General features: G+C 67.3%; 50 protein-coding genes (1 of these 50 cut by a window edge). 14 read left to right on the forward strand and 36 right to left on the reverse strand.

The window, feature by feature from the left end; genetic code table 11:
• On the forward strand, window positions 1–297 hold a 297-nt coding region (locus AC1DK9_RS13555), incomplete at its 5' end, for an HNH endonuclease signature motif containing protein (RefSeq protein WP_476916243.1).
• 754 nt (window positions 298–1,051) lie between these two features.
• On the opposite strand, the gene AC1DK9_RS13560 is transcribed toward AC1DK9_RS13555, so the two are convergent.
• The 6 genes from AC1DK9_RS13560 to AC1DK9_RS13585 all read right to left on the reverse strand — a co-directional run bounded on the left by AC1DK9_RS13560 (window position 1,052) and on the right by AC1DK9_RS13585 (window position 9,240).
• Window positions 1,052–2,425, reverse strand: coding sequence for a glycosyltransferase family 39 protein (locus tag AC1DK9_RS13560; RefSeq protein WP_476916244.1), 1,374 nt, complete (start codon window positions 2,423–2,425; stop codon window positions 1,052–1,054).
• 186 nt (window positions 2,426–2,611) lie between these two features.
• Window positions 2,612–4,444 carry a gamma-glutamyltransferase family protein gene (locus AC1DK9_RS13565; protein WP_476916245.1) on the reverse strand — a complete coding sequence of 611 codons (1,833 nt, stop codon included), beginning with the start codon at window positions 4,442–4,444 and terminating at the stop codon, window positions 2,612–2,614.
• Window positions 4,445–4,447: 3 nt separating this feature from the next.
• A complete protein-coding gene (locus AC1DK9_RS13570) occupies window positions 4,448–4,591 on the reverse strand; it encodes an MFS transporter small subunit (protein ID WP_476916246.1) in 144 nt (47 codons plus the stop codon).
• Window position 4,592: 1 nt separating this feature from the next.
• Window positions 4,593–5,987 carry an OFA family MFS transporter gene (locus AC1DK9_RS13575; RefSeq protein WP_476916247.1) on the reverse strand — a complete coding sequence of 465 codons (1,395 nt, stop codon included), beginning with the start codon at window positions 5,985–5,987 and terminating at the stop codon, window positions 4,593–4,595.
• A gap of 170 nt (window positions 5,988–6,157) precedes the next feature.
• Complete coding sequence (locus AC1DK9_RS13580) at window positions 6,158–8,581, reverse strand: Tex family protein (RefSeq protein ID WP_476916248.1); 2,424 nt, start codon at window positions 8,579–8,581, stop codon at window positions 6,158–6,160.
• Between the two features lie 23 nt (window positions 8,582–8,604).
• Complete coding sequence (locus tag AC1DK9_RS13585) at window positions 8,605–9,240, reverse strand: SOUL family heme-binding protein (protein WP_476916249.1); 636 nt, start codon at window positions 9,238–9,240, stop codon at window positions 8,605–8,607.
• 152 nt (window positions 9,241–9,392) lie between these two features.
• Between AC1DK9_RS13585 and AC1DK9_RS13590 the strand changes: the two genes are divergently transcribed.
• Window positions 9,393–13,085 carry a TM0106 family RecB-like putative nuclease gene (locus AC1DK9_RS13590; protein WP_476916403.1) on the forward strand — a complete coding sequence of 1,231 codons (3,693 nt, stop codon included), beginning with the start codon at window positions 9,393–9,395 and terminating at the stop codon, window positions 13,083–13,085.
• Window positions 13,086–13,253: 168 nt separating this feature from the next.
• On the opposite strand, the gene AC1DK9_RS13595 is transcribed toward AC1DK9_RS13590, so the two are convergent.
• From AC1DK9_RS13595 to AC1DK9_RS13610, 4 genes are all read right to left on the reverse strand, one after another.
• Entirely contained in the window at window positions 13,254–14,324 is a 1,071-nt protein-coding gene (locus AC1DK9_RS13595; RefSeq protein ID WP_476916250.1) for an alkene reductase, read from the reverse strand.
• 91 nt (window positions 14,325–14,415) lie between these two features.
• Complete coding sequence (locus AC1DK9_RS13600) at window positions 14,416–15,285, reverse strand: PKD domain-containing protein (protein ID WP_476916251.1); 870 nt, start codon at window positions 15,283–15,285, stop codon at window positions 14,416–14,418.
• 72 nt (window positions 15,286–15,357) lie between these two features.
• A complete protein-coding gene (locus AC1DK9_RS13605; protein WP_476916252.1) occupies window positions 15,358–16,020 on the reverse strand; it encodes a DUF6318 family protein in 663 nt (220 codons plus the stop codon).
• 313 nt (window positions 16,021–16,333) lie between these two features.
• Window positions 16,334–16,975: a hypothetical protein gene (locus tag AC1DK9_RS13610; RefSeq protein ID WP_476916253.1), complete on the reverse strand. Its 642-nt coding sequence runs from the start codon at window positions 16,973–16,975 to the stop codon at window positions 16,334–16,336.
• Between the two features lie 255 nt (window positions 16,976–17,230).
• Between AC1DK9_RS13610 and AC1DK9_RS13615 the strand changes: the two genes are divergently transcribed.
• Entirely contained in the window at window positions 17,231–17,665 is a 435-nt protein-coding gene (locus AC1DK9_RS13615) for a pyridoxamine 5'-phosphate oxidase family protein (protein ID WP_476916254.1), read from the forward strand.
• 40 nt (window positions 17,666–17,705) lie between these two features.
• Window positions 17,706–18,128: a very short patch repair endonuclease gene (locus tag AC1DK9_RS13620; protein WP_476916255.1), complete on the forward strand. Its 423-nt coding sequence runs from the start codon at window positions 17,706–17,708 to the stop codon at window positions 18,126–18,128.
• Here the strand turns inward: AC1DK9_RS13620 and AC1DK9_RS13625 are convergent.
• The gene (locus AC1DK9_RS13625) at window positions 18,125–18,784 is read right to left on the reverse strand and encodes a TetR/AcrR family transcriptional regulator (RefSeq protein ID WP_476916256.1); all 660 of its coding nucleotides are present in this window, start codon (window positions 18,782–18,784) and stop codon (window positions 18,125–18,127) included. The two genes, AC1DK9_RS13620 and AC1DK9_RS13625, sit on opposite strands and share 4 nt — an antisense overlap.
• Before the next feature lie 119 nt (window positions 18,785–18,903).
• On the opposite strand from AC1DK9_RS13625, the gene AC1DK9_RS13630 reads away from it, so the two are divergent.
• Entirely contained in the window at window positions 18,904–19,161 is a 258-nt protein-coding gene (locus AC1DK9_RS13630; RefSeq protein WP_476863318.1) for a hypothetical protein, read from the forward strand.
• A gap of 12 nt (window positions 19,162–19,173) precedes the next feature.
• Here AC1DK9_RS13630 and AC1DK9_RS13635 read toward each other — a convergent pair whose 3' ends face one another.
• The 10 genes from AC1DK9_RS13635 to speB form a co-directional block, all read right to left on the reverse strand.
• Complete coding sequence (locus tag AC1DK9_RS13635) at window positions 19,174–20,418, reverse strand: 5-methylcytosine restriction system specificity protein McrC (protein WP_476916257.1); 1,245 nt, start codon at window positions 20,416–20,418, stop codon at window positions 19,174–19,176.
• A complete protein-coding gene (locus AC1DK9_RS13640) occupies window positions 20,405–22,633 on the reverse strand; it encodes an McrB family protein (RefSeq protein ID WP_476916258.1) in 2,229 nt (742 codons plus the stop codon). Before AC1DK9_RS13640 ends, AC1DK9_RS13635 begins: the two co-directional genes overlap by 14 nt.
• A 124-nt stretch (window positions 22,634–22,757) precedes the next feature.
• Window positions 22,758–23,012, reverse strand: coding sequence for a hypothetical protein (locus AC1DK9_RS13645; RefSeq protein WP_476863321.1), 255 nt, complete (start codon window positions 23,010–23,012; stop codon window positions 22,758–22,760).
• A gap of 81 nt (window positions 23,013–23,093) precedes the next feature.
• Window positions 23,094–23,525, reverse strand: coding sequence for an acyl-CoA thioesterase (locus AC1DK9_RS13650; RefSeq protein WP_476916404.1), 432 nt, complete (start codon window positions 23,523–23,525; stop codon window positions 23,094–23,096).
• An 80-nt stretch (window positions 23,526–23,605) separates the two neighbouring features.
• Window positions 23,606–25,669: an ABC transporter ATP-binding protein gene (locus tag AC1DK9_RS13655; protein WP_476916259.1), complete on the reverse strand. Its 2,064-nt coding sequence runs from the start codon at window positions 25,667–25,669 to the stop codon at window positions 23,606–23,608.
• Window positions 25,666–27,399: an ABC transporter ATP-binding protein gene (locus tag AC1DK9_RS13660; protein ID WP_476916260.1), complete on the reverse strand. Its 1,734-nt coding sequence runs from the start codon at window positions 27,397–27,399 to the stop codon at window positions 25,666–25,668. Before AC1DK9_RS13660 ends, AC1DK9_RS13655 begins: the two co-directional genes overlap by 4 nt.
• A gap of 254 nt (window positions 27,400–27,653) precedes the next feature.
• Window positions 27,654–29,702: an MDR family MFS transporter gene (locus AC1DK9_RS13665; RefSeq protein WP_476916405.1), complete on the reverse strand. Its 2,049-nt coding sequence runs from the start codon at window positions 29,700–29,702 to the stop codon at window positions 27,654–27,656.
• A gap of 94 nt (window positions 29,703–29,796) precedes the next feature.
• Window positions 29,797–30,282 carry a MarR family winged helix-turn-helix transcriptional regulator gene (locus tag AC1DK9_RS13670; protein ID WP_476916261.1) on the reverse strand — a complete coding sequence of 162 codons (486 nt, stop codon included), beginning with the start codon at window positions 30,280–30,282 and terminating at the stop codon, window positions 29,797–29,799.
• Between the two features lie 149 nt (window positions 30,283–30,431).
• A complete protein-coding gene (locus tag AC1DK9_RS13675; RefSeq protein ID WP_476916262.1) occupies window positions 30,432–32,099 on the reverse strand; it encodes a thiamine pyrophosphate-binding protein in 1,668 nt (555 codons plus the stop codon).
• Entirely contained in the window at window positions 32,096–33,184 is a 1,089-nt protein-coding gene (gene speB, locus AC1DK9_RS13680) for an agmatinase (protein WP_476863325.1), read from the reverse strand. The genes AC1DK9_RS13675 and speB overlap by 4 nt, the downstream gene beginning before the upstream one ends.
• Before the next feature lie 333 nt (window positions 33,185–33,517).
• On the opposite strand from speB, the gene AC1DK9_RS13685 reads away from it, so the two are divergent.
• Window positions 33,518–34,339: a DUF559 domain-containing protein gene (locus AC1DK9_RS13685; protein ID WP_476916263.1), complete on the forward strand. Its 822-nt coding sequence runs from the start codon at window positions 33,518–33,520 to the stop codon at window positions 34,337–34,339.
• Window positions 34,340–34,510: 171 nt separating this feature from the next.
• On the opposite strand, the gene AC1DK9_RS13690 is transcribed toward AC1DK9_RS13685, so the two are convergent.
• Window positions 34,511–35,086, reverse strand: coding sequence for a helix-turn-helix domain-containing protein (locus AC1DK9_RS13690; RefSeq protein ID WP_476863327.1), 576 nt, complete (start codon window positions 35,084–35,086; stop codon window positions 34,511–34,513).
• A gap of 276 nt (window positions 35,087–35,362) precedes the next feature.
• On the opposite strand from AC1DK9_RS13690, the gene AC1DK9_RS13695 reads away from it, so the two are divergent.
• Window positions 35,363–36,889, forward strand: a complete 1,527-nt coding sequence (locus AC1DK9_RS13695; RefSeq protein ID WP_476863328.1) for a sodium:solute symporter family protein — start codon at window positions 35,363–35,365, stop codon at window positions 36,887–36,889.
• A 131-nt stretch (window positions 36,890–37,020) separates the two neighbouring features.
• Here the strand turns inward: AC1DK9_RS13695 and AC1DK9_RS13700 are convergent, their stop codons facing one another.
• Window positions 37,021–37,254, reverse strand: a complete 234-nt coding sequence (locus AC1DK9_RS13700) for a hypothetical protein (RefSeq protein ID WP_476916264.1) — start codon at window positions 37,252–37,254, stop codon at window positions 37,021–37,023.
• Window positions 37,255–37,556: 302 nt separating this feature from the next.
• Between AC1DK9_RS13700 and AC1DK9_RS13705 the strand changes: the two genes are divergently transcribed.
• Both AC1DK9_RS13705 and AC1DK9_RS13710 read left to right on the forward strand, forming a co-directional pair.
• Window positions 37,557–38,741 (forward strand): VIT1/CCC1 transporter family protein, encoded by a 1,185-nt coding sequence (locus AC1DK9_RS13705; protein WP_476916265.1) that lies wholly within the window; start codon window positions 37,557–37,559, stop codon window positions 38,739–38,741.
• Window positions 38,741–39,676: a matrixin family metalloprotease gene (locus AC1DK9_RS13710; protein ID WP_476916266.1), complete on the forward strand. Its 936-nt coding sequence runs from the start codon at window positions 38,741–38,743 to the stop codon at window positions 39,674–39,676. Before AC1DK9_RS13705 ends, AC1DK9_RS13710 begins: the two co-directional genes overlap by 1 nt.
• A 30-nt stretch (window positions 39,677–39,706) precedes the next feature.
• Here AC1DK9_RS13710 and AC1DK9_RS13715 read toward each other — a convergent pair whose 3' ends face one another.
• Complete coding sequence (locus tag AC1DK9_RS13715; protein WP_476916267.1) at window positions 39,707–40,840, reverse strand: LOG family protein; 1,134 nt, start codon at window positions 40,838–40,840, stop codon at window positions 39,707–39,709.
• Between the two features lie 8 nt (window positions 40,841–40,848).
• On the reverse strand, window positions 40,849–41,343 hold the full coding sequence (locus AC1DK9_RS13720; RefSeq protein ID WP_476916268.1) for an SRPBCC family protein: 495 nt from the start codon (window positions 41,341–41,343) through the stop codon (window positions 40,849–40,851).
• Between the two features lie 53 nt (window positions 41,344–41,396).
• Between AC1DK9_RS13720 and AC1DK9_RS13725 the strand changes: the two genes are divergently transcribed.
• Entirely contained in the window at window positions 41,397–42,179 is a 783-nt protein-coding gene (locus AC1DK9_RS13725) for a gamma-glutamyl-gamma-aminobutyrate hydrolase family protein (RefSeq protein ID WP_476916269.1), read from the forward strand.
• 8 nt (window positions 42,180–42,187) lie between these two features.
• Here the strand turns inward: AC1DK9_RS13725 and AC1DK9_RS13730 are convergent, their stop codons facing one another.
• Window positions 42,188–43,456, reverse strand: coding sequence for an MFS transporter (locus AC1DK9_RS13730; RefSeq protein WP_476916270.1), 1,269 nt, complete (start codon window positions 43,454–43,456; stop codon window positions 42,188–42,190).
• 171 nt (window positions 43,457–43,627) lie between these two features.
• Here AC1DK9_RS13730 and AC1DK9_RS13735 point away from each other — a divergent pair, with 171 nt between their 5' ends.
• The 3 genes from AC1DK9_RS13735 to AC1DK9_RS13745 all read left to right on the forward strand — a co-directional run bounded on the left by AC1DK9_RS13735 (window position 43,628) and on the right by AC1DK9_RS13745 (window position 45,053).
• On the forward strand, window positions 43,628–44,077 hold the full coding sequence (locus AC1DK9_RS13735) for a MarR family winged helix-turn-helix transcriptional regulator (RefSeq protein ID WP_476916271.1): 450 nt from the start codon (window positions 43,628–43,630) through the stop codon (window positions 44,075–44,077).
• Between the two features lie 137 nt (window positions 44,078–44,214).
• The gene (locus AC1DK9_RS13740) at window positions 44,215–44,574 is read left to right on the forward strand and encodes an ArsR/SmtB family transcription factor (protein ID WP_476916272.1); all 360 of its coding nucleotides are present in this window, start codon (window positions 44,215–44,217) and stop codon (window positions 44,572–44,574) included.
• Window positions 44,571–45,053, forward strand: a complete 483-nt coding sequence (locus tag AC1DK9_RS13745; protein WP_476916273.1) for an SRPBCC family protein — start codon at window positions 44,571–44,573, stop codon at window positions 45,051–45,053. The genes AC1DK9_RS13740 and AC1DK9_RS13745 overlap by 4 nt, the downstream gene beginning before the upstream one ends.
• Here AC1DK9_RS13745 and AC1DK9_RS13750 read toward each other — a convergent pair.
• The 8 genes from AC1DK9_RS13750 to AC1DK9_RS13785 form a co-directional block, all read right to left on the reverse strand.
• Window positions 45,011–45,805: a triose-phosphate isomerase family protein gene (locus AC1DK9_RS13750; protein ID WP_476916274.1), complete on the reverse strand. Its 795-nt coding sequence runs from the start codon at window positions 45,803–45,805 to the stop codon at window positions 45,011–45,013. The two genes, AC1DK9_RS13745 and AC1DK9_RS13750, sit on opposite strands and share 43 nt — an antisense overlap.
• Before the next feature lie 40 nt (window positions 45,806–45,845).
• A complete protein-coding gene (locus tag AC1DK9_RS13755; RefSeq protein WP_476863340.1) occupies window positions 45,846–47,192 on the reverse strand; it encodes an MFS transporter in 1,347 nt (448 codons plus the stop codon).
• An 88-nt stretch (window positions 47,193–47,280) separates the two neighbouring features.
• Complete coding sequence (locus AC1DK9_RS13760; RefSeq protein ID WP_476916275.1) at window positions 47,281–48,048, reverse strand: SDR family NAD(P)-dependent oxidoreductase; 768 nt, start codon at window positions 48,046–48,048, stop codon at window positions 47,281–47,283.
• 37 nt (window positions 48,049–48,085) lie between these two features.
• Window positions 48,086–49,039: a 3-hydroxyacyl-CoA dehydrogenase family protein gene (locus tag AC1DK9_RS13765; RefSeq protein ID WP_476916276.1), complete on the reverse strand. Its 954-nt coding sequence runs from the start codon at window positions 49,037–49,039 to the stop codon at window positions 48,086–48,088.
• A complete protein-coding gene (locus AC1DK9_RS13770) occupies window positions 49,036–49,551 on the reverse strand; it encodes a ribose-5-phosphate isomerase (RefSeq protein ID WP_476916277.1) in 516 nt (171 codons plus the stop codon). The genes AC1DK9_RS13765 and AC1DK9_RS13770 overlap by 4 nt, the downstream gene beginning before the upstream one ends.
• Window positions 49,552–49,561: 10 nt before the next feature.
• On the reverse strand, window positions 49,562–51,283 hold the full coding sequence (dhaL, locus tag AC1DK9_RS13775) for a dihydroxyacetone kinase subunit DhaL (protein WP_476863344.1): 1,722 nt from the start codon (window positions 51,281–51,283) through the stop codon (window positions 49,562–49,564).
• Window positions 51,284–51,333: 50 nt separating this feature from the next.
• Window positions 51,334–52,332 carry a sugar phosphate isomerase/epimerase family protein gene (locus AC1DK9_RS13780; RefSeq protein ID WP_476863345.1) on the reverse strand — a complete coding sequence of 333 codons (999 nt, stop codon included), beginning with the start codon at window positions 52,330–52,332 and terminating at the stop codon, window positions 51,334–51,336.
• Between the two features lie 126 nt (window positions 52,333–52,458).
• Window positions 52,459–53,148: a GntR family transcriptional regulator gene (locus AC1DK9_RS13785; protein WP_476863346.1), complete on the reverse strand. Its 690-nt coding sequence runs from the start codon at window positions 53,146–53,148 to the stop codon at window positions 52,459–52,461.
• A 264-nt stretch (window positions 53,149–53,412) separates the two neighbouring features.
• Here AC1DK9_RS13785 and AC1DK9_RS13790 point away from each other — a divergent pair, with 264 nt between their 5' ends.
• A complete protein-coding gene (locus tag AC1DK9_RS13790; protein ID WP_476916278.1) occupies window positions 53,413–54,168 on the forward strand; it encodes a ZIP family metal transporter in 756 nt (251 codons plus the stop codon).
• A gap of 30 nt (window positions 54,169–54,198) precedes the next feature.
• Here AC1DK9_RS13790 and AC1DK9_RS13795 read toward each other — a convergent pair whose 3' ends face one another.
• Window positions 54,199–55,077: an NAD(P)-dependent oxidoreductase gene (locus tag AC1DK9_RS13795; protein ID WP_476916279.1), complete on the reverse strand. Its 879-nt coding sequence runs from the start codon at window positions 55,075–55,077 to the stop codon at window positions 54,199–54,201.
• Window positions 55,074–56,197, reverse strand: partial view of a four-carbon acid sugar kinase family protein gene (locus AC1DK9_RS13800; protein ID WP_476916280.1) — the 3' portion only. Its footprint extends 382 nt past the window's final position; 1,124 of the gene's 1,506 nt are visible here — the last part of the coding sequence; the start codon falls outside the window, past its right edge; its stop codon occupies window positions 55,074–55,076. Before AC1DK9_RS13800 ends, AC1DK9_RS13795 begins: the two co-directional genes overlap by 4 nt.

Below are 56,197 nucleotides of genomic sequence, written 5' to 3' on the forward strand. Positions count from 1 at the left end.
ACCAGCAGGCTCTTCCCACCCCACCTCCGCAAAGCCATCACCGCCCGCGACCAAGGCTGCACCTTCCCCGGCTGCACCATCCCCGCCCCCTGGTGCGAAGCCCACCACATCACCTACTGGTCCAAAGGCGGCACCACATCCGCAGACAAYGGAACCCTCCTCTGCTCCCACCATCACCACCTGACCCACAAAGAACAATGGACCATCCAACCCCGCAACGGCATCCCCTGGTTCATCCCACCACCCCACCTCGACCCCACCCAGATACCCCGAAGAAACCACTACTTCAGATGCTGAACGCGGGCATCAACATACTGGTGGCTTTATCAGCCGAAATCGGCCCGGCTCTGGACTCAGAATGTCACTGAGTTCTCGAAGGAGCATGCTCAGTCGTTCGCGATCAGGCCTTATCAAAGCTGCTGAACCGTGGTGTGATAGCGACCAGATGGCCTTAATTAAAGATTCAGAGGAGACTTCCCATGACGCGGGACAGAAGCTTTACGTCTCTTAGGACCAGCCGCTCCGGCTCGGCGCATGCTCTGGCGATCATTTCTGCGTTCGCCGCGGCTCTCTGCTGGTGGATAGGGCTGAGCGGGTATGTCGTGGTCGGCGGTCCCGCCAGCAGAGGGGTAGGACTGCTTGTCTTTATCGCAGTACCTGCGGTGGCGACACTGGGAACTTACTTCGTGGCACGCCGTACCAGACGCACTGTTGGGGGAGCAGCGTTTGCGGTTCCTCTGCCGACCGGGCCCGGATACTCACACCCCGCCCGCCATCGTGCAGCTGTGGCGTCGGGCGCGGTGACCCGTCCACAAAATCCCTCGAAATCTGGCTCCCGCGTGCCGAATCATTTGGAGGCTCGTGGTGCCCTCGTCGTCGCAGTTTTCGCGGCGGCCCTTTTGTGGTGGATTGGGCTCACGGGCTTCCTCGCGGTCGGCGGCGCGGCCAGTGGCGCAGCTGGGGCAGGAACCTTCCTCGCCCTCCCGGCCGCCGCAACCGTCGGAACATACCTGGCCGCCCGCCGTCGTCGTCGCGGGGTTCCCCGATCGCCCTAGGGTCGCGTGCGCTGGAACTCAGTGACAGACGTCGTCGGACCCATGAACTGCCGCTTCGGTGCGTAGCCAATGGCCTCCATCGCGTTGCGCGCGCTGGTTTTCGTGGTGATTTCCACAACCCAGACGGTGTCGTACTTGAGGATTCGATTCCTCGCCGTCCTAACGTCGTATCGTCGGTCGAAGATGCGGCCCCACTGGGCGGCCGGTCGGGCCATGGTGGGGTCACTCAGGCCTTGAAAGTCGTCGGGGTAGGCCTTGAACGCCATGTCCCGGTCGTTGCTAATCACAAAGGCGTCGCCGGGGTGGGCAGACTTGTGGATGGTCTGGGCGATGAAACGGAAGTCGTCGCCCTCAATGCGTCCGTACTCCGTCCGCTGTCCCACATAGGAAGGCAGCGAGACAGCCAGCACAGCTGCCAATGGGACGGCCAGCCAGCCCTGATGGAGACGACGTCCCAGCGGTTTGGCCAGGAGCGGCGCGGCGGCCAGCATGGGAAGGCTTGCCAGCTCGAACGAAACATACCGCGGCAGGTAATAACCTCGGCCCATGATCGCCGATCCGATAATTACCAATGCCAGCGGCAGCACCAGCCAGGGCAAAGCCAGCTTTATTGCAAAGTGTCTCCGGGCCAGAATTGCGCCGGCAAGGGCAGCGACCCAGACAATCGCCGCCAGGCCGTACATGGAGAAATCCTCGCCCGGTGTCGGTTTGGGGCTGGAGAGCAAGTTCGCCGAGGAGTAATAGGCGTCGCTGAAAAATTGGACGAAGGCGACCTCATATGGGGTGGACTCGCCGATCGGAGGCACCCAGGCTATTTGGAATTGTTGCCTAGAGGCGATGGCGGCGACAATAGCTGCCGGCGCCAGCCAACCGATCGAAGCCAGTGCCATGCCTCGCCATTGCTTGCGGAGACGACCGTCCACGAGCAGGGTGACCCCGTGGGCCGCCACCACCAGCACGGCGTAAAACGACAGGCTGACGGTCAGCAGGCCGGTGAGGCCGTACCAGAGCCAGCGCAATTTGGACGGGGATGCGCGGATCAGCACCAGCAGGTAGCTTGCCAGCACCGCGCCCAGCACGGTCATGGCGTACGAGCGGGCATCCGTGGCCACGTATTGCACCCTGGGCAAGATGACGAAAATGAACGCAGCGCTCACGCCATAGGCGGTCCCTCCCAGCCTGCGGCCGAGAGCCATCAGCAGTCCGGCGGCCACCGCCACCGCGATCAGGCTGGGTGTGCGCAGGGACAATTCGGAAAGCCCAAATATTCTGGTCCAGCCATACATCAGCATGTAGTAGACACCGTGAACCGCATCCACTTTTCCGAGCATGGTCAAAAGCTCGGGAAAGTCCCGGTTGACCGCGCTCACGGTGGCTGCCTCGTCAGTCCAGAAGCTCGGGACGGACACTCCAACCATTGAATAGAGAAAGGCAAGCAATCCCACGATTACTGGGACGCGGCTGGTTCTATTCACCAAATAATCTAAGCATGGATGCGGACGGGCAATTGTTGTCCCGCCAAAGGCCGCCAGCGCCCGCCTCGAGTCGCCCTGGCGTTACCGCCCTGCTGCGTACCCTTGGGCGCCCCGCGGATTGGCGGCAGCCTGCAGCACTCCCGTCGCAGGATCCCGCACGACGGCGGACAGCCGGCCGAGGGTCCAGCCGCCGGCCACGGTCACAACATGGCCTCGGCGCTTGAGCCCCTCGATCACGTCCTCACCCAGCCGCTCTTCGACCACCGCGCCGCCGGGTTCCCAGGTGCGCGGCCAGAACGAACCGGGCATCGACGTCGTATGGAACGTCGGCGCGTCGATGGCCTGCTGCGGGGAGTAGCCGCCCACGATTGTCCGCAGCAGGTAAGGCAGTTGCCACTGGTCCTGCTGGTCTCCGCCGGGCGAGCCCAGCGCGGTCACCGCCCGACCGCCGCGGAGCACCAGCGTCGGCGTCAAGGTGGTGCGGGGCCGCTTGCCCGGTGTGAGGGTGGACGGTGTGCCGGGCTCCAGCCAGGTCATCTGCAGGCGGGTGCCCAGGCAGAAGCCCAGCTCCGGAATCGCGGGCGAGGACTGCAGCCAGCCCCCGGACGGTGTAGCCGAAACCATGTTGCCCCAGCGGTCCACGACGTCGATGTGGCAAGTGTCGCCGCGGGTCTCCCCGCTCGGCGCAACGGTCGGCTCACCCACGCCCAGTGCCGCCGGAGCGGACCCGGCGCCGCTGCGAACCAGGGCCGGCGGCGTGTACTCGGTCCGCAGTTGCGGCACGTAGGGCTCGCGCCCGGGGACCTTCCCCGGCCGGAAGTCGTGTGACGCCTGCTCGGTGATGAGCTCCCGGCGGCTTGCGCAGTAGTCCTCGGACAACAGGTACTCCAGCGGCACGTCCGTGTCTCCGTAGTACGCCTCGCGGTCAGCCAGCGCGAGCTTCTGGGCCTCCAGGATCGTGTGCGCCCCGAGCTCGGTGGATGGATCAAGGTATTGGTCTTCGAACCCGTCGAGGATGGCCAGGGTCTGCAGTAGCGCCGGCCCCTGCCCCCACGGCCCGGTCTTGGCGATTGTGTGCCCGCGGAACTCCACGGTGGCGGCCTCGTCATAGCTGGCCTCGAAACCGGCCAGGTCGGACAACGCCAGGACGCCCCGGTGGTCCGTCCCGGATGAGTGCCGGTGCGGGGTCTGCACGGAGTCGGCCATGGCGCGGGCGACGAATCCTTCGCGCCATTCCCGCCGGGCCGCGTCGATGCGCGCCTCCCGGGAGCCGCCAGGGCCCAGCGCCGTGCCGGCTTCGATGAGCCTTTCCAGCGTCCGGGCGTAAGCCGGATTGCGCACCACTTCGCCTTCGGCCGGGATTCTGCCGCCGGGCATCCAGAGCGCCGCCGAACTGGGCCAGTGCTCCTGGAACAGCTCCGCCACCGTGGCAATCGTGGTGCCGACGCGGCCCAGCATCGGATGACCGTCGCGCGCGTAGCCGATCGCGAAGTCCAGCACCGCTTCCAGCTCCCAGCTGCCGTGGTCGCGCAACAACAGGAACCAGGCGTCGACGGCGGCGGGCACCGCGGCGGCCAGCGCCCCCGAGCCCGGCACGAGGTCCAGTCCTTCGGACCGGTAGTGCTCCACCGTGGCCGCGGCCGGCGCTGGCCCCTGGCCCATCAGCACCACCGGCGTCCCGGGGTCCGACGCCGTCACAAAGACGCCGGTCATGTCCCCGCCGGGGCCGTTGAGGTGGGGCTCCACGACGTGCAGCACGAACGCGCCGGCTGTGGCGGCGTCGAACGCGTTACCACCGCGTTCGAGCACCGCCTGCGCCGCCGCCGTCGCGATCCAATGCGTGGATGCACTCATCCCGAAGGTGCCCTGCAGGGTGGGCCGGGTGGTGAACTGCTCAGGCGCGGTGAAGGTCATGGATCAGCCGAACAGCGCCGCCACGCGGGTCAGGGTCTCGTAGACCCCGTAGGCCAGCGGCACGCCGACGAGGGCCCACGCCACCGCCAGTTTGCCGGTGGACGCTTTGACTGCGGCCTGTGCGCCGGGGTTGTGTGCTGTGCTCATCTCAGGCCTCCATGGCGGGTTCGGCCGACCGCTCGCGGTCCGGTCGTGGTTCGTGGAATCGTGCGTCGACCGGCTTGACCAGGAGGTTGGCCACGAAGCCGACCACGAGGAGCGCGACCATGGTCAGCAATGCCGGCTGGTACGACGCGGCGTTCAGCTGGCCGGGCTTGCCCTGGGCGTCCAGGAACGCGTTGACGATCAGCGGTCCGGCGACGCCGGCAGCGGACCAGGCGGTCAGCAGCCGTCCGTGGATGGCGCCGACCTGGAAGGTACCGAAGAGGTCCCGCAGGTAGGCCGGAGCCGTGGCAAAGCCGCCGCCGTAGAAGGAAATGATGAAGAACGCGAGCGCCACGTAGAGGAAAGTGGTGGAGGAACCGGCCAGCGCCAGCACCGTGTAGAGTACCGCGCCGACGCCGAGGTAGACCATGTAGATGCGCTTGCGGCCGGTCAGGTCGGAGGTGGCGGACCAGGCGAAGCGTCCGGCCATGTTGCCGATGGAGAGCAGCCCCACGAAGCCGGCGGCGACACCGGCGCTGACCAGGGACGCGCCGTCGGACTTCCGGAAGAAGTCCTGGATCATCGGTGCGGCCTGCTCCAGGATGCCGATGCCGGCGGTGACGTTGCAGAACAGGGCAATCCAGACCAGCCAGAACTGTTTGGTCTTGACGGCGTTCTTGGCCGAGACGTTGTCCGTGGTGACCAGCTTGGACGCCTTGACCTTGGCGGGGTCGAAGCCGGCGGGCTTCCAGCCATCGGCGGGGACCTTGATGGTGAAGGCGCCGAAGAGCATGTACGCGAGGTAGACGACGGCGAGGGTCAGGAAGAGCTTGCCGACCGAGTCGCCGCTGGCCACCCAGCCCTGCGCGCTCGAGTTCGGGTCGTATGCCTTGAGCAGGGCGGTGGAGACAGGGCTGGCGATCAGCGCGCCGCCGCCGAAGCCCATGATGGCCATGCCGGTGGCGAGTCCGGGCCGGTCCGGGAACCACTTGATCAGGGTGGACACCGGCGAGATGTAGCCGATGCCCAGGCCGATGCCGCCGACTACGCCGTAGCCAAGGTAGACGAGCCACAGCTGGTGCGTGAAGATGCCGAGGGAGCCGATCAGGAAGCCGCTGGCCCAGAACATGGCCGAGGTGAACATCGCCTTGCGAGGGCCGTTCTTGTCCACCCAGGTGCCCATGATCGCGGCGGACAGGCCGAGCATCACGATTGCGATCGAGAAGATCACGCCGATCTCGGTCAGGCTGGCGCCGAAGTGCTTGACCAGGGCGGTTTTGTAAACACTCGTCGCGTACGCCTGGCCGATGCACAGGTGGACGGCGAGCGCCGCGGGCGGCACGAGCCACCGGTTGAACCCCGGCGGGGCGATGGTTCGTTCACGGTCCAGCCAACCCATTACTGCTCCCCTTGCTTGTCTGACGACGTCGATGTCCCAGTGATCTAGAGGCTAAAGCCCTAAATGATGGGCAGTTGCCTCCGGCAATCATGGTGCAAATCGTCAGCAAACGTACCATTCGAGCGCCAAGCGGTAGGGAATCCGCGCTGAACGGTAATTGGCGAGTCGGTCTAGTTTCCGAGTCCGGCCCTGCGGAGCGCCTCCGCCATCGCCGTGTTGGCCGGCGCAGGCTTGGGCGCGGCCTTGGCTGCTGCCTTGGGCGCTGCTGCTGCGCCCTGACTCGCCCCGGCCTGACCGGCCCCGGGTCGTTTCCCTCCCGGGCGCGGCTGCTGCGTCGCGGGCCGTCCGCCGGGGGCCGGCCTCCCACCGGAACCCGTACGCCCTGCTGCCGCGCCCGGTTCGTCGTCGAGCCTCAGCGTCAGCGAGATGCGCTTCCGTTCCGGGTCCGCCTCCAGCACCTTGACCCGAACCACCTGGCCGGACTTCACCACCTCGCGCGGGTCGGAGACGAAGCGGTTGGCGAGCGCGGAGACATGCACCAGCCCGTCCTGGTGCACGCCGACGTCAACGAACGCACCGAACGCGGCAACGTTCGTGACCGTGCCCTCCAGCACCATGCCCGGTTTAAGGTCGGAGATCTTCTCAATACCTTCCAGGAACGTCGCCGCTGCGAATTCGGGCCGCGGGTCCCGTCCGGGTTTTTCCAGCTCGGCGATGATGTCCCGGACGGTGGGCAGGCCGAACGAGCCGTCCACGAAGCCCTGCGGGTTCAGCGTGGCCAGGGCGCCGCCGGCGTCGGCTGCGGCCTTGATCTTGCGCGCCAGCGGGTAGGCCTCCGGATGCACGCTGGAGGCGTCCAGCGGCTCCGCTCCCCCGCTAATGCGCAGGAAGCCAGCGCACTGTTCAAAAGCCTTAGCGCCCAGCCGGGGCACCTTCTTCAGCTCGCTGCGCTTGGCGAACGGGCCGTGTTCGTTCCGGTACGCCACGATGTTCTCGCTCAGCAGCGGACCGACGCCGGCAACCCGGCTCAGCAGCGCGGGTGAGGCGGTATTGACGTCCACCCCCACGGCGTTGACGCAGTCCTCGACCACGGCGTCGAGGCTGCGGTCCAGCTTCGCTGCGGTCACGTCGTGCTGGTACTGTCCGACGCCGATCGACTTCGGCTCGATCTTCACCAGTTCCGCGAGCGGATCCTGCAGCCGCCGGGCAATCGAGACCGCGCCGCGCAGCGACACATCCATCCCGGGCAGTTCGGCCGCGGCAAGCGCCGACGCCGAGTACACGGACGCTCCGGCTTCGGAGACCACGAGCTTCTGCGGGGCGCGGCCAGCCTCCGCGCCGAGCTGTTTGATCAGCTCCGCCGCGAGCTTGTCCGTCTCCCTAGATGCCGTGCCGTTGCCGATCGCCACCAGTTCAACGCCGTGCTTCCGGGCCAACGCCACGAGCGTGCGCAGAGCCTCGTCCCATTTCCGTACCGGAGCGTGCGGGTAGACCGTGTCCGTCGCGACCACCTTGCCGGTTCCGTCGACCACGGCGACTTTCACGCCTGTGCGCAGCCCGGGGTCCAAGCCCAAGGTGGCACGGTTGCCGGCCGGGGCAGCCAGCAGCACGTCCCGGAGGTTGGCCGCAAACACCCGCACTGCCTCGTCCTCCGCCGCGGCGAACATCCGGCTGCGCAGATCCCCGCTCAGGCGGCTGAGGACCCGGGAGCGCCAGGCCTGCTGCGCGGTCTGAAGCAGCCAGGCGTCGGCGGGCCGGCCTCGGTCGGCGACCCCGAGGAACCTGGCCACGGCGGCTTCATACCGGCCGCGGGCGGCGGCCAGGGCGGCGTCGTCGTTCGGTTCCGCCTCACTGAGATCCAGCTCCAGCACACCGTCCTTTTCGCCGCGCAGCAGCGCGAGGACCCGGTGCGAGGGCATCCCGGAAGGGGCCTGGGAGAACTCGAAGTAGTCCTTGAACTTCTGCCCCTCGGCTTCCTTGCCCTTCTTGACGCGCGAAACCATCCGGCCCTGCGTCCAGAGCCGCTCACGCAGCGTGGCGGCAAGGTCAGCGTCCTGGGCGACGCGCTCGACCAGGATGGACCGGGCTCCGGCCAGCGCCGCGGCGGCGTCCCCGATGGCATGTTCGGCGTTGAGGTAGCGGGCAGCTTCGCGGTCCGGGTCCAGCTCCGGGCGCCGCAGCAGCGTGTCCGCGAGGGGCTCGAGGCCGGCCTCGCGGGCTATCTGGGCCTTGGTGCGCCGTTTCGACTTGAACGGCAGGTAGATGTCTTCCAGCCGCGACTTGGTGTCCGCAGCGACGACGGCGGCCTGCAGTTCCGGGGTCAGCGCCCCCTGCGCGGCGATCGCTTCAAGGACGGTCCGGCGGCGGTCCTCCAGCTCGCGTAGGTAGCGCAGCCGCTCCTCAAGGGTTCGGAGCTGGGTGTCGTCCAGCGTCCCGGTGGCTTCCTTGCGGTAGCGGGCGATGAAGGGGACCGTGGATCCGGCGTCGAGCAACTCCACAGCGGCTTTCACCTGCCAGGGTTTCACGCCGAGCTCGGCGGCGATCTGGGTCTCGACCGGGGAGGATACGGCGGGGTGCTGCGGGAGTTGGCTCACCCCTCCCATTTTGCCTTAACAGCTCAGGCGCCGGGCGTCCCCGCTGCGGCAGCAGGCTCCTGTACGTCCTGCACAACCTCGTTGCGGCGCAGGAACCACGGCTTGAACGGCGGATCAAAGCGGGCGAACCGGGGCGGCCCCACTGCGGTTAGTCCCGCGAGGGCCAGTGCCGCCTGCAGGCCGTCGTTGCGCCGTGCAAAGGCTGCCGCCGAGCTGTTTCCGGAGAAACGCAAGGCGGCGGCCAGCGAGCCCGCTACCGCCCTGATTTTGACGTCCGGGTTCGTTGGAACCGGTGCCGACTCAGCGGTCACACCGGCCGGCAGAACGAAGGCAACCACAAAATCGGCCGGCGCCTCGCTTCCCGGCAACGCCCCGCTTTGGATCACCGGAGCGGTCATGGCCAGCTTCTGCGAGGCGCCGCTGCCCTGGCTTCCCGGGCCTTGGGTTTCACTCCCTTGGATCACCGGGGCAGTCATCGCCAGCTTCTGACTGGCGCTGTTACTGCCGGCGATGTAGTTGAAGAGGTGCCGGAAAGCAGCGTTTCCGGCGCGGTCAAAGGTCGCGCGGACGCGTACCTCGGCCACGACGTAGGCAGGATAGCGGCGCAGTTCGAAGTGCGGGTAGCTGCGAACCAGCTCATAAGGTTGCTGTTCGGTCATGGTCTTCTCGACCTTACGCCGCTCCGACGCCTTCGGCCAGAGGTCACTTTCTACCGGTCGCCCGTTCAGTTCCACTGTTCGACGCATTAGTGTCAGAGGGTTTTGGTAGCTTGGCAGAAGAGTCAACCACCAGCCAGTACAACGGGGGCGCAGTGTTTTTTCTTGAACCGGAAGCACCGGGCGCGGCGCCGGACCTGGTCTACTCCGCGAGCGACCTCGTGGTGGCCGTCGGCTGCGAGTACCAGTTGCTCCGAAAGCTCGACGAGAAGCTGGGCCGCACTCCCAAGGCAGATTTCGGCACCGACGAGATGCTCCAGCATGCGGCTGTGCTGGGGGACGTCCACGAGCGCAAGGTCCTCGACGGGTTCGTGGCCGAGTTCGGCGATTGGGACCCGGTCCGCGGGCGAGGCGTGTACGACGTCGTTCCCGCGACGGCAATGGACCGCGCCAGCTTGGTTGCCAAGCACCGCGAGTCCATCGAGGCGCTCCGCGCCGGGGCCGACGTCGTCTTCCAGGCTGCCTTCTTCGACGGCCAGTTCCACGGCCGCTCCGACTTCCTGGTGCGGCAGGCCGACGGCGGCTACGCGGTGTTCGACTCGAAACTTGCCCGCCACGCCAAGGTGACCGCACTGCTGCAGCTCGCCGCCTACGGCGACCAGCTGCTCAAAGCCGGCATCCCGGTGGACCCGTCGGTGACGCTCGTCCTCGGCGCCACAGAGCAATTGGCCGACGGCGGCTTCGACTACGTCCGGAGCCACCACAAACTCGCCGAAGTCCTGCCGGTGCTCCGGGAGCGGCGGGAGCGCTTCCTCGCCCTGACGGCCGGGCACATCGCGCAGGCCGACGCCGTCCGCTGGGGTGCCGACGGCATCAGCGCCTGCGGCCGCTGCGACTACTGCCAGGAGCAGGTGAAGGCCACGGATGACCTCCTCCTTGTGGCCCGGATGAACTCCGTGCAGCGCAAAAGCCTGCATGAACTGGGCATTCACACCGTCACAGAGCTGGCGCAGGCGACGCTCGCCAAGCCGACGCCCACGCTCTCGCGGCTGCAGGAGCAGGCCCGGATGCAAAGCGGCATCGGCGCTGCGGACGGCGAGGTCCAGTACCGCAAGGACGGCGAGCTGCATACCTTGCGCTACGGCGTCTTGCCGGAGAACACCCTGGCGGAACTGCCCCCGCCCAGCGCGGGCGACATCTTCTTCGACTTCGAGGGCGACCCACTGTGGCAGGAAAGCGCCACCGGAGTATGGGGACTCGAGTACCTCTTCGGCGTGATCGAGGCGCCGACCGGGCCTGGGATTCCGGGGGTTTTCCGGCCGTTCTGGGCGCACAGCCGGCCGGCGGAGAAAAAGGCCTTCCTGGACTTCCTGGACTATGTGGAGAAGCGCCGGCGCGACTACCCCGATATGCACGTCTACCACTACGCCGCCTATGAGAAGACGGCCCTCCGCAAGCTCTCGGTGCTGCATGTGGCCGGCGAGGACATTGTGGACGAGTGGCTGCGCGCGGGCCTGTTGATTGACCTGTACCAGACGGTCCGGAACAGCATCCGCATCTCCGAAAATTCGTACAGCATCAAAAAGCTCGAGCCGCTGTACATGGGCACGAACCTCCGCTCCGGCGACGTCAAGGACGCCGGAGCCTCCGTGGTGGCGTACGCCCACTACTGCGAGGCGCGCGACGCCGGCCGGGCCGAGGACGCGGCGAGGATCCTGGCCGGCATCTCCGATTACAACGAATACGACTGCCTCTCGACGTTGGAGCTGCGGAACTGGCTGCTCCAGCGGGCCAAGGAACGCGGGATCGAGCCCGGCGGCGGCTCCGGGTCAGGCGGCCCGGGTTCAGGCGGGGACGACGGCGGGCCCGGCGGCGGGTCCGGGTCGGGCGGTCCGGGTTCAGGCGGGCCCGGCGGCGGGTCCGGGTCAGGCGGTCCGGGACCCGACGCAGGCTCCCCAACCGCAGCTGCCGCACCTGCCCCGGCAGAGCTGGCGCTGCTGGCTTATGCCGAACCCGGGAGCGGCCTGCCCGAGGAGGACCGAAAGGCCGTCGCGATGCTGGCTGCGGCGGTGAGCTATCACCGCCGGGAGCGTAAGTCCTTCTGGTGGGCGCACTTCGACCGATGTGAGTACGGACCGGACACGCACGAGCGGGACCGGAATGTTTTCCTCGTTGATACCGCCGAAATTCTGGGCGACTGGCAACAAGAGGGCCGGAAGCTGCCCGAGCGGCAGATCCGGCTGACCGGCACCGTGAGCCCAGGCTCGGACCTGCGCGAAGGCAGCAAATGGTTCCGCATGTACGGTCATCCGCTTCCCGGCGGCCTGGAGGGCACCGGCAAGAGCAGCTCCGGCCGGAACGGCTGGTTCGGTACGGAGGTGCTGGAACTTGGCCACGAGGACGGCAAGGACACCGTCGTCATCCGGGACCGGCTGCACCGCAACGTAGCGCCCCACGACGAGGTGCCCATCGCGCTGACCGAGGACCAGCCGCTCGCCACCAAGAGCCTGGAGCAGTCGCTGGAGTCGCTCGCTGAACTGGTGGCCGACGGCTTGCGGTCCGGTTCCATCCCCCGCCACCCCGCCCTCGACCTTGTCCGGCGTTTGCCGCCGCGGCTGACCGGCGGCGCGCCGCTGCCGCAGCCGGGCGATGGTCCGGACCGCTTCGTCGATGCCATCACGACGGCGGTCCTGGCACTCGACCACTCCTACCTGGCCGTGCAGGGCCCCCCGGGCACCGGGAAGACCTATGTGGGCTCCCATGTCATCGCCCGGCTCGTAGCCCGCGGCTGGAAGGTGGGGGTGGTCGGCCAGTCCCATGCCGTGGTGGAGAACCTACTGACCACGGCGGTCACCAAGGCCGGGGTCAAACCGGACCTGGTGGCGAAAGACGTGAAGCACGAGAATCCCTTGCCGTGGCAGGCGCGGACCGGCAGGGACGTTGCTGCCCTGCTCGGCTCGCCCGGCGGGGCGCTGGTCGGCGGTACGGCGTGGACCATGACCGGCGCCAACGTCCCGGCTGGCTCCCTGGATCTGCTGGTGATCGATGAGGCCGGGCAATTCTCGCTGGCCAACACGCTCGCGGTCGCCCAGTCCAGCACGCGGCTGCTGCTTCTTGGGGACCCGCAGCAGCTCCCCCAGGTCAGCCAGGGCAAGCATCCCGAACCGGTGGACGAGTCGGCCCTCGGCTGGATCTCCGCCGGGCATGCCACGCTCCCGGCGGAGCTTGGCTATTTCCTGGCCGACTCGTGGCGGATGAACTCCGAGCTGTGCATGGCTGTTTCCGAACTGTCGTACGAGGGCCGGCTTCGGTCAGCTCCGTCAGCCGACCGGAGGCACCTGGACGGCGTTCCAGCTGGAATCGAAACGCTGATGGTTTCGCACGAAGGCAACACGACGTCGTCCCCCGAGGAGGCCGCCGAAGTCGTCCGGCAGGTGCGACGCCATCTGGGTCTGCTGTGGCACACCGAGGAGGGGTCGCGTCCCCTCGCTGCTGCGGACGTCCTCGTGGTGGCTGCCTACAACGCCCAGGTGAACCTCATCCGCGAAGCCTTGGACCGGGCTGGTTTGACCGGCGTCAGGGTTGGGACCGTGGACAAGTTCCAGGGACAGGAGGCTGCCGTGGTGATCGTGTCAATGGCGTGTTCGGCGGTGGCTGAGGCACCGCGGGGCATGGAATTCCTGCTCTCCCGGAACCGGATCAATGTGGCCGTGTCTCGCGGGCAATGGCGCGCGGTCATCGTCCGCGCCCCGGAGCTGACCAACTACCTGCCCGCTCATCCGGAAGGCCTGGAACAGCTGGGCGGCTTCATCGGCCTCTGCCAGAGGTCCGTGTCCGCGGTTTCCTAGGGGACATGCCCAACCTTGAGGTGCGCCACCGGACATGCCCATAGCCTTCAAACCGCGCCACGGAACATGCCCATCCTTAAACGCCAACAGTGGACAGAATGGGATTCTGTCCACTGTTGGCGTGATCTGTTGGGCAGGTCCGGCCGTGACTAGGCCGGCCATCCGCTCCTAGTTCTGGTAGACCGGGTAGTCGGTGTAGCCCTCGGCGCCGTCAGCGTAGAACGTCGACGCGTCGGGTTCGTTGACGGGGAGGCCTTCGCGCCAGCGACGGACCAGATCCGGGTTGGCGATGGCGGGGCGTCCCACGACCACCGCGTCGGCGTATCCGTCCGAGACCAAGGCCTTGGCCTCGTCGCGAGTGGTGACGACGCCGAAGCCGGTGTTCAGCAGGAAGGTTCCATCGAAGCGCTTGCGAAGTTCCTGAACCAACTCGCTCGTAGGCTCCTTGTGGAGCACGCTGAGGTAAGCCAGCTTCAGCGGAGCCAGGGCGTCCACCAGGTAGCCATAGGTTTCACGCACGTCAGCGGCGTCCAACTCCAGGGCACCCTGCACGTTGTGCTCGGGCGAGATGCGGATGCCGACGCGGTCCGCGCCGATGGCATCGACGACAGCCTGGACGACTTCGATGACGAACCGGGCGCGGTTTTCGGATGAACCGCCGTAGATGTCGTCGCGCTGGTTCGCAGCCGGGGTCAGGAATTCGTGCAGCAGGTAGCCATTGGCAGAGTGAAGTTCGACGCCGTCGAAGCCAGCCTCGACCGCGTTGCGGGAGGCCCGAACGAACTCTTCCCGGATTGCGGGCAGCTCGTCTGTGGTCAGGGCGCGGGGAACCGGGAAGGCCTGCTTGCCTTCGTAGGTGCGGGTCTCGCCGTCGATGGCGATGGCGCTCGGCGCGACAACTTCGTGTCCACCGGTGGTGTCCTCATGCGTGACGCGTCCCGCGTGCATGACCTGGGCGAAGATCCTGCCGCCCTCGGCGTGTACGGCGGCGGTGACGTCGGACCAGCCCCTGAGCTGTTCCTCAGTGACCAAGCCGGGCTGGCCCGGGAAACCCCGTCCGGCCGGGCTGGGGTAGGTGCCTTCGCTGACAATCAGGCCGAGCGAGGCGCGCTGCCGGTAGTGCTCGACGACGAGCGGTCCGGGGACGCCTTCCTTGCCTGACCGGAGTCGGGTGAGTGGCGCCATCACGAGTCGGTTGGGAAGTTCCAGCTGGCCGAGTGTCATTTGGGAAAACAGCATGCGCGGTTCCTTTCGCGGTGGATTGTGTCCACTGGCAACAGCAATCCAGCGTCTGCAACTATTCCGGTTGAGACTCGAATCACGCGCTTGTTCAAGGCGCGGGCGGGGGCGCGCCCGGGCAACCCTGACCTTCTGGATTCTGCAGACAGTCGTCGGCATAGTTGCGTGTGATGGAGCGCCAGACGCTGATTGTCTGAGGCGGGGAGCTGAATTGTCCTTGACCCGGAATCGGCAATGCTGGTCCGCCATTGACGGAGTAGGTCCCTTGAAAGTACGTGCTCAGCGCAACCGAAAAGTCTCCGGTGCGGGTGTAGATATGGCTGGTGGCGGTCTTTTCGCCCCAACGATCCTGCGGCAGTGGCCCGCCGGCCGAGTTCTGTGGGCCCAGCGTGGTGCCGTCACCATAGTTCCAGGCGTATTGAACGGGTTTGGCGTCGACGTGGACATCCTGGGCCAGGATCTTGATGTCGAACTGCTGCTCTGCGGCTTCGGCGAAGAAATTCGTCTCGGCGCCCCGCAGCGTATGAGGGCTGGGCTGTGCTGTCACGCGGCCGGCAGCGATCGGCAGTTTCTGGAACTCTGTTTGGATCATGGCCGCGATGCGGGGCAACAACTCTTCGGGTCGCGCATCAAACAGGCACGTCGGCCCGGAATGGTAACTCCAGACCGGATTAGGTACCCCGGCGGGAGCCTTGAACCAGGTGACGGGAATTCCGTCCTTGCCGCCGGGCCCGTTCTTGCATTCCAACACGGTCGCCAGGCAGTCAGCGTCGAAGTCGCCACCGCCGAGATGGCATTGGAGTTCGTACTTGTACTGGAAAGGATCGCTTGAGACGGTGCCGGGCTCCTGATGCACGAACTTTCTGGCGGCCTCGTCCCAGCTCCACCCATCGACATGGACACCATCGGGCCGCCAGTCCCCGAATATGTCCGGGTCCGCGGACGAGGCAGCGGCACTCATGCACAATGTCGTGAGTGCCGACACCAGTGCCGCCGTTATCCACATCCTATAACTAACCGCCGCGTCCACGTTTCACCCGACGATTCTGCCAATGTCAGCGAGTTTCCATGCCCCTGCCTCAAAGGCGACAAATAGGAGATTTCCGGTGTCATCCGGCTGCGAGCCGCGGCGAGCGACGCTGCCGTCTTTTCGCATATAGGTAAGGGGCGTTTGGTGGGCCTGCACGGCAACTTGGTAAGTCATATTGGGGCCTTGGACGAATTCAGTTGAGACCGATGGCGTGGTTACCACACCACCCACCAGCCAGCGCCCCTCCGTGTGCCAGGCATTTATGACCGCTTTCGCCTTTGCGCACGGTTCACAGTTATCAGAGGTGACGCTATTTAAGGGTCGTAAATCGCCCGTTTCGTATCCGTAGCTCAGCAGACTAAACCAGTGCTTGGCGAACGCAATTGCACCCGCCTTCGTCTTCGTCTTCGCCACCGCCGGCAACACCGGCACCGGGACGTTCTGGGCCCTGCCCTTGGCATCTGCGGGCTTGTAGCTGGCGGTCGGCGTCGGCGTCGCGGTGGCACTGGCGGTGGGTGAAGTCGATGGGCTGATCGACGCACCACTCGGAGAGGAACTCGGTGCCGCCTGGCTTCCGGTGCAAGCCGTCCCGATGAGGGCAACAGCGGTGAAGAGGGCGGCCGCGGCGGCGAGCCGACGGCTGGCGATTGGAGTGCGAGATGTCATGTTCAGCTAATCCCCCGATAGAAATCAAGACGCCTGAATCCAAACAATGCCTAAGGGTAACTGACACCGCACTCTCGCCGTAAGGGTTATCCACAGGGCCTCCATTCACTCCTGAAGCACCCGCCTCTGGGGAATCAACAGCCCCACATGGCACGCTGCAAGGGCATCATCGCCGGCCGCTACACACCCTCGCGATTCCTAACGCAAGCAGGGCGCCGCAGAGAAATCTTCTGCAACGCCCTGCCGCACCCCGGGTTTTAGAATCGGCCTGGAGCTTTAGAACCGGTCCGGAGTCCAGAACCGGCCCACAGTCCTACTTCTTGTTGTCCACCCCAAGGCCCGAGCCGCTGCAGCTCGCCATCGCGCCCTGGCCGCTGCCGGAGTTCTTTGAGATCGACCTACCGTCAAACAGGATTTCGCAGCCGACCTTTGCCGCGGCATTGGAGTAATCCCCGGTGACAACCAAGGAGACGAAATCGGAGTTCTTCACGGCCTGCTCCTTTTTCCAGGCAGCGCTGACCTTTTCCGTGGACGTTCCGCCGCTGGTCCAGTAGCTGACCGAGGCCTTGCCGTTGGTCGTCACCACGTACTGGATCTTGTGCTCCGAGTTGAGCGCATGGTCGGCCGAGGAGACAGCAGCGGACAACACCGCCATCCAGATGGCCGCAATGACAATGCTGACGACGCCAAGCACGAGGCCCGCAATGGCGGCCCCCTTCTTGGCGAACTTGCGGGTGGCACCGATGATCCCGAACACAACCGCCAGCGGCCCCAGGACGAAGGCGACGACGCCCATCACCGGGATGAACGAGAAGACCGCGGCCACAATGCCGAGGACCAGCGCGGTTACGCCCCAGCCGTTGCCCCGGGGAGCAACGGGAGCGCCGGCCATTGCCGGAACGGTGGAGGTGGGCGCATCCGCGGGTGCAGTGTCGTGTGAATTGAAAGTACTCATGATTCCCCATACTCATGGCCAGGCGACGCCTGGCAGTTCGAAGTGTCCGGGCCCAAGCGCCCCCATGGCGCGGAGGGGCATCCCTTCCTGCGGCACATATACCCTGACGGGCGGCCGCTGGCTGCGATGCAAACCGGACACGCTGAACGTTAGGGAGGGGGTCTGACAATTCAGCGGCGGGAACCGGGCTGCGAGCCCGGCAATCAATTCCGCAAGCCTCTGGCGTTTTTCTACACGGGACAGAACAATGAGCCCATGATGTTCGAACACGCAGACAACAGCCCGATTTTGACCCTGTCCCCGGATGAGACTTGGAAACTCATCGAAGGAACACAACACGGCAGGCTCGTCGTCACCGTGGGTGGGGAACCGGACATTTTCCCGGTGAATTACGCCGTCAGTAACCGCAAGCTCTACTTGCGCACGGCACCCGGCAACAAGCTCGCCGAGCTGACCATCAACTCCAAGGTGCTCTTCGAGACCGATGGCATCCTGTCCGAGGAGGCGTGGTCGGTGGTGGTTCGCGGCACAGCACGTGTTCTGGAGCAGTCTGCGGACATCGCAACCGCCGAAGCGCTGGGGCTCAAACCTTGGGTGCCGACGCTGAAGGACTTCTACGTCGAAATAGAGCCGACGTCGGTCAGCGGCCGGCACTTCCAGTTCGGCGAGCACCCGGAACGGGAGATTTAGGCCAAGTCCCCCGTAATCTGCCGCCGCCTAGACTTAAACAATGGCGGACAGTCTCACCCCGGAGCGGCGCAGCTGGAACATGTCCCGCATCAGGGGTAAGAACACCAAACCCGAATTGCTGGTCCGGAGGATGCTGCACGCCAAGGGTTACCGCTACCGCTTGCACGGGACAGCCCGCGGCGGCAGGCTGCCTGGAAATCCCGATCTCGTGTTCGCGAGCCGCCATAAGGTCATCTTCGTCAACGGCTGCTTCTGGCATTTCCACGACTGCAGGGTGGGACAGCATGCGCCCAAATCCAACGCGGACTTCTGGGAAACCAAGCGCACCCGCACCCGGAACCGCGACGCCGAACAGCGCCGCGCGCTCGAAAGTTCCGGCTGGGAGGTGCTCACCGTTTGGGAGTGCGAACTCAAAGACCTCTCAGCCCTCGAGCAGCAACTCGACAGTTTCCTCAGCCGCTAGGCCTGGTGGTGGTCAATGAGCCACCCGGCCATCTCACGCGCCCGGCCCGCGGCAGCCCGGTCTCCCCCGGCCGCTGCGACAATCGAGCCTTTCATCAGGATGTACCAGGACCGGGCAAAGCCCTCGGCGTCCCTCAGGTCCGCCTCCTCCGCGAGCTCCTGCACATGGCCGCGGATCTTGTCGAGGTAATCAATGCTTGCCCGGCCCAGCGGATGGGTCGGACCCATCTCGAGCAGAATGTTCACAAAGGAGCAGGCTTCAAAGTCGTCCCGCGCGAACCAATCGGCGAAGACCTCGAAGATGGCCAGCAACTGTTCCACCGGGGTGCGCCCCCGGCGTCGGGCCTCGGAAAGGATGGTGGCTACCGTCCACTGCCGGTCGCGTCGCTCCAGGAAAGCCAGCACCAGCTCGTCCTTTGAGCCGAAGTGCCGGTAGAAGCTGGCCTTCGCCACACCCGAGCGGCTGATGAGCTCATTGATGCCCACATCCCGCACGCCGCGACGCGAAAACAATTCGTACGCAACGTCCAAAATGCGCTCACGGATCCCGGTAATCTCAGCAGCACCGGCGTTGATGTCACCGCCGGACGCAGGAACGCCACCGCCGCCCGCACCTGGGGGCGGAGACGCAGCCTGGGATTTGGTTGAAACAGACATCGAAATTATCTTACCGCTACACGAGACAGACTGGTCTCCCTGAGCTAAGATCGAGACTCGGGGACTAGGACTCTATTGGTCAGTACGTGGGGATACTACTAACTCCGCAGGAGAGCACCATGCCACACTTGTTGTTGTCTACCGAGACGCGCACGCGGCACGCCGCCCGCAGCCCCGAAACGCATGAGGATCTGGAGCCGTTGCGCCGTCAGGTATCCGCCATCATCGATGCGATTCTCTCGGAAACCGAGCCGGGCGAGGCTCCGGTTCGGGAGCAACTCCGCAGGCACGTGGCCAACAATCCCGGGGAGCCGGAAAAAGCGCTCCTCAACCACCTGCTGTCAGTCTCCACGGTCCTGCAGGACGACACCGCCTAGATAACCTCGCCGTCAGCGGCTGATCGTCGCCTGCCGGACCACTTCGCCCCACGACTGCTGCGCCAGGTCAGCGACGGACGCCAAGATTTCCGAGGGTGCCAGAGACAGATCAAGCGGGAATTCCACCACATCGATATCGGTGTTGAGGATCCGCCGCAGCTTGATCTCCCCCGCGCCAGGGTAAACCAGCCACGCCGTGGGCACCCTCAGCGAGGTGCAGTACGCGAGCATCCGGTAGTGGTCGCCGGAGAGCGAAGCGCCTGCGTCGGCGGCCGCCTTGTACTTGGCGTCGTACACCATAACGGGCCGGCCGCCCAGCAGGTGCACCGCGCCCGGTTGCACCGTGATCCGGTCCGAATCCCGGACCGCCTCATTCAGCAGGGAGTTGTAGCGCAAGCGCATCTCCCCCGGGTACGCGGCCATGGCCTCGCGCAGCGCCGTGCCGACAAAGTCCTCGAAGACCTTGGACATGTCCACCACGAACGACGCCGAGTGCTGCTTGCCGTCCCCGGCCTCGGCCGAGGCGTTGCGCAGGATGACCTCCGCGAGCCGCAACGCCGCGTGGTACCGCGTGTTCATCCGGTTGGCCCGCCACTGCGGCAGCGGGGCGCCGGACTGCAGCCGCATCACGGCGTCGAGCTTGCCCTTCAGCCGACGCAGCCGGCTGAGCACGTCGGCCCGAACCCCCGGCACCTGCGACATCCGTTCAAGGGCCGCGCGCAGGATACGGTTTTCCGGGATGTCCTCGGTGAATTCGTCGTAGGAGACCTCAAGCGGGACCAGCAGCCCGGGGCGGCGGGAGATCTGGTCCGAGATCCGGATCCGGCCCTTGACGGTGCGGAGCGACTCGTCAACGTTCAGGTAGCCCTGCAGCACGCCGCGGCTGAGGGCGCGGTCGGCGAGCTGGGCCAGGGACTCGGCCAGGGCACTCCAGAGGTCACTGTCCTCGACGGCGGCCACATCGTCGTCCCGGAAACCCTGGTTCTCCGCGTAACCGAGCAGGAACAGGAGCCGGCGCAGACCCAGCCGCTCCTTAGGCCGCACTTCCAGCTGCACCGAGGGGGTGCGCACGGAGCCCACCTTGCCCACGGGCTCGATCCGGAACAGACCCATACCCAGTGGTGAGGCCTTGGCCAGGCCGCTGCCATTGATGTACGCGGCGCTGCCGGCGTCGATCCGTTCCACCACTCCCCCGGACAACTCATCCAGGACGATGTGCTGGACGGCGCTGCCTGGGGCAACGCTAGGCGCGCGCAAGGCGGGCCATCAGTTGCTCAAGGCCGAACCGTTCCTCCAGCTGGGCCCGGTTGAGCTGGCCGTGGTAGTGCTCCTCCAGCAGCGGCATCAGCTCGTACTTCCAGATCCGGCGCAAACCGGTGGGCGTCTGGGCGGCCTTCTTCATGAAGTAGGACGGACCAATCATCAGGTCCCGGTCCCACTCGTCGATGGCGTTGTTGAGCTCATCGAGTAGCAGCGCCGGCGTCGTGTCCAGGTCGCGGGCCTGCAGGAAGCGCAGCAACGATCCCTTGACCGGCTCGGTCTTGGGGTGCAGTTCAATGAAGGAGAACCGGCGGCGGATGGCCGCGTCCATCATCGCGATGGAGCGGTCGGCGGTGTTCATGGTGCCGATGATGTACAGGTTGTCCGGCAGTGAGAACGGCTCGGTCGGGCTGTACTGCAGGTAGATCCGGTCGTCGCGGTACTCCAGCAGGAAGTACAGCTCGCCGAAGACCTTCGCCAGGTTGGCCCGGTTCATCTCGTCGATGATCAGGAAGTACGGCTTGCCCTCGTTGCCCGGCTTGGCGGCTTCCTCGGCCAGCCGGCGCAGCGGCCCGGCCACGAGCTTGAACGACACTTGGCCTTCGTCGGTTTTGTCCGGCCGGTAGCCTTCGAAGAAGTCCTCGTAGGCGTAGGAAGGGTGGAACTGAACCAGTTTGACCCGCTCGTCGCTGGTGTCCCCGGCCAGTTCGGCGGCCAGGTGCTTGGCGAGGTAGGTCTTACCGGTGCCGGGCGGGCCGTAAAGCACCAGCTGGCGGTTTTCCTCCAGCAATTCGGCGATTTCCTGCAGCGGTTCGAGGTCCATGTGCAGGGATGCGGCGAATTCCGCCGTCAGCGGGCGGAACCCCTCGCACGGTTCGACGGCGGTGTCCGGCTCCGCGCCGTCGCCGGCGTCGGCCTCGGCTTCGGCCGGGAGCAGGGTCTCGAGCGCTTGGATCACCCGGGTGACGTCCACGATCAGGCCGGAACTGGCCAGCTGGCGCTGCACATGGCGGGGCAGCTCCGTCATCGAGTGGACCTCGTCGAACCAGCGGACCTTGCGGCGCAGCCGGCGGTTGTCATCATGGTGTTCGGGTTCGCCCAGCACTACGCCCACGCGGACGCTGCCAGAGTTCTGGTACAGCGTGAGGTCGCCTGGCTTCATGACGGTCAGGAAGGCGAAGACTGCGGTCTTGGTGTCCTCGCGTTCCACATAGCTGAGGTGCTTGTAGTCCTCGTCCACGGCGTGCTGGACCAGGCCCGCGGTCACGCCCGGATCGAGCAGGCGGAGGTGTTCGACGTCGAGCGTCACCGCTTCCTCGTCCTGCCAGGCGGCGAGGACCTCGGCGTTGTCGTGGTGGCTGCGCAACAGCCAGGCGCGGCGGCCAGGGTCGCCCACCTTCCGCCACTGGCTGACCAGCTGGCGGGAATACCAGTCGATCCGCTGGCCGGCCTGTTCATCGAGGTGCAGCCGGATCCGGTGGATGTCCGCGGAGACCTCCGCGTCCGAGTCCCCCTTGGCCCCGCCGACCAGGGAAGCGAAGGCGTCGCGGATTTCCTGGCGTTCGACGTCGGCCACGACGGGTTCGAAGTACGCCGGCCAGACCAGGAATTCGATGCTGCGCCGGATGGCGGGCTGGTCCTCGGGGGTGCCAATGGTGAGTTCGTGGAAGGCCAGCGGATCCTTGATTGCGGCCTGGACGACGCCGGCCGGGCGCTGGGCGACATGCCGGACAAAGCGGCAGAGCCATTTGAGGTGGTCCCAGATGGTCCAGTTGAACTCTGCGGTGCGGTCCCGGATGACGCCGTGGTCCGTCATGCCCGCATAGAGTTCGTCGGGGAGCTCCAGCGGCGGCTCCAGCCAGGACGCGGCCTCGGCGACACGGGCCCGCTTGACCTTGAGCGACTTCACTTCATGGGCCAGCGGCAGCGACTGCAGGAACAAGAGCTCCACGGCCAGCTGCTTCGCCCCGCGGGTGGCGCCCTCTAGGTTTTCGCGGAGGTTGGTCATCATTGGCGCCTTGGGGTCCGGAATGCCCCGTTCCAGACGCTCCAGCAATTCCGAAGCCGCCGCGACCGACCAGGTCCTGGTCCGGCCATCCAGCGGCGACGCTTTGCCGAGCAGTCCCGGGCCAAGCACAAACCACGCCGCGTCTTCGATCTCTTTGGAGATGCCGAGGGCGCGGTGCATGGCGGGCTTTTTGTTGGGGGTCATGCCTTCAATTTACAGGCTTAAGCTGAACGTCCGCATCAAGGCGGTTCCCCACAGCGGAACTTAACTACCGGTGAGTAGCTTCCCTGGCTGCGGCCGATGGCGGGAGTTGAACGGCCGCCGGGGGCTACTTGGCGGCCGGGCGGCGTTTGACGCCGAAGGTGAAATAGGTGCCCGGTCCGACGAAGTTGATCAGGGTGGCTGCCCGCCACAACGCCTTGCTACCGCGGATCTCCTCCGCGGGGCGGCGCGAGATGTCGCGCTGGGCGGCGACCAGTAAGGAAAGCTGGACCACGGCGGCCGTGATGGTGCCGAATTTGGCCATCGGCGAGAGCTCTTTCCAGGTCTTCTTCCGCGCCTTCATCTTGCTTCGCTTGGCCATGATCCGTGCTCCTAGCTGTGATTATGCAGGCTTCCCGCGGGCGTGTTCAGTCTAGGACCGATCCCGCAGCTGAGATAGGGCCTAGTGGGTCTGGCGGGCTGCCGCGAAGGGGGCGAGCTTTGCCTTCTGCTCCGGGGTCAGCCGCAGCACACGACCGGTGCCCTCGTCCACGAACGCGAGGTGGCTGCTCGCCTTGACGCAATCCTCGCCGGTGACGGGGTCCTTGACCATGTAATGGATGTCGAAACTGGCCCCCTTGACCGCGCCCACCCACAGTTGCACCACGGCGGGAACATTCCGGTATTCGAGGGTGCGGACGTAGCGGATCTTGTGCTCGACGACCAGCGCCAGCGTGCCCTCCGGGACGTCGTTGAAAAGCGACACCTCGGGTTCAACCCCGGGCAGGCCCGCGCCCCGCGGCGGGCCGAAGGCCGCGATCCGGGCCTCCTCCAGGATCCGGACGATTTGGACGTTGTTGATGTGGCCGTAGGCGTCCATGTCGCCCCAGCGCATCGGCACCTGGACCTCGAGGATCCGCGGTTCCACGTTCCCTGGGGCCGTCCCGGCCCCTGCCCCGGCCCCGGTCCCGGCGCTCAGCTTCGCACCGCCGTCGGCTCTTCTGCGAGCGATTCCTCGGCGTCCTCGCCCGCGAACTGGGACATGTAGAGCCGGTAGTAGGCGCCGCGGAGTTCCAGCAGCTCCGCGTGGCGGCCCTGTTCGACGATCCGCCCGGCCTCCATCACCAGGATGGTGTCCGCGTCCCGGATGGTGGAGAGGCGGTGGGCGATCACGAAGCTGGTCCGCTCGGTGCGCAATGCGGCCATGGCCTTCTGGACCAGGACCTCGGTGCGGGTGTCCACCGAGCTGGTGGCCTCGTCCAGGATCAGCAGCGAGGGGTTGGCCACGAAGGCGCGGGCAATGGTGATCAGTTGCTTCTCGCCGGCGCTGACGTTGTTGCCTTCCTCGTCGATGATCGTGTTGTAGCCTTCCGGGAGCGCCCGGACGAAGCGGTCCACGAAGGTCGCCTTCGCGGCGGCCATGATCTGCTCCTCCGTGGCGTCCAGCTTGCCGTACCGGATGTTCTCGTAGATGGTGCCGCCGAACAGCCACGCGTCCTGCAGGACCATGCCCACCTTGGAGCGCAGCTCCGCACGGCTGAGCTTGGTGACGTCGACGCCGTCGAGCGTGATGCTCCCGGCGTTCAGCTCGTAGAAGCGCATCACGAGGTTCACCAGGGTGGTCTTGCCCGCGCCGGTGGGACCGACGATCGCCACGGTGTGCCCGGGCTCGGCGGTGAAGGACAGGTCCTCGATCAGCGGCTTGTCCGGGGTGTAGCTGAAGGTCACGTGCTTGAATTCGACGTGCCCGTCCGTCTTGGCGGGGAGGTGCTCGACGGCGGTTTCGGCGTCCTGCTCGTCGGCGTCGAGGAACTCGAAGACCCGCTCGGCGGAGGCCACGCCGGACTGCAGCATGTTGGCCATACCGGCCATCTGCCCCAGCGGCTGGGTGAACTCGCGCGAGTACTGGATGAACGCCGTCGCGTCGCCCAGGCTCATCCCGCCCGAGGCCACCCGCAGGCCGCCGACGACGGCGATCCCCACGTAGCTGAGGTAGGAGACGAACTGCATGACCGGCATGATCATCCCGGACACGAACTGGGCGCCGAAGCTGGCCCGGTAGAGCTCTTCGTTCCGCTCGTCGAAGCGGGCCAGCATGTCGGCGTCGCGGCCGAAGACGCGGACCAGGTCATGGCCGGAGAAGGACTCCTCGATCTGGCCGTTGAGCTCGCCGGTGTTCTTCCACTGCGCGGCGAAGAGTTTCTGGCTGCGGGCGCCGATGATGCCGGCGGCCACGCCGGAGAGCGGCAGCGCGATCAGGGCGATCAGGGCCAAGTGCCAGGACACGATGAACATCATGATCACGATGCCCAGCACCGTCAGGGCGGAGTTGACCAGCTGCGCGAACGCCTGCTGCAGTGCCTGCTGGATGTTGTCGACGTCGTTGGTGACACGCGAAAGGGTGTCGCCGCGCTGGCGGGTGTCGAAGTAGTTCAGCGGAAGCTTGTTGAGTTTCTTCTCGGTGTCGTCGCGCAGCCGGCGGACCACCCGCATGACCAGCACGTTCAGGACGTAGCCCTGCAGCCAAAGGAAAATGTTGGCAACGAAGTACATCACCAGGACCACGCTGATCAGGAAGGCCAGTTTCTGGAAGTCGATGCCCACGCCGGGGACGACGTCCATCCTGGCCAGCATGTCCGCGAAGTTGTCCTGGCCCTGGGAGCGGAGCCCGGCGATGAACTGGTCCTTGGTGGCGCCGGCAGGCAGCTGTTTGCCGACCACACCGCCGAAGATCACGTCCATGGCCTGGCCGAGGATGCGGGGGGCAATCACGTTGAGGACGACGGCGACCGTCACCATCGCGAGCACGGCGGCGATGCCGGCGCGCTCGGGTTTCAGCAGCCCCATCAGCCGTTTCGCCGAGGGCCAGAAGTGTTGTGCCTTCTTCGCCGGGACCGCACCGAACATGCCGCCGTCGGCCTCGCCGGGGGTGAATTCCTCCTCGTAGAAGTCGTCGTCCGTGGCCCCAGGGGCAACGGCGGTGGCTTCGGGGACGGTTTCGGCGGGCTTCTCGAGGCCAACCTTTTCGTTGGTGCTCATGCGATGGCCTCCGTAGTCAGCTGGGATTCGACGATTTCCTGGTAGGTGCTGGAGCTTGCGAGGAGTTCTTCGTGGGTCCCGCGGTCCACGATCCGGCCGTTGTCCAGGACGAGGATCTGGTCCGCGTCCGCGATGGTTGAGACGCGCTGGCCCACGATGATGACCGTGGCGTCCGCGGTCTTGGCCTTGAGCGCCTTCCGCAGCCTGGCGTCGGTGGCGACATCCAGGGCGGAGAACGAATCGTCGAACAGGAAGACCTTGGGTTCGGTGACTAGGGCGCGGGCGATGCAGAGCCGCTGCCGCTGGCCGCCGGAGACGTTCGTGCCACCCTGGGAAATCCGGGCGCCGAGGCCGTTCTTCTTTTCGCGGACGAAGTCCGCCGCCTGGGCCACGGTGAGGGCGTCCCAGAGTTCCGCGTCCGTGGCTTCGGACTTGCCGAAACGCAGGTTGTGTTCGATCGTGCCGGAGAACAGGTAGGGCCGCTGAGGCACCATCGCCACGCGCCCGGTAATCTCCGCGCGGTCCAGCTGGGTGACGGGGACGCCGTCGAGCAGCACCTCGCCAGAGGCGGCGTCGAAGAGCCGCGGCAGCAGCGCCAGCAGGGTGGTCTTGCCGGCACCCGTGGAGCCGATGATCGCAACCGTCTGGCCGGGCTCGGCGGTAAAGCTGATGTCGCTGAGCACGGGGGCCTCGGCGCCCGGGTATGCGAAGGAGACGTTCCGGAACTCTACGCGGCCGGTTTTGGCGGCGGGCGCCACCGGGGCGAGCGGTTCGTGGATGGAGGGTTCGACGTCGAGCACCTCGCCGATGCGGTCCGCGCAGACCGAGGCGCGCGGGATCATCATCGCCATGAACGTGCCCATCATGACGGCCATCAGGATCTGCAGCAGGTACTGCAGGAACGCCGTCAGCGAACCCACCTGCATCTCCCCGGCATCCACGCGTTGGCCGCCGAACCACAAAACGGCGGCGGTAGAGACGTGCAGGATCATGCCGATCGCCGGGAACATCAGCACGAACAAGGCGCCGATCTTGAGCGAGACGTCGGTGAGTTCCTTGTTGGCCGCCCCGAAGCGCTGCGTTTCGTGCGGCTCACGGACGAAGGCGCGGACCACGCGGATGCCGATGATCTGCTCGCGCAGGATGCCGTTCAGCCGGTCGATCTTGGTTTGCATGGAGCGGAAGAGCGGCATCAGGCGGACCACGAGGTAGCCCACCACAACCACCAGGAGCGGGACCGAGACCCAGACCAGCCAGGACAGGTTGAGGTCCTCGCGCAGGGCCATGACGATGCCGCCGATGCACATGATGGGCGTGGCCACCATGAAGTTCAGCCCCATCAGCATGAGCATCTGGACCTGCTGGACATCGTTGGTGCCGCGGGTGATCAGCGTTGGTGCACCGAAGACATTCACGTCACGGGCGGAGAAGCTGCTGACCTTGCGGAAGACGCCGCGGCGCAGGTCCCGGCCAAATGCCATCGCGGCTTTGGAACCGAAGTACACGCCCGCGATCGCAGTGACCACCTGGACCAGCGCTACCCCGAGCATCAGCCCGCCGGTGCGCCAGATGTAGTCTGTGTCGCCGCGGGAGACGCCCTCGTCGATGATCTGGGCGTTCAGGCTGGGGAGGTACAGGGCCGCGATGGTGGAGGCCAGCTGGAAGATAACGACGGCCGCAATATACGGCAGATACGGCTTGGAATAGCGCCGTATGAGGGTGACAAGCATGCCCACGGGTCCTTAGGAATTCATGAAACGCAGAGGAGGAAAAACAGGAGTTGATCAAAGTATTAGCGGATGGGGCCGACAGCCTCAGCTGTCCCACTCTACGAAATCCCCCGCCGGGGTGAAACCTCCGGCTCCGGATATCGGCCAATCGTTGTACATAAGTCTTATGGCGGCCGCCCCTAGGCTACCGGGAAGCCAAAAACGGCCCCGCGGCTCCCCTGCCGGAAGCCGCGGGACCGTCGTCGCTGGCGCGTCTACTCGCCGCGGTGCCGGCCGTGCGTGGCGATGTAGTCGGCCGCCGCGCGCTGCAGCTTGCGTTCCTTGGCGAGCTGGCGCCGCAGGGTGGTGAGCTGCTCGGCCACCCGGGCCTGCTCGGTGGCGATGGCGCGCTGTTCCGCCGCCTGCTCGTGGACGGCACGCAGGGCCTCCGCGAGCTGCACCTGCTGCTCGGCCAGCAGGTGCTGGGTCTCGAGCAGCAGCGGCACGACGTCGGCCTCGTCGGCACGGGCCTCCGCCACCATGGTGCGGGCCCGGAGCCGGGCGCCTTCGCGCTCGGCCCTGGCTTCGCCGTCGCCGTTCTGGCGGTTCTCCTGGCCCAGCCGCGCGGCATCCGGGAAACGGGACCCGTTGGCGCGCTGCCGGCTCAGGACCTCGATGAACTCGCGGTCCAGGTCGACGATTCCGGTGGCGGGATCTTCTGTTCCGTCAGCGGCACCAACACGATCCGCAGCCGCCGCGTGGGCTGCCGCTCCGGCGTCGACGTCGGCACCTGAGCCGGTGACGGCGGCGGATGCGGCAGCCTCCGGCCGAATGTCCACCGTGCGGCGCAGCGGCTTTTCCTTGATGAACAGGATGGCCACAAGCGCCACCAGGCCGATGATGGCCGAGATCAGGAAGACCTCTGCAATCGCGTCACCGTAAGCGGCCCGCATGATGTCGCGGATCGGTGCCGGCATGTCCTTGAGGTCCATGCTGGCCCCGGCAGATCCCGCCGGGACCTTGATTCCGGCGGCGGCGAGGCCCTCGAGGGCGAGATCCTTGACCCGGTTGCCCAGCACGGCGCCGAGGACCGAGACGCCGATGGCGCCGCCGACGGAGCGGAAGAAGGCAACCGAGGCGCTGGCCGTGCCGATGTCCTTGGCCTGGACCGTGTTCTGGACGGCGAGGACGAGGTTCTGCATCAGCAGGCCCAGGCCGATGCCGAGGATGGCGGTGTAAATGCCGGTCAACCAGAGCTCGGTGGTGTGGTCCATAGTGCCGGCGAGGCCGAGGCCGCCGATCAGCAGGATTGCGCCCGCGATCAGGTAGCGCTTCCATTTGCCGGTACGGCTGATCAGCTGGCCGGAGAGCACCGAACCAATCAGGTTGCCCGCGATCATAGGCAGCGTGAGCAGGCCAGCTTCGGTCGGGGTGGCGCCGCGGGCCACCTGGAAGTACTGGCCCAGGAAGGTGGAGGACCCGAACATGCCGACGCCGACAGCCACAGAGGCGAGGATAGCCAGGGCGGTGGTGCGCTCGGAGATGATCTTGAGCGGGATGATGGGCTGTGCCACCTTGGATTCCACCAGTACCAGCAGGCCCAGGAGCACGATGCCGCCGCCCACCATGGCAACCGTCTGCCATGACCACCAGTCGTAGTAGTCGGGGTTGCCGGCGAAGGAAACCCAGATCAGCAGCAAGCTGACGCCGGAGGTCAGCAGGATGGAGCCGAGCCAGTCGATCTTGGCCGGGCGCTTGACGTGCTGGATCTTCAGCGTGACCTGCAGCAGGATCAGGGCGACGACGGCCAGCGGGACGCAGACGAAGAAGGTCCAGCGCCAGCCGAGCGGGCTGTCCACGATGAAGCCGCCGAGCAGCGGGCCGCCGGCGGTGCCGACAGCCATGACGCCACCCATGTAGCCGGAGTACTTGCCACGGTCACGCGGCGGGATCATCGAGCCGATGATCGCCTGGGCCAGCGCGGTGAGGCCGCCCATCGCGATGCCCTGGATGACGCGGGCGGTAAGCAGCAGCGGGATGGTCTCGGACAGGCCGGCCATGACGGAGCCGGCCACGAAGATCACGATGCTGAGCTGGACGAGGACCTTCTTGTTGAAGAGGTCAGCGAGCTTGCCCCAGATGGGGGTGGTGGCTGCGTTGGCCAGCAGGGCGGCCGTGATCACCCAGGCGAAGTCCGTCTGGGTGCCCTTGAGCTCGGACATGATGGTGGGCAGCGCGTTGGCAACGATGGTGCTGCTCAGGATGGCGGTGAAGAACGCCGCCAGCAGGCCGGTCAGCGCTTCCATGATCTGCCGGTGGCTCATGGCCACCTGCGGCTCGGAATGGTGCTGGGCGGGTTGCGTCGGCGGGGTGGGGGCCGGGGATGGCCCGGCGGCGGCAGCGTGGCTGGCCATAGAATTACTCCTCAACAAAGTTGGTCGTGTCGGTGGATCCGGCCGTCTTTGCCCGGGCTGAAGTCCTGAGGGATACAGCTAGTTTCTTTAGTGTGCGCGAGGTCTCTTCGACGTCGTCCTCGCTCCAGTCCTGCAGGAAGCCCTGCAGGGTCGCGGCGCGCTGCGCCTCGATGGAACGCAGCTTCTCGGCCCCGGCGGGCGAGAGCGCAATGAGCTGCGCGCGGCCGTCCTCGGGGTCCGGCCGGCGGACCACGTAGCCCTGCTCGAGCAGTTCCGCGAGGTGCCGGCTGAGCACGGGAGCGCTGACGCCGAGCCGTTCCGCAAGCTGCGTGGCACGGGTTTCGCCCTCCCCCACGAAGCGCAGCACGCCTTGAAGCGCGACGCCGGTATCGTCGCCGCGGAGGTTTGCCGCCGCGACGCACCGGACGGCGCGCTGAAGATCGAAGATTTGGTGGACCAGCTTGGCTGCAGTGGTCGATGCAACTGACATGTTTTGGAAGCCCCTTACTTACTTGCCCGAAGCAACAATACTATAAATTGATTGCTTTGGGAAACTAAGAAGCGATCCCTGTGGGGGCACCGCACACAAAAGGCCCCGGATCCGGGTGGATCCAGGGCCTGTTGAGTACCTCCGCGGGTTTAGACGTCCAGGTGCGTCGGGGCGAACATCTTGAGCAGCGTTTCGACGACGACGACGTTCGGCCCGTCGGCCTCGAAGCCCGCCTTCAACGCCTCCCCCACGTCCTCGGGCGCTACCCGGACGGCCGGGACGCCGAATGCCTCGGCCAGTTTGACGAAGTCGGGACGGGCCAGCTCGGTGGCTGTGGCCTTGCCGAAGGCGCCCACCATGTATTCGCGCAGGATCCCGTAGCCGCCGTCGTCGACGATCAGCCAGGTGACCGGGACGTTGTGCTGCTTGGCGGTGGCCAGTTCCGAGATCGAGTACATGGCCGAGCCGTCGCCGGAGACCGCGAGCACGCGGGACGAACCGCCCGGCGTCCCCGTGGTTTCCAGGCCCACAGCGCCGCCGATGGCCGCCGGGAAGCCGAAGCCCAGGCCGCCGGCGCCCTGGGCGGAGTGGAACTGGCCCTCGCGGGCGTCCCAGCAGCTCCAGGCCCAGTAGGCGGAGATGGTCATGTCCCAGAAGGTCTGCATTTGCGCGGGAACGGCTTCGCGGATGTCCGCCATGAACTTCAGTTCCTTGGCGAGGTCCTGTGATTCCAGCCGGGCCTTGACCTTGGCCAGGGTGTCCTTGACCAGCTCCTCGGGTGAGCTGCCGTGCCAGTCCGGGCGGGCATCGGCCGGCGAGGCAGCCAGGGCCTCGTCGAGCGCGGCAAGCGCCTGGCCGGCGTCGGCCCGGATGCCCAGGCCGGGTCGGTTGGACTCGAGGACGCGGGGTTCGGCGTCGATCTGGATGATCCGGCCCCGGGGTTCGAAGGTGAAGTAGTTGGAGGTGACTTCGCCGAGCGAGGAGCCGATCACGATCAGCACGTCGGCGTCCTCAAGCAGCTCCGTCATGTACTGGTCCTCGATCCAGGACTGGAGCGAGAGTTCGTGGTTCCAGGGGAAAGCACCGTTGCCGCCGGGGGTGCAGATCACCGGCGCGTGCAGCTTTTCCGCAATGGACAGCAGCGACTTCTCCGCGTGGCCGCGGCGGGTGCCGCCGCCGGCGATGATGGCCGGGCGCTTCGCCTCCGCGAGCCACTTCACGGCTTCGCGGACCAGCTCCACCCGGGGCGGGTTGTCCGCGGCTTCGGCGAGCGCATCCTCCACCGGCGGCACCATGATCGGGTCCAGCAGGACGTTCTGCGGGATTTCGATCCACACCGGCCCCTGCGGCGAGGAGATGGCCTCGGTCCAGGCATCCTGGATGGCCGAGGGGATGCCGGACGCGTGCTGGATCAGCCGCTGGCTCTTGGTGACGTTGGCGGCCGAGGCCTTCTGGTCATCGAGCTGGTGCAGCATGCCTTTGCGGCGCGCGCCGAGTCCTTCGAGCGGAATCTGGCTCGCCACGACCACCATCGGCACACCGGTGGCGTAGGCCTCCTGCAGCCCGGCCAGGGAGGTCAAGGCGCCGGGACCGGTGGAGAGGAAGAGAACGCCGACCTCACCGGTGGCGCGGGAATAGCCGTCCGCGGCGAAGGCCGAGTTGTTTTCCACCCGCGAGGAGACGAAGTGCAGGTTTCCCCGGCCCATGGCGTCGAAGAGTCCGAGCGCGTGCTGGCCTGGGATGCCGAAGACGGTCTTAGCTCCGAGCGCCTCGAGGGTTTCGACGACGAGGTCGCCGCCGTTGCGCACGCCGGTCACTGGGCTGCCCCGGCCTCGACCGGGGTGGCCGCCGATGCGGTGAAGCCGGCCGGCCGGCGGGTCTCGCGGCCGAGGGCCTGCGCCGCGTAGCCGTTCGGAGCGCCGCTCCGGTCGCCCTCGAGCGCGCTGTCCGCCATCAGGGTGACTAGTTCGTAGGCGACGTGGCTGGCGGCGACGCCGGTGATCTCGGCGTGATCGTACGCCGGGGAAACCTCGACGACGTCGGCCCCCACCAGGTTCATGCCGCGGAAGCCGCGGATGATTTCGAGCAGTTCGCGGCTAGTGATGCCGCCGGCCTCCGGGGTTCCGGTGCCGGGCGCGTGGGCGGGATCGAGGACGTCGATGTCCACGGAGATGTAGAGCGGACGGTTGCCGATCCGGTCGCGGACCTTGGCGACGGTTTCCAGCACGCCCTGGTAGTAGACGTCGGCGGAGGTGACGATGCCGAAGCCGAAGCGGTGGTCGTCGTCGAGGTCCTTCTTGCCGTAGAGCGGGCCGCGGGTGCCGATGTGGCTGATGGCCTCGGTGTCCAGGATGCCTTCCTCGACGGCGCGGCGGAAGGGGGTGCCGTGGGTGTACTCGGCACCGAAGTAGGTATCCCAGGTGTCCAGGTGCGCGTCGAAGTGGAGCATGGCGACGGGCTGGCCGGCGCGTTCGGCGGCGGCGCGCAGCAGGGGCAGCGCGATGGTGTGGTCTCCGCCCAGGGTCAGCAGCTTCCCGCCGGATGCGGTCAGGTCCAGCGCGTTCTGCTGGATGGTCTCGATCGCCTCGTTGATGTTGAACGGGTTGACGGCCATGTCCCCGGCGTCTGCGACCTGGATGTTCTCGAAGGGGCTCACGTCCCAGGCCGGGTTGTACGGGCGCAGCAACCGGCTGGCCTCGCGCACATGGTTGGCGCCGAAGCGCGCGCCGGGGCGGTAGGACACACCGGAGTCGAAGGGCACGCCGACCACCGTAACGTCGGCTTTGGCCACCTGGTCCAGCCGGGGCAGGCGGGCGAAGGTGGCGGCGCCGGCGTAGCGCGGGATGCGGGAGGAATCGATTGGGCCTAGGTTGCCATTGGCCTCGATGCGCAGCTCTTCCAAGGGAGGAGTCTCCTTCAAAGGTTTGTCCGACGGGTGTGACTGCCATCATACACTCGGAGTTGCCCGTCGCGCATCAGTTGTTTACCAACTACCGCGCGCTTCCACTGCCCTGTTCCCCCTAGGCCGGGCACTCCTCCCCAGTTACTCCCGACTGCAGCCCCCGCCACCCGGTCCGGCCCAGCGGGGATCCGCGGATTCCAGCCCCCCGGGCACCCCGGCCAAGTCGGTAACCGGGCGGGAACGCACCTGGCCGGCGTCGCGGAGCCCTCGAAGTTGTCCAGATAGCCACGTTTCCCCGTTCCACCCGGGGAGGCGGCAGCCTGCACTGGTCCTATGGATCCCTTGGCCTACCTTGCCCAGCTTGGCGGCGTCGCCCGGACCGGCCAGTTCTTGTCCGCCGGCTACAGCCGCCGGGATGTTGCCCGTCTCGCCCGGGTCGCCGGCCAGCCGCGGCGGGGCCTCTTTGCCCTGCCGAACTGCAGGCCCGAGTTCCTGGCCGCACTGCAGCACAATGCCCGGGTCAGCTGCGCCAGCGCCGCCGGCCACTATGGCCTGTGGCTGCGGGACGCTCCGGCCCGGCACCACCTGGCGTGCAACCACGGCCACGGCGGCGGCTTCGTCCGGCACCGGACGGTACGTTTCGAGGGACCGGCAGAGCTCCCCGTGGCCGCTGTCGAAGATGTGGTGCTGCATGCCTTGGGCTGCCTCGCTCCCCCGGCGTCCACCGCCATCGCGACGTCGGCCATGCGGCTGCTTGCTGTCCCACTGGAGCTGTTGCACGCCGAACTCACCGCAGACCGGTCCGGGACGGCCCGGCAGGCACTGCGGCAGCTGGATCTGCGGGCCGAGTCCATTGTTGAAGTCGACGCCCAACACCTCTTCAGGACCAACGGCATCGGCTACGACGCCCAGGTTTACCTGCCCGGCATCGGCCGGGTCGACTTCCTGCTCGAGGGGTTCTTGATCGTCGAGGTGGACGGTTTCGCGTTCCACTCAAGTCGCGAGGCGCTTCGCCGTGACCTTGGCCGGAACAATGCCTCGACACTCAGTGGTTTCGCCGTACTCCGGTATATGCCGGAGGACATCTGGTTCGAGCCGGAGCGCGTCCTGGCCGAGATCCGGGGCGTGCTGGCGGGACCGCGGCACGCCCGGTAGGTCTCACGCCAGGAGCTGCCGGACGCTCCCGCCCAGTTGCTGGGCCGGCTCGGGACTTCCGCGGAAAACCGGGGCTTGCGGAACGGCGGCCGCCGCGTTGCCAGTGGTAACTGGGCGGGAAGGCCCGGGCGCCGGGGCGCGAAGGCCCGGGGCGCCGGACCTCGGCCTGGCCTAGCGGCTGGCGGCGGGAACCAGCACCCAGAGCACCTCGACGGGGTCGTCGGTGGGGTTGATCCAGGTGTGCGGCTCCCGGCCGGGGAAGGTGACGGTGTCGCCGGTTCCCAGCTCGAACTCCTCGTTGGTGAGAAGAAGCCGGATGCTGCCCTTGACCACGTGGAGCACGTCGACGTCGCAGTCAACGGCGTACAGTTCCGATTCGCCGCGCCCGCGGGGCTCGATCACGGCCTGGATGATCTGCACCCGGCGCTCGGAACGGGCGGTCAGCAAGCGTTCCACGATCCCTTCGCCGCCCAGCGAGATCCGGGGGCCCTCGCCCTTCTTGGTCAGGTGGGTTTCCGGGGCGGCAAACAGCTCGCCGATCGAGATCGAGAGGACCTGGCACAGCGTCACCAGCGAACTCACCGACGGTGAGGTGAGATCCCGCTCGACCCTGCTGAGGAAGCCCTTGGTCAGGCCGGTGGCATCCGCGACCTGCTCGATGGTGAGCCGCTGGGATTGCCGGGCGGCACGGATCCTGGAACCGATGGCAACGGGAACGTTGCTCGGTTCAACGGGTAGAGCCTTCATAAGGGAACCTTTCACGGCCGTCCGCGCGGCCCCATCATTGGAGCCAATCCTAGCCGCAGACCGGTACCGGAAAGCCCTGGGGGACACGCCGCAGTCATATGTTGACTGTTACCGAGGTCACACCATATCTTTGGCAACAAGCGTTGCCTATAAGGCAATCATAAGCGCGGGCTATCCGCAGCCCGCCGCAATCCACCGCCAAGCAGCAACGGGTGCCGGCCGCAGTGCCGCGGACCGGTGATCACCCCTGCTTCGAACCGCTCCAAGGAGCCCTCAATGGATGCAAGTTTCGTCAACATCGCCATCGTGGTGGTGTATCTCATTGCCATGCTGGCCTTCGGCTGGTGGGGCAAATCCCGCACCAAGAACAACAGCGACTTCCTGGTGGCCGGCCGCCGGCTGGGCCCGTTCCTCTACACCGGCACCATGGCCGCCGTCGTCCTGGGCGGCGCCTCGACAGTGGGCGGGGTGGGCCTGGGCTACAAGTTCGGCATCTCCGGCATGTGGCTCGTGGTGGCGATCGGCGCCGGGGTGCTGCTGCTGAGCCTGCTTTTCGCCAGCACCATCCAGAAGCTCAAGATCTACACGGTCTCCCAGATGCTGACCCTGCGCTACGGCAGCCGGGCCACCCAGACCTCGGGGATCGTCATGCTGGCCTACACGCTGATGCTTTGCGCCACGTCCACCGGCGCCTACGCCACGATCTTCGTGGTCCTGTTCGGCTGGGACCGTGCACTCGCCATTGCCGTCGGCGGCGCCATCGTGCTGGTGTACTCGACCATCGGCGGCATGTGGTCCATCACCCTGGCCGACCAGGTCCAGTTCGTCATCAAGACGGTGGGCATCTTCCTGCTGATGCTGCCCTTCACGCTCAACGCTGCGGGCGGCCTCGACGGAATCCGCAGCCGCGTTGACGCCAGCTTCTTCCAGATCGATGGCATCGGTGTCCAGACGATCATCACCTACTTCGTCGTCTACACCCTGGGCCTGCTGATCGGCCAGGACATCTGGCAGCGCGTGTTCACCGCGAAGACCCCCGCCGTCGCCCGCTGGGGCGGTTCGACGGCGGGCATCTACTGCATCCTCTACGGCGCCGCCGGCGCACTGATCGGTCTCGGCGCCCGCGTGGCCCTGCCGAACATCGACGTGAAGGCACTGGGCAAGGACGTCGTCTACGCGGAGGTCGCCACCAACCTGCTCCCGATCGGCATCGGCGGCCTGGTGCTCGCAGCGGCCGTTGCCGCCATGATGTCCACCGCCTCCGGCGCCCTGATCGCGGCCGCCACGGTGGCCCGCGCCGACGTCGTGCCCTTCGTCGCCAGCTGGTTCGGCAAGAACATCAACACCGATGACACCGACAACCCGGAGCACGATGTCAAGGCCAACCGCCTGTGGGTGCTGGGCCTGGGCGTCGTGGCGATCGTGATCGCCATCATCACCAAGGACGTTGTCGCGGCGCTCACCATCGCCTACGACATCCTCGTGGGCGGCCTGCTGGTCGCAATCCTCGGCGGCCTGGTGTGGAAGCGCGGCACCGGCGTCGCCGCGGCCGCATCGATGGCGGTCGGGTCCGTCCTGACCCTCGGCACCATGATCGTGCTGGAGATCAACGCCGAGGTGCCGCTCGATGGCATCTACGCCAACGAACCCATCTACTACGGCCTGCTGGCCTCCGCGGTGGTCTACGTCGCCGTGTCACTGCTGACCAAGCCGACGGATCCCGCGGTGATGGAGAACTGGCACGAGCGTGTGGCCGGCGGAGCAACGGAAGAGCCGGAGCAGGTTCCGGCGCTGAGCCACTAGCCGGGCCGCGGCCCGGGTCCCGCTACCGGCAGGACCGGGCCAATGACGGACGACGGCGGTTCCTCCCACACGGGAGGCACCGCCGTCGTGCTATCCGGACTATTGAGGAAGCTTGCCCCCGGCGGACCCGCTTAGTCTTCTTCCTCGGGCTCGCGGAACTCGTCCGCATCGGCGGGCACGATCGGCTGCTCATCACCGAGGAAGTCTTCCGCGTCGAGCGGGACGAGCCGGTCGGCCTCTTCGAGCAACTCCTCGTCCACGGTCTCCGCATCCCCCACCGGGGCGTCCTCGGCGAAGTCGTAGGCAGGATCAGACTCGACGGAGTCCCTGGCCGGCTTAGCGGCCTGTGATCCGGTGTTGTCCATGGTGCGACCTCCGTGCGCTCGGGCTGCGGCAGGGTTCCTTGGACAGCCGCACCCGCACGCTGACGCCCGGTGCGCGGCGGGACGGGCCTGCCGCGGAAACCCGCCCTGACCCTTATTCGAACATCGCGGGCGGTGGGGGTCAAGGGCCGTCCTGCCCGGCCGACACCGGGCAGTAAGGGTGCTTACTTTACGGCGCACCGAAACTTTCCACTGAGGATTGCCAGCCGAAAATCCGCGGAATTACAGGGTACGCTGGAGTCGCAATGGGGCCGGACCATGCCCCATCAAGCCCAGGAGTTTACGTGTCTCAGCACGCCCCATCTGACCCAAACCATTCTGCCCACAGCCCCGCCGCGGGCTCTTCGGCGAGCCCGGCGGCCGTTACGTCGGCTGGACCCACGGTGAGCACTGCCACCCCGGCAGACATCAAGCGTTGGCGCCAATACCTCGCCGACGAACGCGCCGAGGCCTCTGTCTACCGCGACCTCGCGCAGAACCGCAGCGGCGAGGAACGCGAGATCCTGCTCGCGCTGGCCGAAGCGGAAGGCCGCCACGAGGCGCACTGGCTGCAGCTCCTTGGCGAACACGCCGGCCGGCCGCGCCCGGCCTCGCTCCGTAGCCAGTTCCTCGGTTTCCTGGCCCGGCACTTCGGCTCGGTGTTTGTCCTGGCCCTCGCGCAGCGCGCCGAGAGCCGCTCCCCGTACGCGAACGATCCCAACGCCACGCCGGCCATGGTCGCCGACGAACAGATCCACGAAGAAGTAGTCCGCGGCCTCGCCACCCGCGGCCGGAACCGGCTCGCCGGGAGCTTCCGCGCCGCGGTGTTCGGCGCCAACGACGGACTGGTCAGCAACCTGTCCCTCGTGATGGGCATGGCTGCCTCCGGCGTCGCCAGCTCGGTGGTCCTGCTCAGCGGTGTAGCCGGGCTGCTGGCCGGAGCCCTGTCGATGGGAGCCGGCGAGTTCATCTCCGTGCGGTCCCAGCGTGAGCTGCTGGCCGCGACGCGCCCCACCCAGATCACCCTCGCGGCGGCGCCCTCGCTGGACATCGAACACAACGAACTCCTGCTGGTCTACCTCGCCCGCGGGATGTCCCGCGAAGCCGCCGAGCACCGCGTTTCCGAACGGATGGGCCTGCTGGACTGCGACTGCGATCCGAGCCTTTCCCTGCGCCCGGAACTCCCGGAGACCGAGGACCAGCACGAGGCCGTAGGCACGGCCTGGAGCGCCGCGGCGTCGAGCTTCTGCTTCTTCGCCTCCGGCGCGATCGTGCCGATCATCCCGTTCCTGCTGGGCATGACCGGGATCGGCGCCCTCGCCGTGTCGGCAGCCCTGGTGGGCATCGCGCTGCTGCTGACCGGCGGCGTCGTCGGCCTGCTCTCCGGCACCTCCCCGGCCAGCCGCGCGTTCCGCCAGCTCGCGATCGGCATTGGCGCCGCCGCCGTTACCTATCTTCTGGGCATGGTGTTCGGCGCGGTGGTCGCCTAGTGGACGATTCCGGGTTCCGGGACCGCGGCCCGCGGCACAGCCGCGCCCGCAGTGCCGCCCGGGTCATCCGGAACCTCGCGGCCGTCATCCTGATCGCGGGAGCCGCCTTCCTGGCGGCCGGGCTGGTGTACGGCGACCCGCGTTTTGTTGGGCTGTTCGAGTTCAACGGCGGGGCCAACGCCCAGCCGGCCCACGCGCCGGCGAGCCACCCGACGGCCAGCCAGGCGGGACGCAAAGCCGGAATCCCCGCAGACGGATCGCCAATGGCGGTGCCCCCGCCCGGATTCGAAGAGCAGGACCAGCCCCTGGGCGAACCGCGGACCCCGCCGTCGGCCAGCAAGTCCTACAAGTTCCTCGCCACCAACGCCGACGGCAGCCCGGTGGGCTACTCCCCCTGCCGGCCGCTGCACTACGTGGTCAACGCCGCCCTGGCCCCCAAGGGTGCCGGCGACCTGGTGGAAAACGCGATCAAAACCATCTCTGAAGCGACCGGAATCAAGTTCGTCAACGACGGCTCCACCACCGAGGCCCCGAGTCAGAGCCGCGCTCCCTATCAAAAGGACAGATACGGCGAGCGCTGGGCTCCCCTGCTGATCGCCTGGACCACCCCGGAGCAGGCTCCGCAGCTCAAGGGTGCCGTGATCGGCACCGGCGGCAGCACCCACTTCAGTTTCGGCGACGGCCCCAAGAGCTTCGTCACGGGCAGCCTGGAACTGGACGCGCCGCAGATCGCCGAGGACCTGAACCGCGGGGACAGTTCGGCCTACGCCACCGCCGTGATCTTGCACGAGTTGGGCCACGTGATGGGCCTGGAACACGTGGACGACCCCACGCAGCTGATGTACCCCGAGATCGGCGCGCCGGACGGACTGGCCGCCGGGGATCTGAACGGCCTGTACCAGCTGGGCCATGCCGCCTGCCGCAAGGATCTCTAGGGCCTTGCGGGCCCCCAGGTGCCGCAGGCCCTAGCGTTCGAGCACGGCGAGGGCTTCCTCGACCGTGTCCACCAGGAAGATCCGGTTTTCCATCCGCCGGCCGGCGGCGAGGCTCTGCAGCAGGGGCCACGCGGGGAATCTGCGCAGCCAGTGCTCCTTGCCCACCAGCACCATGGGTGTGATGGTCTCCGGGGCGCCGTAGTAGTTTTCGCACGCGTCCTGGAAAATTTCCTGCACGGTACCGCCCGAGCCCGGCAGGAAGATGACTCCCCCGTTGCATAGCTCAAGCAGCACGGCCTCCCGGATGGCGTTGGCGAAGTACTTGGCGATGTGGGTGGCAAAGAAGTTGGGCGGCTCGTGGCCGTAGAACCAGGTGGGAATGCCCAAGGACGGGGTACCGCCGGGATGGCGTTCGACGACGGCGGCCGCGGCCCGCGCCCACGCGGACACCGAGGGCCGGAAGCCAGGGACGACGGCGAGGTCAGTCAGCGCCTGCTGGAAATCCGTTTCGTCCGCCGCGCTAAGGTAGGCGCCCAGGTTGGCTGCCTCCATGGCGCCCGGGCCGCCGCCGGTGGCGACCACCCTGCCGTTCCGCGCCAGCAGGCGGCCCAGCAGTGCCGCCTCGGTGAAGCCGGCCGAACCGCGGCTGGCAGCGTGGCCGCCCATCACGCCGACCATGGTTCGGCCAAGGCACAGCTCCGAGCGGGTCAGTTCGTCCAGTGCATCCCCGATGGAGTGGTCATGCAGCGCCGCCGCGAGTGTCGCGTCCAGCCGGTGCCGCTGGCCGGGGCGGATGCTCCACTGGTAGACCCTGGCGTCCAGGGTGTCCTCGTAGCGGGTCTGTTCCACCCCCGCGTAGAGCTCCTGCGGGGTGTAGAGCTGGCCGCGGTAGGGGTTGAACGGTACCTTTTCCAGCTTGGGAAAGATCAGGGCGCCGCGGTCGCGCAGCGAATCCTCCACGCCGTCGTCGAAGGTGCAGCCCAGGAAAATGGCACCCTGCGAGTCGAGTGACTCCAGCGCTTCCCGGCGGCCACGCAGATCCAGCGACTGCACGTGCCAGCCGTGCATGGACCGTGCGCCGTCAGCGACCAGCCGGTCGAAACTGTCAACGCTTTCGACCTCCAGGGTGCGCGGACTCGGGTGCAGGCTGCGGGCGGCGCTCATCCCGGGGCCTAGTGGAGGTGGCCCGGGGCGGCACCGGAACCCGCTGCGGCCTCCGAGGTCATGTACGCGTCGAGCTTGGCGAGGGTCTGTTCGATGTTGGCCGGGTGGCGGCGGGGGTAGCCGGCCAAGCGGAGCAGGATCCTGGCAGGTACGGCGCGGGCGTCCCACTGCTCGGTGACCAGGGTGCCGGAGTTGCCGTCGGCGTCAGCGATGGGGTTCAGCAGGTAGCGCCAGATGTGGCCGCCAAAGTGCCGCCACGCGATCCGCCGGCCCTCCTCGAACTCGCAGACGGTGTTGAGGATCTTGTAGTCCATCTTGATGTTCATTTCCATGCCGAACTTCGCTCCGAGCGCCAGCCGTTCGGGACCGCGCGGCTGGGCACCCTTCACGGTACCCGAGCCGTCGATGACGCTGTGCAGGGCCGGGGTGGCGAGCACCTCGAAGATGGCTTCCGGGGCGGCCGCGATGAAGCGGCTGCGGGACACAAGGTATCTGTTGCTCATCCGGCAATCCTAGCCCTGCGCTGCGATGCCGAAGTTGTGGTGCAAAATGAGTCATGCAGATTCCCGCCCGGCCCTTCGGCGGCCGCCCCCGCATCGGTCTTCCGGTCCGGCTCAGCAGTTCCTTGGGCCCCGATCCGCGGGTGGCCGAGGCCAACGCGCTCTTCGACTACATAGTTGACCTGGTGCGCGACGGCGGCGGCGAGCCGGTACTGCTGACCGGCGCCGAGGCGCTCGACGGGCTCGACGGCGTCGTGCTTCCCGGCGGCGGCGACCTGGACCCCCGGCTGTACGGAGAAACGGACGGCGGGACGTGTTACGACGTCAACCACGGGCAGGACGAGCTGGATCTCGCCGTGGCCCGGGGGTCGATCGACGCCGGACTGCCGGTGCTCGGCATCTGCCGCGGGCACCAACTGCTGAATGTGCTCTACGGCGGGACCCTGGTCCAGGACATGGACACGGGTTCCGTGGCGCACCGTGAACCGCAGCCCGTCCACGGCGCGGGACCCTGGGCCTGGCACGAGGTCCGGATCACCGGGGGCTCTAAAGTGGCCGGGCTGTACGGCAGCACCGGACCCGCCAGGGAATCCGGTGCTGCAGCCGCTGTCACGGTCAAGATTGCTTCCGGCCACCACCAGGCCGTGGCCCGCGTGGCGGAGGGGCTCGTCGTGACCGCGCTGGCCGACGACGGGACGGTGGAAGCCCTGGAAGATCCGGAGCGCTGGGTGGCCTCGGTGCAGTGGCACCCGGAGGCCCTGGAGCTCCCCGCCGAGGAGCGGCAGGCCCCGTTCCGGTCCTTCGTGGAGCTCTGCCGGAGCCACGCGGGGGTGGGCTAGTGCGCTAGCTAGAGCCGCTGCAGCTGCGCGTCGTGCGCGTCCTCGGCGTCGGTGGCCGCCGGAGCGTCGACCGCCGGTGCGGGCCGTCCGGCGTCGTCCATTCCTGCAGTCTTGGCACCCTTCTTGGCGGCAACGGCGGCGAAGGCCATCACCAGCAGGCCCAGCAGGGTGATGCCGGCGCCCGCCCAGATCGGCGAGGTGTAGCCGAGGCCGGCGGTGATGGTCACGCCGCCCATCCATGCACCCAGCGCGTTGCCGACGTTGAAGGCCCCGATGTTGGCGCCGGAGGCCAGGGTGGGCGCGCTGTCGGCGTACTTCATCACGCGCATCTGCAGCCCGGGCACGGTGGCGAAGCCGAAGCCGCCCAGCAGCACCATGGAGGCGATGGTCATCGGCTGGTAGGCGGAGGTGAGGGCGAAGGCGACCAGCACCACGACGAGGGCGGCCAGCACCACCAGCAGTGTCCGGTCCACGTTCCGGTCCGCGGCCTTGCCGCCGAGGGTGTTGCCGATGAAGAGGCCGACGCCGAAGAGGATCAGCAGCCACGGCACGGTGGCCGCGGCGAAGCCGGTGACCTCGGTCAGGGTGAAGGCGATGTAGGTGAAGGCGCCGAACATGCCACCGTAGCCCAGGATGGTCACGAAGATGGACAGCCAGACCTGGCCGGAGCGGAACGCACGGAGTTCGCCCCGGAGTCCACCAGAGGCAGAATCAGCGGCGGTCTCCCCTGATCCCGTTTTCGGTACAAGGGTAAGGATTCCCACCAGGGCCAGCACGCCGATGCCGGTGATGGCCCAGAACGTGGAGCGCCAGCCGGCGGCCTGGCCGAGCATGGTGCCAAATGGCACGCCCAGGACGTTTGCCGCCGTCAGCCCGGTGAACATGATGGCGATGGCGCCTGCCTTCTTGGTGGGGGCTACCATGCTGGCGGCCACCACAGCGCCGATTCCGAAGAACGCGCCGTGGGCAAGGGCTGCAATGATCCGGCCGACCATCATCAGGGCATAGTCCGGGGCGATTGCGGAGACCAGATTGCCGGCGATGAACAGGACCATAAGCACCGCGAGGACAGGTTTGCGTTCGAAGCGCGTCACCGCGGCCGTCAGGAGCAGCGCTCCCACGACGACGGCGAGCGCGTAGCCGGAGATCAGCCATCCGGCGGTGGCTTCGGTGACGTGGAAGTCTGCCGCCACTTGCGGCAGCAGGCCCATGATGACGAACTCGGTGAGTCCGATTCCGAACCCGCCGAGGGCGAGTGCTATCAGGCCGATAGGCATGGATGAGCTCCTTCAAGACTGTACGGAGGGGTTTGCGAAGCGTAAGCTATTAGTTGCAGACGCGTTCTTTATTGTTGCACACGCAACTATAGCGCGCAAGCAACTACTTTGTGGGCTGCCCGCATCCGTCGTTCGGAAGGCGGCCGCCCGAGCTGGAAGGGAGCACAACAGATGGGCATCAAGGACGACGCTGTCCAGGTCCGGGCGCAAGGCTGGCGGACCCTCGCGGCGCTGCACGGGCTGATCGAAGCGGAGCTGGAACGCTCACTGCAGGCCGAAGCGCAGCTCTCGGTGGTGGAGTACACCGTGCTGGACGCGTTGAGCCGGCAGGATGGCTGGCACATGCGGATGCAGCAGCTTGCCCGCGCCACGGCCCTTAGCCCCAGCGCCACCACCCGGCTGGTCAACCGGCTCGAGGAACGCGGCCTGTTGACCCGGATCCTCTGCGCGGACGACCGCCGCGGGATCTACACCGAACTAACTCCCAGCGGGATCGAGCTACTGGAGAAGGCACGGCCGGTTCACGACCACACCCTGGAGCGGGCCCTGGCCCAGGCGCAGGAGGTTCCGGAGCTCGCCGCACTGGTGGACGCGCTCCCCCGCCTGCACGCAGGGGTCTAAAGCCGGCCAAACCCTTGCCCGCCGGCCGGCTCGAGGCGTACGGTTAAACAACCAAGAGGTTGATCAACCAATCAGTTGAATAGTGAATACTGCTGGTTGAATACCTTGATCGGTTGGAGAATTACGGAGCTTCACCCATGGCCGCCGACGACGAGCACCTCGACTCCGCCTTCCTGGCGCTGGCCGATCCCGTCCGCCGCCACATCATCGCCCGGCTCAGCCGCGGCCCGGCCACGGTCAACGAATTGGCGGAACCCTTCGCGATCACCAAACAGGCGGTTTCGAAGCACATCCAGGTCCTCGAGCAGGCGGGGCTGGTCACGCGCACGCGGGACGCCCAGCGCCGACCCGTCCACCTGAACCCCGCACGGTTGGAGGCGCTCACCGCCTGGATCGACCGGTACCGGCTGGTCCGCGAGGAGCAGTTCCGCAGCCTCGACGCCGTGCTCCAATCCCAGGCCGCTGCGAGCGGCACCCAGGCAAAGGACTCATCATGAGCAACGCCCTGAAAATCACCGTTCCGGAAGGCTTGCCGTTCATCGACTTTGAGCGGGAGTTCGACTTTCCCGTGGCCGACGTCTTTCGCGCCCACAAGGAACCCGAGCTGGTCGTCCAGTGGCTCGGCCCCCGCCGGCTCGCGATGGACGTGGACCACTACGATTTCCGCACCGGCGGCAGCTACCGTTACACGCACACCGGGCCCGACGGCGTCGCGCACCTCTTCAGTGGGGTCTTCCACACCGTCCGGGACAACGACTTCGCCGTCCAGACCTTCGAATACGGCGGATACCCGGACGTGGTCAGCATCGAATACCTTACCTTCCGGGACCTGGGCAGCGGCCGCACCCGGCTGAGCGCGCATGCGGTCTACCCCAGCCTGGCCGCCCGCGACGGCATGGCACAGTCCGGGATGGAAGGCGGCCTCACCGAAGCCTACGAGCGGCTCGAGGAACTGCTCGCCGGTGCGGGGGCCTGAAGGGCTTCATCCAGCACCCGGCCGAGGTTTCCGGCGTCGTGCGCAAAGCGGCCCAGGAAAAGCCCGTCCGCCGCTGCCAGCTCCGGCAGCAGCCCCGGCCCCGCGCTGCCGCCGTAAATAATGGGGCAGGCCGTGCCAAGGCCTTCGCGGATGCGCCCGATCACCGCATTGACGTACCCGGGGTCGGCCGGCTGGTCGGCGCCGATTGCCCAGACCGGTTCGTAGGCCAGGACGAGTCCCGGCGTCAGCGACTCGTCGCCTCCGGTCGCGGAGCGGACCTGCTCCAGGCAGAAGTCCGCAGCCTCCTCCGGGGCGAGCCTGCCGGGCTCACCGATGCACAGCAGCGGCGTCAGCCCGGCGTCGACGGCGGCCCGGACCTTGCGGGCCACGACGACGCTGTCCTCGCCGAACTGTGCCCGGCGCTCCGCGTGGCCGATCTCCACCAGCGAGACGTCGAGTTCCGCCAGCATCCCGGGGCTCACCTCCCCGGTTAGCGGCCCGTCACCCCAGGCGCAGTTCTGGGCACCCAGGAGCACCGGCGAGCCGGCCAGGATGCTCCCCGCCCCGGCCAGGACCGGGAAGGACGGGATGACGAACACCCGCACGTCCCGGCCCGCGGCCAGGGCGGGACGGCTGTCCACCACGGCGCGCACCTCCGACAGCCAGCGCAGGCTTTGCTGGTAGCCCAGATACATCTTGGTGCTGACACCGATGTACAGGGGCGTGGCGCTGGCGCCGGAGGTGCGGCTCATGGGTCTCCTTCGGGTGGGGCGGCCGGCTACGGGACCGGACTTAGTCCAGCAGTTCGTCTGCCTTGTTGCGGAACCGCTTGGTGGCGAACATCATCGCCGCCGCCACGAAGGGCAGGACGCCCAGGGCGTAGACGCCCATCGAGCCGGTGGGCGACTGCGTGGCCTCGTTGACCGCGGTGCGCAGGATCGGGGCTACGAAGCCGCCCAGGTTGCCCAGCGAGTTGATCAGGCCGATGCCCGCCGCCGCAGCGGACCCGGCGAGGAACGCCGTCGGGTAGGACCAGACCACGGGGCCGACGGCCAGGAAGCTGCAGACTGCCAGGGTAATGAAGATCATGCCCAGCACCGGCTGGTGGTTGGTGCCGGCCCAGGCCGAACCGAAGATGCACAGGCCGGTGGAGATGAACAGCGCGGTGCCGAACTTGCGCCGTTTGGCCACGGTGTTGGCGGCCTTGCCGATGAAGTAGCAGGAGAAGATGCCGAAGAACCAAGGGACGGCGATCAGCAGGCCGACCGCAAGGCCCACCTTCTGTCCGGTCAGGGAGGAGACCTGCTGCGGCAGGAAGAACGTCACGCCGTAGACGGCGATCTGCAGGCAGAAGTAGATCGCGGTGAAGTACCAGACCCGGCCGTTGCGCATCGCGGCGAGGATTCCGCGGGGGCCGGTTTCATCCTTGATGTTGTCCTCCAGCGCCATGACTTCCTTGAGCGCAAACTTCTCTTCGCCGCTGAGGAACTTGGCCTTCTCCGGACCGTTGATCAGGAAGAAGAATGCCGCGATACCGGCCAGGACAGCGAGCAGGCCCTCGACGAAGAACATCACCTGCCAGCCACGCAGGCCCGGCACCTGGTCGCCGATGTTGATCAGCCAGCCGGAGAGCGGGTTGCCGATCATCTGGGAGAACGGCTGGGCCAGGTAGAAGATGGCGAACATCTGCACGCGCACCTTGTTCGGGAACCATTCGGCGAGATACATGATGACGCCCGGGAAGAGCCCGGCCTCGGTCACGCCGAGGAGGAACCGCAGGATCACGAACGAGGTCTCGCCCTGCACGAAGGCGAAGCACGCGGAGACGATGCCCCAGGTGATCGCGATGCGCGCCAGCCAGATCTTGGCCCCGACCTTCTTCAGCAGCAGGTTGCTGGGAATCTCGAAGATGGCGTAGCCGATGAAGAAGATGCCGGCGCCAAGGGCGAAGGCTCCGGCGGACACGCCTTTGTCCGCCCCCAGGGCCGCTTCGGCGAAGCCGACATTGGTCCGGTCCAGGAACGAGACGACGTACAGAATGACCAGCATCGGCATCAGCCGGCGGGCCGCCTTGGAAATCGCGGACTTCAGGACCGGACGGGCCAGAAGCTCCTTGGATGTTGCGGTTGTTACGGACACAGCACTCTCCTTCGAGTGATGAGGTGGGGTGGTTCCCCCGCGGGCCGGCGGCCCGCGGTTTGGTGCATGCTCCCGGGATCGGGTGCCGTCAGTGCATGTACAGGCCGCCATCGACGTTGAGCGTCTGGCCGGAGATGTAGCCCGCATCCTCGCCGATCAGGAAGTGGATGGCCGCCGCGATGTCGCGGGTGCTGCCCACCCGGTTCACCACCAGGTCCTTGACGAGCTCCTCCTTGCGGTCCTCGCTGAGGGCGCCGCCCATGATGTCGGTGTCGATCGGGCCCGGTGAGATGGCGTTGACGGTGATGTCATACTCGCCCAGTTCGCGGGCCGTGGCGCGGGTCAGGCCGATCACACCGGCCTTCGCCACCGAGTACGGTGTCTTGCTGAAGGTGCCGCCGCCGCGCTGGGCGGAGACCGAGGAGATGTTGACGATCCGGCCCAGCCGGTTCTTCACCATCGATTCGGCGGCCCGGCGGGTGGCGTAGTGCACGCCGTTCATGTTGATGTTGAGCACCCGGTCCCACTCGGCGGCGTCCAGTTCCAGGTACGGCACCGGTGAGCTGACGCCGGCGACGTTGGCCAGGGCGACGAGTTGCGGCAGTTCGGCCTCGATCTCGTCGATCGCGGCGCGGACCGAGGCTTCGTCGCCGATGTTGGCTCCGGCGCCATGGGCTTTGACGCCGTGCTTTTCGGCCAGGTCCTTGGCCAGGGCTTTGCTGGCAGCGTCGTCCAGGTCGATCACGCCGATGTTCCAGCCGCGCTCGGCGAGGTAGTCCGCGGTGGCCCGGCCGATGCCGCGCTCGGAGACGGCGCCGGTCACGATTACGGTGCGGTCTGCGGGGAAGGTGGTCATGGAAGTCTCCTTGGGAAGTGTTCGGTGAATGCAGGGTTTAGCCGAGGGGCGCAGGGCCGAGTTCCTCGATCAGCTTCTGCATCGCTACATAGGCCTTGTTCCGGTATGCCACCAGGGCGGCGGTCCGGTCGGCGGGAACGTTGAGGAAGCCCGAGCCGGTCTTGGTTCCGAGCTGGCCGGCGTCGACCTTCTCCTGCAGGATCTGCGGGGTGGCAAAGCGCTCCGGGAAGCCGGTTTGCAGCGACTTGTAGCAGAAGGCGTACACGTCCAGCCCGGCCATGTCCGCGATTGCGAACGGGCCGAAGAAAGGCAGCCGGAAGCCGAACGTGGTGCGGACCATGGTGTCCACGTCCTCCGCCGTGGCGATGCCTTCCTCGACCACCTGCGCGGCTTCGTGGAAGAGGGCATACTGCAGGCGGTTGAGCACGAAGCCGGTGACGTCCTTGACGGTCGCGGTTTCCTTGCCGGTCTCCCCCACGATGGCACGGGCGGTTTCGACGGTGGCTTCGGCGGTGCCGGCGTGCGGGATTACTTCCACGCCGGGGATGAACGGGGCGGGGTTGGAGAAGTGGACGCCCAGGAATCGTTCCGGGTTCGCCACAGCCTCGGCCAGCTTCGCGATGGAAATGGTGGAGGTGTTGGAGCCGATGATGGCGTCCGGACGGGCGGCGGCGCTGATCCGGCCCAGGGTGGCGTGCTTGATCTCCAGGACCTCGGGCACGGCTTCTTCGATGTATTCGGCGTCGGCGACGGCCTCTTCGATGTCCTTCGCGGCCCAGAGGTTTTCCTTGAGCGTCTCGGCCGAGCCGGCCGGGAAGAGCCCGGCCGCGACGAACTCGTCGGCTTCCTTGAGCAGCCGCTCGTAGTTGCTTTGGGCGATCTCGGCGGAGACGTCGGCCAGGGCGACGCGGGCGCCGGCGAGGGCCAGGACCTGTGCGATGCCGCCGCCCATGTAGCCGGAACCGACGACGGCGATGTTACGAGTGGTCATTTGATTTCAAGTCCTTCCGAGGCACCTTCATAGGAGTGGATTGCGTCCACCTTCTCCGCGGATGCGGAGGTGTCATCAAAGCGGTGGCCCAGCCATTCGCCGACCAGCTTCTTGGCCAGTTCCAGGCCGATCACGCGCTGGCCCATGGTCAGCACCTGCGCGTTGTTGGACAGCACGGAGCGCTCCACGGAGTAGCTGTCATGCGCGGTGACGGCGCGGATGCCGGGAACCTTGTTGGCAGAGATGGCCACGCCCAGCCCGGTCCCGCAGATCAGCAGGGCTCGGTCGGCTTCGCCGGCGGCAACCTTCCGGGCAGCCGCGACGGCCAGGTGCGGGTAGGCGGTGGTGTCGTCGGGTCCGACGCCGACGTCCTCCACCGAGGCGACGCGCGGATCCGCCTCGAGCAGTTCCCGCAGTGCGTTCTTGTATTCGACGCCGGCTTCGTCGTTGCCGACGACGATCCGCCAGCCGGGCTGGGCCTCGGCGCTGGTGGCTTGGGTGGTCTTTGTCATGTGCTGCTCCTTAGCTGCGTTCGATCGAGGCGGCGTAGTCGGCCACGCGGCCGGCGATCAGGCCGAAAGATACGGCGCCGGGGTCCGGGTGGCCCAGGCTCTTCTCGGCCAGCGGGCGGGCCCGGCCTTTCTTGGGGCTGAGCGCCGCCGTGGCTTCGGCGGCCTGGGCGGCCGCGTCGGCCGCGGTCCGCAGGCTGCGGGCCACGCCGTCGCCGTCGCCGATCGCGCGGTTGAAAACGTCGGCGAAGGGAAGCAAGGCGTCCACCATCGTCTTGTCACCGGCTTCGGCCTTGCCGAGGGTGATGATGGCGTCCCGGAGGGCATCGACGGCGGCGGCGGCGTCCGAAGGGGTGTACGTATCCTTGCTGCCCAGGGCACGTCCGACGGCGGTGACCGCGGCTCCCCAGAGGGCTCCCGAGGTGCCTCCGGCGCGCTCGGCCCACTGCTCGCCGGCCGCTGCCAGGACTTCTTCCAGCCCGGCTCCGGCTGCGTGCGATTGTTCCGCCGCGGCCACGGCGGCGTCCACCCCACGGCGCATGCCGATGCCGTGGTCCCCGTCGCCGGCGATCGCGTCGAGTTTGCCGAGGGCTTCCTCGTGTTCGACGACGACCGACTGGGCCACCTTCAGCACGCCCACTGCCGTGGCGGCCAGCGTGGTCGACGCCGCCGTGGCAGCCAGGACCGGCGCCGCGTCGGCGTCGGCCTGCGAGGAGACGGTCCGGGCCCGGCGCGGAGCGAGGTTGCCCTTGCGGAAGGCGGGGGTGTCTGCGGGGGCGGACCAGAACTTCTCCAGCTCCGGATCCAGCCAGAACAGCGTCAAGGACAGCCCGGACATGTCCAGGCTGGTGACCAGCTCGCCGCATTCCGGCTCCACGATCTCCAGGCCGGCGGCGGTCAGCAGGCCTTCGATCTTGCCGAACAGCACGAACAGCTCGTCGTATTTGACCGTGCCCAGGCCGTTGAGGATCGGCACGACCCGGCGTCCCGCAGCCTCCGGCTTGTCCTTGAGCAGTCCTTCCACCAGCAGCGCTGCCAGTTCGCTGGCCGTCGGCAGCGGCTGCTCGGAGATCCCCGGTTCGCCGTGGATGCCGAGGCCCACGGACATCATGCCCTCGGGCACCGTGAACAGCGGTTCCGCGGCGCCCGGCAGGGTGCAGCCGGCGAAGGCGACGCCCAGGGACCGGGTGTGATGGTTTGCCTTGATGGCCAGCCGCTCCACCTCGTCCAGGTCCAGTCCGGCCTCGGCGGCGGCGCCGGCGACCTTGAAGACGGTCAGGTCCCCGGCGATGCCGCGGCGCTTGCCGATCTCGGCCAGCGGGGCGCTGGCGATGTCGTCGGTGACCAGTACGGTGCGGGTCTCGATGCCCTCGGCGTTGAGCTTGTCCTGCGCCTGGCCGAAGTGCAGCACGTCCCCGGCGTAGTTGCCGTAGCTCAGCAGCACCCCGCCGCCGGTCTCCGCGGCCTTGGCCACGCGGTAAACCTGACCGGCGGACGGCGAGGCGAACATGTTGCCGCAGGCGCTGCCGGCAGCCAGTCCGGCGCCGACCAGGCCGGCGAAGGCCGGGTAGTGCCCCGACCCCCCGCCGATTACCAGGGCGACCTGGCCGGCCGGAGTCTCGGTGGAACGGACCACCCCGCCGTCCACCCGTGCCACGTACTGGCGGTGGGCGGCGGCAAAGCCGTCGAGGGCGTCGTCCGCGAAGCTCGCGGGATCGTCAAATATCTTGGTCATGATTCCTCGTTGAACCGGTTGGGACGGCGGCTTTGCGAGCCGCCGTCGTCCTAGACTGCGGGGACGGCCGCCGGGAGCTGCCGGCCCTGGGCTACCAGGGACGTGCCGAGGGCGTATCCGTCGCGCTTGGGCAGGACCTGGCGGCGCAGGTAGTCCTGGTTGGCGGCGGTGACGCTGAGTCCGTCGCCGCCGTAGTGCTCGGTGCAGATGATCCCCTGGAAGCCGACCGAGATGGCGAACTGGAAGGCCTCGCGGTAGCTGATGAGGCCGGATTCCATCGGTGCGGGCATGGCGACGTACTGGTCCTTGGCGCGGTTTTCGTCCCGGATGTAGTTCTTCACGTGCCAGTAGTTGGCGTAGGGCAGCGTCTTGTGGACCATCTCGCGCCAGTCCTCGATGGGACGGTGCAGGCGGATCAGGTTGCCGATATCCGGGTTCAGCCCGACGTTCGGCAGGTCGATGTCCTGGACCAGCTGCACCGAGGAGTCGGCGGTCCCGAGGTAGGTGTCCTCGTACATTTCGAGGGAAACCAGGAGGCCGAGTTCTGCGGCGTGCCGGCCGACTTCGCGGATGCGGGTGACGGCCTTGTTCCAGGTCTCCTTGTCCCCCACCGGATCCTTGTGGCCCTCCACGGTCCAGAACCAGAGCTGTTCGCGCTGGGCCGGGGTCAGGGCCTGGTGCAGGCCGATCGAAACGACTTCGCAGCCCAGCTGCGCGGCGGCGTCGAGGGTGCGGTGGGTGTAGGCCAGGTTGTCTTCCCAGTTGGCCTCATCGATCACGCTGCGGCGGATCGCGGAGATGGCCGGCAGGCCGACGCCGGCGTGGCGGGCGGCCGCCGTGAGTTCGTCCAGCCGGGCAGTGCTGAGATCACCCGGGCGTACCCAGCTGTCGGTCAGGTCGGCGTTGGCAAAGCCCGCATCGGCGACTTCCTCGAACACCTGCTGCCACTCGGCGGCAGGGGCATCCTGGACGGAGGTTCCGTCCGGGCGGACACCCGGGAACTGCAACAGGGCCGCGGTGATGGGCCAGTTTTCGGCGGTGTACGACATCGTCACTCCAAATCTTGAATCACATTTCCTATAGGATTCACCCGATAGGAAAGCTTGTCAAGGGTTTTTCAAGGAGTGGGCGCCTGGCTGCCGAGCCGGCCGCCTGGTCTGGGCTTGGCTGCCTGCCTAGCTGAGCACTTCCCTGTCGTGCTGCGAGCGCTGTTTGACGCCTTCGATGTGCGCGATCATCATCCGGCGCGCGAGGTCGGCGTCGCCGGCCTCAAAGGCCCGGAGGATCTCGGTGTGTTCGGCGATCGCGAAGTCCGCGTCGGTAACGCCGAGGCCGCCGAAGAAGCGGAAGCGCTGCACCTGGCCGCCGAGTGCGTTGTAGGCGGAAAGCAGGAACTGGTTGTTGGCGTGCTCGGCGATGAGCCGGTGGAACCGTTCGTCGGCCTCCCAGTAGGAGCGGAACTCGGCGAAGGACGGCCCCCGCGGGGCGGCTTTGAGGTCATCGATGGCTTGCCCCAACTGGGCGGTGAGATCGGCGTCGGCGTGGCTGCAGGCCATGAAGGCGTTGGCCGGTTCGATCACCAGGCGCGCGTCCATCAGGTCCGCCAGTTCGGAGGCGGTAAAGAGCGGCGCTACCCGGTAGCCGCGCAGGGCCATGCGCCGCACCATGCCGGTGGACTCGAGCCGGGCCAGGGCCTCCCGTACAGGCGTCGGCGAAACGTCCAGTTCCCGGGCCATCCCGTCGATGCTGACCGGAGTTCCGGCCTGCAGCCGGCCGTCCATCAACGCGACGAGAATCGCGTCGTAGACGTGGTCGGCCAGGACCTGCCTGTTAACGCCGCGGGGGCCCGGTTCCTTGATTGCCATACTGAAATCCTATAGCCGCCCCGCGACGATGGGYGTCCCGGCGAACGGCACAGCTCCCCGTTCGCCGGGCGCCGTTGGCTGGCTTTTACGCTCAAGGACGACACTGCTGGCGCCGGGGCATTTGCACACTGCGGCACGAGGGACCATCTTAGAAAGCATGCTTATATTGTCCTGATCGAGGCGCGGGCTCCCCTGCGGCTTTGTGCCGCCGTGCTTTGCGGGAGCTGGTGCCGGGGTGGTGGAAGACATGGAAGGTGGAAGAAGATGCCCACATGGGTGCAAGCCCTGTTATGGGGAACCGTAGCGGGCGCGGCCCTCGTCCTGGGGTCGGCCATTGCCTGGAAGTGGACCATCGCTCCGAAAGTCGTCTCCAGCATCATGTCCTTCGGCGCCGGAGTCCTGATCTCCGCCCTCTCGTTTGACCTGGTCGATGAGGCGGAACGCGGCGGCGGGCTCTGGCCGACCGTGGCCGGCTTCCTTGCCGGAGCGTTGGTCTATGTCGGGGCGAACGCCCTGCTGGCCCGGCGGGGAGCCAAACACAGGAAACGCTCCGGCGGAAAGCAGCCCTCTGAAAAGGACAAGCCGGGCAGCGGCACAGCCATCGCGATCGGAGCCCTGCTGGACGGCATTCCCGAATCCGTCGTCCTGGGGCTTGGTCTCGTCTCGGGCGGATCCGTCAGCGCGGCGGTGCTCGCGGCCGTGTTCATCTCCAACGTTCCGGAGGGGCTCTCCAGCACCGCGGGGATGAAAAAATCCGGCCGCAGTGCGGGCTACGTCTTCGGCGTGTGGGGCGGGATTGCCCTCATTTCCGGGCTGGCGTCGCTGATTGGCTATGCCAGCCTGCAGAACGCCCCGGCTGAAATGGTCGCTTTCATCACCGCCATTGCCGCCGGCGCGATCCTGGCCATGCTTGCCGACACCATGATCCCGGAGGCTTTCGAGGAACACCATGTCCTGACGGGCCTGATTGCTGCTGTCGGCTTCCTGGCGGCCTTCACCATCAGCCAGGCCGGGGRCTGAAAGAAGCCCCCGGCCCTTGGCCGCCGCTGGTCAGCGCTGGAGTCCGCGCAGCACCTCGATCACGGACGAATCGTCCCGCCGGCCCAGGCCCGCCCGCCGGCCGCTCAGGTAGAGCTGTTCGGCCGCGGCGGCGAGCGGAGCAGGGTAGGTGCTGTCCCGCGCCGCTTCCACCACCAGCCCCATGTCCTTGACGAAAATGTCCAGCGCGCTGCGGACCTCGGTGTTCTCCGGGTCAACCATGCGGGATCCCCGGTCATCGAACATGAACGACGCCGCCGCACCGGAGCGCAGCACCTCCCAGGTCTGCTTCGGGTCCAGGCCGAGCGCCTCGGCGAACGCCAGGGCCTCCCCCGCCACGGCGATGTGTACGCCGCAAAGCAGCTGGTTGACCAGCTTGACCTTCTGCCCGTCGCCCACGTTTGGGCCCACTACGGGAGCGGAGCTTGCCATCGCGTCCAGCAGCGGCCGCACCGCAGCCAGTGCCCGTTCGGAGCCGCTGACCATCATCAGCAGCTCGCCGGTGGCGGCACGCTTGGTGCCGCCGGAGACCGGCGCGTCGACCAGTTCGACGTCGAACGGCGCCAGCCGCTCTGCCAGCGACACCACGGCGGCCGGCCCAACGGTGGCCATCAGGAGGACAACAGTGCCCGGGCGCAGGGCCGCTGCCAGTTCGTCGGGGCCGAAGAGCACGGCGTCGGCCTGGGCAGGCGTCGCCACCATCAGGGCGACGACGTCGGCCTCTGCCACGGCTTCCTTGGCTGTGGCTGCGGGCGCGAGGCCGGGAACCGCGAGCGACTGCGCCCGTCCTTCGGCGACGTCAAAGGCCGCGACCTCGTGTCCGGCTTCGGCGAGGACCACCGCCATGGGTCCGCCCATCGCGCCCAGTCCGATCCATCCGACCTTGGTCATGGGGTTACTTCCTTTCCTGGTGCCGCGGACGTGGTGCCACGGAACAGTTCAATGGTGTCGGCGAGCGCGTTCTCGTCGCCGACATTGCCCGCGAAAACGACGTACGGCATGCCCTGCACGCCGGGTGCGGCTTCGTCGGGCCGGAGCACCGAGACCATGCCCGGGAAAAGCTGGCCCAGCACGGTGGCGCGCCTGATGCCGAGGCCGCGGACGGCGACGTCGTGCGAGGTGATACCGCCCTTGGCAATCACCCAGGCCGGTTTGGCGGCCAGGGCAGCCTGGACCACCTCGATCAGGGCGGCGGAGACGCTGCGGGCGATCTCGAGGCTTGCGGCGGCGTCCGCGCCCTTGAGCAGCGACCGCGAGGTGTAGAGCAGCACGTCGGAGCCGGCGAGGGCGCCGACCACCCGGGCCGCGGTGTCCGCAATGTGCGCGCTGCGGGTGGCCGGGTTGACGAGCTCGGCGACGGACAGTTCGACCTCGGTCACGCCTCCCCGGTCTTGCGCCGCGGCGACCTGGCGTGCCGTCTGGCCCACGTGGGAGCCGACGACGGCGAGACCGTGCCCGGCCGGGCGTCCGGCGGGCCAGATGTCCTGCGCCTGCAGGGCCGGCTTGGGGTCCAACCCTGCTAGCGCGCGGATAAATGACGGTCCAGTGCGGTGCAGGAAGACTTTGCCCTCGCGCTGGACCTGCTGCAGGCCCAGGACGACGATTTCCAGGTCGGCGAACTCGGTAGCGTTGACGATGATGAGCTGCAGCCCGCTGGCAGAACGCAGGATCTCGGCAACCCGGTCCTCGCCGCCGGTCCGGATGTCCTCGAGGCTGATGCTGAGCACCTGCTCCGGCGTGACGGTGCCGCCGCTCTTTTCCGCGACGAAATACTTCAGGTCGGACGACTGATACCCGAACGTCGCGTCCTTGGCGAACTCGGTGTCTCCGGCGGGGACGGGTTCCCCGCCGACGATGGCCCAGTGCACGTCCCCGGCGGTGAAACGTCCGGCCTCAAAGTAGGACGGGGCCAGCAGGACGCCGTCGAAGCCGTGCCCGGTGACCTCGCGTCGGACGGCGTCGAGGGTGCGGATCTCGGCCATCACGTGGCCGCGGAGCGTCGAGTCGCTGC

Source organism: Arthrobacter sp. 01T414 (genome assembly GCF_056398965.1).

What these genes read in the sequence shown, in the direction of transcription:
- AC1DK9_RS13700 (WP_476916264.1), bottom strand. Translation starts at nt 37,254, where the DNA reads ATGGACAACACCGGATCACAGGCCGCTAAGCCGGCCAGGGACTCCGTC.
- AC1DK9_RS13685 (WP_476916263.1), top strand. Translation starts at nt 33,518, where the DNA reads ATGGATCCCTTGGCCTACCTTGCCCAGCTTGGCGGCGTCGCCCGGACC.
- AC1DK9_RS13770 (WP_476916277.1), bottom strand. Translation starts at nt 49,551, where the DNA reads ATGACAAAGACCACCCAAGCCACCAGCGCCGAGGCCCAGCCCGGCTGG.
- AC1DK9_RS13745 (WP_476916273.1), top strand. Translation starts at nt 44,571, where the DNA reads ATGAGCAACGCCCTGAAAATCACCGTTCCGGAAGGCTTGCCGTTCATC.
- AC1DK9_RS13570 (WP_476916246.1), bottom strand. Translation starts at nt 4,591, where the DNA reads ATGAGCACAGCACACAACCCCGGCGCACAGGCCGCAGTCAAAGCGTCC.
- AC1DK9_RS13795 (WP_476916279.1), bottom strand. Translation starts at nt 55,077, where the DNA reads ATGACCAAGGTCGGATGGATCGGACTGGGCGCGATGGGCGGACCCATG.
- AC1DK9_RS13720 (WP_476916268.1), bottom strand. Translation starts at nt 41,343, where the DNA reads ATGAGCAACAGATACCTTGTGTCCCGCAGCCGCTTCATCGCGGCCGCC.
- AC1DK9_RS13665 (WP_476916405.1), bottom strand. Translation starts at nt 29,702, where the DNA reads ATGAGCCACCGGCAGATCATGGAAGCGCTGACCGGCCTGCTGGCGGCG.
- AC1DK9_RS13595 (WP_476916250.1), bottom strand. Translation starts at nt 14,324, where the DNA reads ATGCTGTTTTCCCAAATGACACTCGGCCAGCTGGAACTTCCCAACCGA.
- AC1DK9_RS13735 (WP_476916271.1), top strand. Translation starts at nt 43,628, where the DNA reads ATGGGCATCAAGGACGACGCTGTCCAGGTCCGGGCGCAAGGCTGGCGG.
- AC1DK9_RS13585 (WP_476916249.1), bottom strand. Translation starts at nt 9,240, where the DNA reads ATGACCGAACAGCAACCTTATGAGCTGGTTCGCAGCTACCCGCACTTC.
- AC1DK9_RS13625 (WP_476916256.1), bottom strand. Translation starts at nt 18,784, where the DNA reads ATGTCTGTTTCAACCAAATCCCAGGCTGCGTCTCCGCCCCCAGGTGCG.
- AC1DK9_RS13605 (WP_476916252.1), bottom strand. Translation starts at nt 16,020, where the DNA reads ATGACATCTCGCACTCCAATCGCCAGCCGTCGGCTCGCCGCCGCGGCC.
- AC1DK9_RS13670 (WP_476916261.1), bottom strand. Translation starts at nt 30,282, where the DNA reads ATGTCAGTTGCATCGACCACTGCAGCCAAGCTGGTCCACCAAATCTTC.
- AC1DK9_RS13620 (WP_476916255.1), top strand. Translation starts at nt 17,706, where the DNA reads ATGGCGGACAGTCTCACCCCGGAGCGGCGCAGCTGGAACATGTCCCGC.
- AC1DK9_RS13640 (WP_476916258.1), bottom strand. Translation starts at nt 22,633, where the DNA reads ATGACCCCCAACAAAAAGCCCGCCATGCACCGCGCCCTCGGCATCTCC.
- AC1DK9_RS13695 (WP_476863328.1), top strand. Translation starts at nt 35,363, where the DNA reads ATGGATGCAAGTTTCGTCAACATCGCCATCGTGGTGGTGTATCTCATT.
- AC1DK9_RS13600 (WP_476916251.1), bottom strand. Translation starts at nt 15,285, where the DNA reads ATGAGTGCCGCTGCCTCGTCCGCGGACCCGGACATATTCGGGGACTGG.
- AC1DK9_RS13690 (WP_476863327.1), bottom strand. Translation starts at nt 35,086, where the DNA reads ATGAAGGCTCTACCCGTTGAACCGAGCAACGTTCCCGTTGCCATCGGT.
- AC1DK9_RS13630 (WP_476863318.1), top strand. Translation starts at nt 18,904, where the DNA reads ATGCCACACTTGTTGTTGTCTACCGAGACGCGCACGCGGCACGCCGCC.
- AC1DK9_RS13785 (WP_476863346.1), bottom strand. Translation starts at nt 53,148, where the DNA reads ATGGCAATCAAGGAACCGGGCCCCCGCGGCGTTAACAGGCAGGTCCTG.
- AC1DK9_RS13565 (WP_476916245.1), bottom strand. Translation starts at nt 4,444, where the DNA reads ATGACCTTCACCGCGCCTGAGCAGTTCACCACCCGGCCCACCCTGCAG.
- AC1DK9_RS13610 (WP_476916253.1), bottom strand. Translation starts at nt 16,975, where the DNA reads ATGAGTACTTTCAATTCACACGACACTGCACCCGCGGATGCGCCCACC.
- AC1DK9_RS13780 (WP_476863345.1), bottom strand. Translation starts at nt 52,332, where the DNA reads ATGTCGTACACCGCCGAAAACTGGCCCATCACCGCGGCCCTGTTGCAG.
- dhaL (WP_476863344.1), bottom strand. Translation starts at nt 51,283, where the DNA reads ATGACCAAGATATTTGACGATCCCGCGAGCTTCGCGGACGACGCCCTC.
- AC1DK9_RS13740 (WP_476916272.1), top strand. Translation starts at nt 44,215, where the DNA reads ATGGCCGCCGACGACGAGCACCTCGACTCCGCCTTCCTGGCGCTGGCC.
- AC1DK9_RS13750 (WP_476916274.1), bottom strand. Translation starts at nt 45,805, where the DNA reads ATGAGCCGCACCTCCGGCGCCAGCGCCACGCCCCTGTACATCGGTGTC.
- AC1DK9_RS13575 (WP_476916247.1), bottom strand. Translation starts at nt 5,987, where the DNA reads ATGGGTTGGCTGGACCGTGAACGAACCATCGCCCCGCCGGGGTTCAAC.
- AC1DK9_RS13660 (WP_476916260.1), bottom strand. Translation starts at nt 27,399, where the DNA reads ATGCTTGTCACCCTCATACGGCGCTATTCCAAGCCGTATCTGCCGTAT.
- AC1DK9_RS13615 (WP_476916254.1), top strand. Translation starts at nt 17,231, where the DNA reads ATGATGTTCGAACACGCAGACAACAGCCCGATTTTGACCCTGTCCCCG.
- AC1DK9_RS13715 (WP_476916267.1), bottom strand. Translation starts at nt 40,840, where the DNA reads ATGAGCGCCGCCCGCAGCCTGCACCCGAGTCCGCGCACCCTGGAGGTC.
- AC1DK9_RS13645 (WP_476863321.1), bottom strand. Translation starts at nt 23,012, where the DNA reads ATGGCCAAGCGAAGCAAGATGAAGGCGCGGAAGAAGACCTGGAAAGAG.
- AC1DK9_RS13730 (WP_476916270.1), bottom strand. Translation starts at nt 43,456, where the DNA reads ATGCCTATCGGCCTGATAGCACTCGCCCTCGGCGGGTTCGGAATCGGA.
- AC1DK9_RS13765 (WP_476916276.1), bottom strand. Translation starts at nt 49,039, where the DNA reads ATGACCACTCGTAACATCGCCGTCGTCGGTTCCGGCTACATGGGCGGC.
- AC1DK9_RS13760 (WP_476916275.1), bottom strand. Translation starts at nt 48,048, where the DNA reads ATGACCACCTTCCCCGCAGACCGCACCGTAATCGTGACCGGCGCCGTC.
- AC1DK9_RS13650 (WP_476916404.1), bottom strand. Translation starts at nt 23,525, where the DNA reads ATGCGCTGGGGCGACATGGACGCCTACGGCCACATCAACAACGTCCAA.
- AC1DK9_RS13655 (WP_476916259.1), bottom strand. Translation starts at nt 25,669, where the DNA reads ATGAGCACCAACGAAAAGGTTGGCCTCGAGAAGCCCGCCGAAACCGTC.
- AC1DK9_RS13725 (WP_476916269.1), top strand. Translation starts at nt 41,397, where the DNA reads ATGCAGATTCCCGCCCGGCCCTTCGGCGGCCGCCCCCGCATCGGTCTT.